The sequence below is a fragment of the Plantactinospora sp. ZYX-F-223 genome (assembly GCF_039649625.1).
Lineage (GTDB): Bacteria > Actinomycetota > Actinomycetes > Mycobacteriales > Micromonosporaceae > Plantactinospora.
Genome location: NZ_JBDJAV010000001.1, coordinates 1 through 57671, shown reverse-complemented (window position 1 = coordinate 57671; position 57671 = coordinate 1). Strand labels below are relative to the sequence as shown.

42 protein-coding genes (1 of these 42 running past the window's edge) are annotated in these 57671 nt (G+C 73.2%); 21 read left to right on the top strand and 21 right to left on the bottom strand.

The genetic code is table 11. The annotated features are described in order from the left end of the window. The 4 genes in view from AAH979_RS00210 to AAH979_RS00195 are tightly spaced (at most 53 nt apart) and all read left to right on the top strand, a layout consistent with a single transcriptional unit that may run on beyond the window. Positions 1-81: the 3' end of a nitrate- and nitrite sensing domain-containing protein gene (locus AAH979_RS00210; RefSeq protein ID WP_346256123.1), read on the top strand. 2658 nt of this gene lie to the left of the window's left edge; only the last 81 of its 2739 coding nucleotides appear in the window; its start codon lies beyond the left edge, outside the window; its stop codon occupies positions 79-81. 53 nt (positions 82-134) lie between these two features. Beyond that, positions 135-554 (top strand): roadblock/LC7 domain-containing protein, encoded by a 420-nt coding sequence (locus AAH979_RS00205; RefSeq protein WP_346256122.1) that lies wholly within the window; start codon positions 135-137, stop codon positions 552-554. Positions 555-563: 9 nt separating this feature from the next. After that, positions 564-950 carry a DUF742 domain-containing protein gene (locus tag AAH979_RS00200; RefSeq protein WP_346256121.1) on the top strand — a complete coding sequence of 129 codons (387 nt, stop codon included), beginning with the start codon at positions 564-566 and terminating at the stop codon, positions 948-950. Positions 951-984: 34 nt separating this feature from the next. Then, positions 985-1551, top strand: a complete 567-nt coding sequence (locus AAH979_RS00195; protein ID WP_346256120.1) for an ATP/GTP-binding protein — start codon at positions 985-987, stop codon at positions 1549-1551. 153 nt (positions 1552-1704) lie between these two features. On the opposite strand, the gene AAH979_RS00190 is transcribed toward AAH979_RS00195, so the two are convergent. Continuing rightward, complete coding sequence (locus tag AAH979_RS00190; RefSeq protein ID WP_346256119.1) at positions 1705-2220, bottom strand: nucleoside-diphosphate kinase; 516 nt, start codon at positions 2218-2220, stop codon at positions 1705-1707. Between the two features lie 119 nt (positions 2221-2339). Beyond that, a complete protein-coding gene (locus tag AAH979_RS00185; RefSeq protein ID WP_346256118.1) occupies positions 2340-3584 on the bottom strand; it encodes a DUF418 domain-containing protein in 1245 nt (414 codons plus the stop codon). A 162-nt stretch (positions 3585-3746) separates the two neighbouring features. On the opposite strand from AAH979_RS00185, the gene AAH979_RS00180 reads away from it, so the two are divergent. The 3 genes from AAH979_RS00180 to AAH979_RS00170 all read left to right on the top strand — a co-directional run bounded on the left by AAH979_RS00180 (position 3747) and on the right by AAH979_RS00170 (position 15274). Then, entirely contained in the window at positions 3747-4412 is a 666-nt protein-coding gene (locus tag AAH979_RS00180) for a TetR/AcrR family transcriptional regulator (protein ID WP_346256117.1), read from the top strand. A 246-nt stretch (positions 4413-4658) separates the two neighbouring features. Beyond that, positions 4659-9800 (top strand): amino acid adenylation domain-containing protein, encoded by a 5142-nt coding sequence (locus AAH979_RS00175; protein ID WP_346256116.1) that lies wholly within the window; start codon positions 4659-4661, stop codon positions 9798-9800. After that, entirely contained in the window at positions 9797-15274 is a 5478-nt protein-coding gene (locus AAH979_RS00170; RefSeq protein ID WP_346256115.1) for an amino acid adenylation domain-containing protein, read from the top strand. Before AAH979_RS00175 ends, AAH979_RS00170 begins: the two co-directional genes overlap by 4 nt. Before the next feature lie 42 nt (positions 15275-15316). Here the strand turns inward: AAH979_RS00170 and AAH979_RS00165 are convergent, their stop codons facing one another. Together AAH979_RS00165 and AAH979_RS00160 are read right to left on the bottom strand one after the other, a co-directional pair. Next, a complete protein-coding gene (locus tag AAH979_RS00165) occupies positions 15317-16189 on the bottom strand; it encodes an LLM class F420-dependent oxidoreductase (protein ID WP_346256114.1) in 873 nt (290 codons plus the stop codon). Between the two features lie 246 nt (positions 16190-16435). Further along, positions 16436-16768: a putative quinol monooxygenase gene (locus tag AAH979_RS00160; RefSeq protein ID WP_346256113.1), complete on the bottom strand. Its 333-nt coding sequence runs from the start codon at positions 16766-16768 to the stop codon at positions 16436-16438. A 204-nt stretch (positions 16769-16972) separates the two neighbouring features. On the opposite strand from AAH979_RS00160, the gene AAH979_RS00155 reads away from it, so the two are divergent. Next, a complete protein-coding gene (locus AAH979_RS00155) occupies positions 16973-18190 on the top strand; it encodes a GAF domain-containing SpoIIE family protein phosphatase (protein WP_346256112.1) in 1218 nt (405 codons plus the stop codon). Positions 18191-18249: 59 nt separating this feature from the next. On the opposite strand, the gene AAH979_RS00150 is transcribed toward AAH979_RS00155, so the two are convergent. Beyond that, positions 18250-19359: an FUSC family protein gene (locus AAH979_RS00150; protein ID WP_346256111.1), complete on the bottom strand. Its 1110-nt coding sequence runs from the start codon at positions 19357-19359 to the stop codon at positions 18250-18252. A gap of 111 nt (positions 19360-19470) precedes the next feature. Here AAH979_RS00150 and AAH979_RS00145 point away from each other — a divergent pair, with 111 nt between their 5' ends. The 5 genes from AAH979_RS00145 (at position 19471) to AAH979_RS00125 (ending at position 25607) form a co-directional block, all read left to right on the top strand. Beyond that, positions 19471-20019, top strand: coding sequence for an NUDIX domain-containing protein (locus AAH979_RS00145; protein WP_346256110.1), 549 nt, complete (start codon positions 19471-19473; stop codon positions 20017-20019). A 176-nt stretch (positions 20020-20195) separates the two neighbouring features. Further along, positions 20196-21611 carry a hypothetical protein gene (locus AAH979_RS00140; RefSeq protein WP_346256109.1) on the top strand — a complete coding sequence of 472 codons (1416 nt, stop codon included), beginning with the start codon at positions 20196-20198 and terminating at the stop codon, positions 21609-21611. Between the two features lie 82 nt (positions 21612-21693). Continuing rightward, the gene (locus AAH979_RS00135; protein WP_346256108.1) at positions 21694-23022 is read left to right on the top strand and encodes an AAA family ATPase; all 1329 of its coding nucleotides are present in this window, start codon (positions 21694-21696) and stop codon (positions 23020-23022) included. Then, positions 23019-24263, top strand: coding sequence for a VWA-like domain-containing protein (locus AAH979_RS00130; RefSeq protein WP_346256107.1), 1245 nt, complete (start codon positions 23019-23021; stop codon positions 24261-24263). The genes AAH979_RS00135 and AAH979_RS00130 overlap by 4 nt, the downstream gene beginning before the upstream one ends. A 99-nt stretch (positions 24264-24362) precedes the next feature. Next, on the top strand, positions 24363-25607 hold the full coding sequence (locus AAH979_RS00125; protein WP_346256106.1) for a BTAD domain-containing putative transcriptional regulator: 1245 nt from the start codon (positions 24363-24365) through the stop codon (positions 25605-25607). Positions 25608-25611: 4 nt separating this feature from the next. Here AAH979_RS00125 and AAH979_RS00120 read toward each other — a convergent pair whose 3' ends face one another. From AAH979_RS00120 to AAH979_RS00080, 9 genes are all read right to left on the bottom strand, one after another. Further along, positions 25612-27540, bottom strand: coding sequence for an ABC transporter ATP-binding protein (locus tag AAH979_RS00120; protein ID WP_346256105.1), 1929 nt, complete (start codon positions 27538-27540; stop codon positions 25612-25614). Continuing rightward, positions 27537-28079: a hypothetical protein gene (locus tag AAH979_RS00115; protein ID WP_346256104.1), complete on the bottom strand. Its 543-nt coding sequence runs from the start codon at positions 28077-28079 to the stop codon at positions 27537-27539. The genes AAH979_RS00120 and AAH979_RS00115 overlap by 4 nt, the downstream gene beginning before the upstream one ends. A 22-nt stretch (positions 28080-28101) precedes the next feature. Continuing rightward, positions 28102-28605: a MauE/DoxX family redox-associated membrane protein gene (locus tag AAH979_RS00110; protein WP_346256103.1), complete on the bottom strand. Its 504-nt coding sequence runs from the start codon at positions 28603-28605 to the stop codon at positions 28102-28104. Positions 28606-28677: 72 nt separating this feature from the next. After that, positions 28678-28878 carry a hypothetical protein gene (locus tag AAH979_RS00105; RefSeq protein WP_346256102.1) on the bottom strand — a complete coding sequence of 67 codons (201 nt, stop codon included), beginning with the start codon at positions 28876-28878 and terminating at the stop codon, positions 28678-28680. A gap of 154 nt (positions 28879-29032) precedes the next feature. After that, positions 29033-29554: a signal peptidase I gene (gene lepB, locus AAH979_RS00100; RefSeq protein WP_346256101.1), complete on the bottom strand. Its 522-nt coding sequence runs from the start codon at positions 29552-29554 to the stop codon at positions 29033-29035. A 29-nt stretch (positions 29555-29583) separates the two neighbouring features. Further along, positions 29584-30567, bottom strand: a complete 984-nt coding sequence (locus tag AAH979_RS00095) for a nitroreductase (protein ID WP_346256100.1) — start codon at positions 30565-30567, stop codon at positions 29584-29586. Continuing rightward, a complete protein-coding gene (locus AAH979_RS00090) occupies positions 30568-31659 on the bottom strand; it encodes a hypothetical protein (protein ID WP_346256099.1) in 1092 nt (363 codons plus the stop codon). It abuts the gene before it with no gap. Continuing rightward, positions 31656-32096, bottom strand: a complete 441-nt coding sequence (locus AAH979_RS00085; RefSeq protein WP_346256098.1) for a DUF4188 domain-containing protein — start codon at positions 32094-32096, stop codon at positions 31656-31658. Before AAH979_RS00085 ends, AAH979_RS00090 begins: the two co-directional genes overlap by 4 nt. A gap of 3 nt (positions 32097-32099) precedes the next feature. Beyond that, positions 32100-33689: a phenylacetate--CoA ligase family protein gene (locus AAH979_RS00080; RefSeq protein WP_346256097.1), complete on the bottom strand. Its 1590-nt coding sequence runs from the start codon at positions 33687-33689 to the stop codon at positions 32100-32102. 129 nt (positions 33690-33818) lie between these two features. Between AAH979_RS00080 and AAH979_RS00075 the strand changes: the two genes are divergently transcribed. The 5 genes from AAH979_RS00075 to AAH979_RS00055 all read left to right on the top strand — a co-directional run bounded on the left by AAH979_RS00075 (position 33819) and on the right by AAH979_RS00055 (position 41404). Continuing rightward, positions 33819-34466, top strand: a complete 648-nt coding sequence (locus AAH979_RS00075) for a metal-dependent phosphohydrolase (RefSeq protein ID WP_346256096.1) — start codon at positions 33819-33821, stop codon at positions 34464-34466. Between the two features lie 134 nt (positions 34467-34600). Continuing rightward, entirely contained in the window at positions 34601-36826 is a 2226-nt protein-coding gene (locus AAH979_RS00070) for an MMPL family transporter (protein ID WP_346256095.1), read from the top strand. A gap of 78 nt (positions 36827-36904) precedes the next feature. After that, positions 36905-38080, top strand: a complete 1176-nt coding sequence (locus tag AAH979_RS00065) for a sensor histidine kinase (protein WP_346256094.1) — start codon at positions 36905-36907, stop codon at positions 38078-38080. Then, the gene (locus tag AAH979_RS00060) at positions 38077-38766 is read left to right on the top strand and encodes a response regulator transcription factor (RefSeq protein WP_346256093.1); all 690 of its coding nucleotides are present in this window, start codon (positions 38077-38079) and stop codon (positions 38764-38766) included. Before AAH979_RS00065 ends, AAH979_RS00060 begins: the two co-directional genes overlap by 4 nt. A 106-nt stretch (positions 38767-38872) precedes the next feature. Then, positions 38873-41404 carry a tetratricopeptide repeat protein gene (locus AAH979_RS00055; RefSeq protein ID WP_346256092.1) on the top strand — a complete coding sequence of 844 codons (2532 nt, stop codon included), beginning with the start codon at positions 38873-38875 and terminating at the stop codon, positions 41402-41404. A 36-nt stretch (positions 41405-41440) separates the two neighbouring features. Here the strand turns inward: AAH979_RS00055 and AAH979_RS00050 are convergent, their stop codons facing one another. The 3 genes from AAH979_RS00050 to katG all read right to left on the bottom strand — a co-directional run bounded on the left by AAH979_RS00050 (position 41441) and on the right by katG (position 45824). Further along, positions 41441-42280, bottom strand: a complete 840-nt coding sequence (locus tag AAH979_RS00050) for a trypsin-like serine protease (RefSeq protein ID WP_346256091.1) — start codon at positions 42278-42280, stop codon at positions 41441-41443. A 165-nt stretch (positions 42281-42445) separates the two neighbouring features. Beyond that, on the bottom strand, positions 42446-43450 hold the full coding sequence (locus tag AAH979_RS00045; protein WP_346256090.1) for a hypothetical protein: 1005 nt from the start codon (positions 43448-43450) through the stop codon (positions 42446-42448). 160 nt (positions 43451-43610) lie between these two features. Continuing rightward, positions 43611-45824 (bottom strand): catalase/peroxidase HPI, encoded by a 2214-nt coding sequence (gene katG / locus AAH979_RS00040; protein ID WP_346256089.1) that lies wholly within the window; start codon positions 45822-45824, stop codon positions 43611-43613. Positions 45825-46771: 947 nt separating this feature from the next. On the opposite strand from katG, the gene AAH979_RS00035 reads away from it, so the two are divergent. Continuing rightward, a complete protein-coding gene (locus AAH979_RS00035; RefSeq protein ID WP_346256088.1) occupies positions 46772-47068 on the top strand; it encodes a hypothetical protein in 297 nt (98 codons plus the stop codon). Positions 47069-47074: 6 nt separating this feature from the next. On the opposite strand, the gene AAH979_RS00030 is transcribed toward AAH979_RS00035, so the two are convergent. The 3 genes from AAH979_RS00030 to AAH979_RS00020 form a co-directional block, all read right to left on the bottom strand. Beyond that, on the bottom strand, positions 47075-47668 hold the full coding sequence (locus AAH979_RS00030) for a hypothetical protein (protein WP_346256087.1): 594 nt from the start codon (positions 47666-47668) through the stop codon (positions 47075-47077). A gap of 267 nt (positions 47669-47935) precedes the next feature. After that, the gene (locus AAH979_RS00025; RefSeq protein ID WP_346256086.1) at positions 47936-48148 is read right to left on the bottom strand and encodes a hypothetical protein; all 213 of its coding nucleotides are present in this window, start codon (positions 48146-48148) and stop codon (positions 47936-47938) included. Continuing rightward, on the bottom strand, positions 48145-50871 hold the full coding sequence (locus AAH979_RS00020) for a type 2 lanthipeptide synthetase LanM family protein (protein ID WP_346256085.1): 2727 nt from the start codon (positions 50869-50871) through the stop codon (positions 48145-48147). Before AAH979_RS00020 ends, AAH979_RS00025 begins: the two co-directional genes overlap by 4 nt. 669 nt (positions 50872-51540) lie before the next feature. Between AAH979_RS00020 and AAH979_RS00015 the strand changes: the two genes are divergently transcribed. Then, positions 51541-52989: an alkaline phosphatase PhoX gene (locus tag AAH979_RS00015; RefSeq protein WP_346256084.1), complete on the top strand. Its 1449-nt coding sequence runs from the start codon at positions 51541-51543 to the stop codon at positions 52987-52989. 204 nt (positions 52990-53193) lie between these two features. Next, the gene (locus AAH979_RS00010) at positions 53194-54069 is read left to right on the top strand and encodes an alpha/beta hydrolase (protein WP_346256083.1); all 876 of its coding nucleotides are present in this window, start codon (positions 53194-53196) and stop codon (positions 54067-54069) included. Between the two features lie 641 nt (positions 54070-54710). Here the strand turns inward: AAH979_RS00010 and AAH979_RS00005 are convergent. After that, complete coding sequence (locus tag AAH979_RS00005; protein WP_346256082.1) at positions 54711-57371, bottom strand: RICIN domain-containing protein; 2661 nt, start codon at positions 57369-57371, stop codon at positions 54711-54713. Between the last annotated feature and the right edge of the window lie 300 nt (positions 57372-57671).

Genomic DNA, 57671 nt, shown 5'->3' with positions numbered 1-57671 from the left:
CAATCGGGCACCCGGCGCGGACGGTCCGACGCCGCGCGCCCGCTGGACGACGGCACCGGATCGGCTCCGCCCGAGGACTGACCGCGCACCGTGTCCGAGATGGCGATATCACCGGTAGAGAGAGGGACGAACCCGTGCAGAAGACAGCGTCGAACCTCGACCTGACCTGGTTGCTCGACGACCTGGTCAGTCGGGTGAAACAGACCCAGCACGCCATCCTGCTCTCCGTCGACGGGCTGCTCATGGCCTCGTCCCGGGAGCTGGACCGGGACGACGCGGAGCACCTGGCCGCGGTGGCCTCCGGCGTGCAGAGCCTGGCCCGGGGTGCCGGCAAGCGGTTCGGCGGCGGGCCCGTGCAGCAGACCATCATCGAGATGCGCTCGGCGTTCCTCTTCGTCACCGCGGCCGGACACGGCGCCTGTCTGGCCGTACTCGCGTCCGAGGACGCGGACGTCGGCCTGATCGCGTACGAGATGGCGATGCTGGTCACCCGGGCCGGCAAGTACCTCGCGTCGAGCAGCCGGGCACCCGACGCGCCGGTCCGACGGCAGTGACTCCCGGCCATGACCGAGTACGAGGAGCCTCCGGAAATCCACTGGGTCGACGAGCACGCCGGCCCGGTGGTCCGGCCCTATGCGGTGACCCGGGGTCGAGCCCGGCCGGTGACCGGTAAGTTCGACCTGATCTCACAGGTGAGCACGGTACGGACGGTCTCCGCCCAGGACATCGGGCTCGGGCCGGAACACCTGGCGATCGTCGCGCTCTGCCGGCGGCGGCTCTCGGTCGCCGAGGTCGCGGCGCACCTGGACCTGCCGCTCGGCACCATCCGGGTGCTGCTCGGTGATCTGCTCGAACGACAGCTCGTCCGGGTGTTCGAGCCACGGCCGGCACCGGTCCTGACCGATGACAGCATCTTTGAACAGGTGATAAATGGGCTACGCGCACTCTGACGGTGCCGACCGGACTCCGACGCCCGGCGAACCGATGCCGACCGCCGTCAAGATCCTGATCGCGGGAGGCTTCGGCGTCGGCAAGACCACCCTGGTCGGCGCCGTCAGCGAGACCCGTCCACTCCGGACGGAGGAACTCCTCACCGAGGAGGGCGTCAGCGTCGACGACCTCTCCGGGGTGGAGGCCAAGACCACCACCACGGTGGCGATGGACTTCGGCCGGATCAGCATCAACGACGACCTGGTGCTCTATCTCTTCGGCACACCCGGGCAGGACCGGTTCTGGTTCGTCTGGGACGAGCTGGCGCTCGGCGCGCTCGGCGCGGTGGTGCTCGCCGACACCCGCCGGCTCGCCGACTGCTTCCCGTCGGTCGACTACTTCGAGAAGCACGGCACGCCGTTCATCGTGGCGGTCAACTGCTTCGAGGGCGCCCGGCAGTACCAGCTCCAGGAGGTGACCCAGGCGCTGAGCCTCGACCCGGGCGTACCGGTCATGCTCTGCGACGCCCGGAGTCGGGAGTCGGGCAAGGAGGTGCTGATCGCCGTGCTCGAACACGCGATGCGCAGCCACCGGGCGATGTCGGCGGCCGCCGCCGGCTGAGCCGCCACCCGGGACGGTTCCCGGGCCCCGTCGTGCACTCGTCCGCCACGGCGCGGACGAGTCGCACCCCCAGCCGTGGCCGGACGTCCCGCCGGCCACCCCCGGGCCCACCCTCCGCCGGGCCGCCCCGGCGGAGGGTGCTGACCGGGCAGGTCAGAAGACGTACCGCTCGGCGAGGCCCGAATAGTCGAACTGCTCGTCGGCGCCGAACCAGAGCTCGGACTCGTACTTCGCCTCGTCGACGCTGCCGGAGGCGTGCACCAGGTTGGCGATGGCCTTGCCGGTCGCCTCGGCGTACGCCTTCGACATGTGCGCGAAGTCGCCCCGGATGGTGCCCGGCGCCGCCTGCCCGGGGAAGGTCGGGCCGATCATGCGGCGGACGTTCGCCACCGCCTCGACGCCCTCCAGCAGCAGCGCCACCACCGGCCCCTGCTGCATGTAGGTGGCGGTGGCGTCGTAGACGCCCTTGCCGAACCGCTCCTCCAGGTCGAAGTAGTGCCGGCGGGTGAAGTCCGCGTCCATCTGCTTCATCTTGATGCCGACGATCTTCAGGCCGGCGTCCTCGAAGCGCTGGACCAGGCGTCCGGTCAGCCCCCGCGCGACCGCGTCGGGCTTGAGCAGGACAAGAGTACGTTCTATGGCCGCCACCGGGGCCCCTTCCTCGATCATCTGGTCGGGCCTCCACGAGCTGGACGCCCGGGAGCCCGACACCTGGCCGTCGGGCGCCCGCTCCAGCGACAGGCCGCTGAGAGCACGATAGTAGTCGGCCCGGTTCACCCGGCTCGGCGCTACCGCCCGGTCGCCGGCCCGGTCGGGCCGGCGGCGGCCAGCGGGGTGTGCCGGTAACTGAGCCGGCGGAGCAGCACCTCGGCCGGGCCGCGCCGCCCCGCCCGGCGCATCAGTTCGGCGAGCAGCACCGTGCCGAGCCAGACGCCGAGGGCCACCGCCGAGGCAGCCGCGTCACCGAGCCGCCCGCCGAGCCCGCCGGTCCAGGGCGAGAAGAGCGCCACGAACGCCACCGACTGGAGCAGGTAGCAGGTGAGCGAGCGCTGCCCGCAGGCGGCGAGCGCGGTGACCACCGGGCCGGGGGTACCGCGCCGGCCCGGTGCGGTGCCGAGCCGGTGCGCGACCAGGCCGGCCAGCGCGGCGTAGCCGAGGCCGGCGCCGATGCCGGTCAGGCTGTGCAGGACGTACGCCGGTACGGCGCTGGCGGCGCTCCAGTCCGTCCAGACCCGCGCGTCGATCAGCGCCAGCGGGGTACCGCCGAGCACTGCGAGGCCGATCCCGCCCAGCGCGACCCGGGCCAGCAGTCGCCGGTGCCGGCCGGGCTCGTCGAGCAGCCGGCGCCGGGCGGCCCAGATGCCGAGCAGCATCGGGGTGACCACGTCCAGCGCCAGCATCGGGGCGAGTACCGCCCAGGTCCCGACCCGGGGGCCGATCGCGGCGAGCGGGGAGTCGTAACCGGTTGGCAGCGGTGTCGAACCGTTCTCGATGATCCCGAACGGCGGCACGACGGAGACCGCGACGAAGACCAGTGTCCAGAGCCCGGCGACCCACAGCAGGGTACGGTCCCGGGCCCGGAGCATGCCGACCAGCACCAGCCCGAGCAGGCCGTAGGTGGCGAGGATGTCGCCGAAGAAGAGCAGCAGCGCGTGTACGAAGCCGAACACGATCAGCCAGCGGCTGCGTCGGCGGAGCAGGCCGCGTACCTCCGGCCAGTCGGCGCCGGACGCGGCGCGCCGGTCGGCCAGCCGGACCATCCCGTAGCCGAAGAGCGCGGCGAACATCGGCAGCGCCCGGCCGTCCACCAGGAGCACCTGGAGCCCGGCGACCACCCGGTCGAGGGTGCCGCCGTCGGTGCGGTAGCCCCGGAACAGGGTCTCGTGGCCGTAGAGGTACATGTGGGCGTGGGCCAGCGCGATGAGCAGCAGCATCGCCCCCCGGGCGAGGTCGGGGGCGAGGGATCGAACGGCCGGCGGCCCGGATGTCCGGGGCGGGGCGACGAGGTCGGTGGGGCCGGAGAGGCTGGACATGGTTCCCCCGTTGGTCCAGGAATGTGGGCAGGGCAGGTCGCGACAGGCCGGGATCGGCCGGCGGACGGCAGAATCGCCGAGTCGACTGCGACGATTAGCTACGGATACGTATCTAACCTACGACAGATAAGATACGCAAGCGTTTCTTAATGGAGAGGCAGCATGCGCGAGAAGGAAGCCGGCCCGGAGCCGGAGCGGCGGACCCGGCGGCGCGGCGACGAACTGGTCCGGGCCATCCACGCCGCGGTGCTCCGCCAGGTGGCCGAGGTCGGCGTCGGCGGGCTCACCATGGAAGGCATCGCCAAGGAGGCCGCCACCGCCAAGACGTCGCTGTACCGGCGCTGGTCCTCTCCGCGCGAACTGCTGCTCGACGCGCTGCACGAGGCGCACCCGCAGGAGGTACCGTCCCCCGGCGCGGACGACCTGCGCGGCGACCTGATCCGCGCGCTGCGCCAACTCGTCGCCTGGATGACCACCCCGGCCGCCACCGCCGTGGTGGCGATCATCATGGAGCGGCACCGCCACCCGGACCTGGTGGCGGCGTTGTACACCCGGGTCTTCGACGCCCGGGGTGGCACCTTCACCAGTACCGTCCTGCGGCACTACGCCACCCGGGGCGAGGTCGATCCCGCGCTGCTCACCCCGGTGGTGATGGACATCGGCGAGGCACTGGTGCTCAAGTACAGCACCGACAACGACCACCTGCCCGGCGACGAGGTGCTCGCCGCCATCGTGGACCAGGCGATCCTGCCCGCCGTCGGCATCAGACCGGCCGGCCCTCGGACCGCGGCCCGGGTCCGCGCGACGGTTGACGGCGGGCCACGGTAGACGCCGAGGCATTGGCGCACCGGGCGGGGCGCCAATGCGACCGATAGCCGAATGAATGGCGATAACCCGTCTCCGGTACGGCGACGCCGCACTTTCCCGGTTTGCTGCCGGTTGCCCAGCGTTGTCGCACGGCCACTCGGCGCTGGTCCAGTTGTGTAAAGATCGGCCGGCGTGGTCACCACCACGGCGAGGCATCCGTCACCGCCACAGACGTGAACCGTTGCTGGCGAACGAAAGGGGACGCCGTTGTCGCTCCAGGCCGAGCAGGCACCCGCCGGACTCATCCACGAGGCGTTCGAAACACAGGTAGGGCGGTCGCCCACGGCGACCGCCCTCGTCGTGAACCGGGATCGGTTCAGTTACACCGATCTCGACATCCGCGCCGAGCGGGTCGCCTCGGCGTTGCGTGCCCGGGGCGTCGGCCGGGGCGATCTGGTCGGCGTCTGCCTGCCCCGGACCGCCTGGCTGGTCCCGGCGCTGCTCGGCGTACTCAAGTCCGGCGCGGCGTACGTGCCGCTCGATCCCGGCTATCCCGCCGACCGGCTCCGGCTGATCACCGAGGACGCCCGGCTGCGCCTGGTGGTCTGCGACGAGTCGAGCACCGCCCTGGCGGCGACGGCCGGCGTCGGCGTACTCGACGTCGCCGAACTGCCCGCCGAGCCGGTCCGGCGCCGGGTCGAGGGCGGACCCGACGATCTGGCGTACGTGCTCTACACCTCCGGCTCCACGGGGCAGCCCAAGGGAGTGCCGCTGGCCCACCGCAACACCATGGCGTTCCTGCGCTGGGCCGCCAGCGCGTACGGCCCGGACGAGCTGCGGGGCAGCCTGGCCGGCGCCTCGGTCTGCTTCGACTTCTCGGTGCTGGAGATCTTCGCGCCGCTGGTCACCGGCGGCACGGTCATCCTGGCCGAGACCGTTTTCGCACTGCCCGACCTGCCGGCCCGGGACGAGGTGACGATGCTCTGCGGGCCGCCGTCCGCACTCTCCGTCCTGCTCGGCCGCGCGCTGCCGGCCGGGGTCCGGACCGTCACCTTCGGCGGCGAGGTGCTGACCTCGGCGCTCTGCGCCCGGGCGTACGCCAACCCGGGGCTGCGCCGGGTGGTCAACATCTACGGGCCGACCGAGACCACCACCGCGGTACTCGCCGACGAGGTACCGCCGGGCGGCGAACCCTGCCTGGGCCGGCCGATCGCCGGGGCGGTGCTGTCGATCCGGGACGACGACGGCCGCCCGGTCGCCGACGGCGAGTCCGGGGAGCTGTGGATCGCCGGCCCGGGGGTCGGCACCGGCTACCTCCACCGGCCCGAGCTGACCGCCCAACGCTACGTCGAGCGGGACGGCCGGCGGCACTACCGCACCGGCGACCTGATCCGGCACCACGACGACCGGTACGCGTTCGTCGGCCGGCGGGACGACCAGGTGAAGGTACGCGGGTTCAGGGTCGAGCCGGGCGAGGTGCAGGCGGCGCTGGCCGGCCACCCCGACGTACGCTCCGCCGTGGTGCTGGCCCCGGTCGACCCGTACGGGACCCGCCGGCTGGTGGGCTACGTCGAGCCGTCCGCGCCGGTGACCGAGCCGGAACTGACCGGGTACCTGCGCGAGCGGCTCCCCGGTTTCATGGTCCCGTCCCGGATCGCGGTGCTGGACCGGCTGCCGCTCGGGCCGACCGGCAAGGTGGACCGGGCCGCCCTGCCCGAGGTCGAGTTCGCCCGCGCCGACGACGAGGCGTACGTCGCGCCGCAGGGCGACACCGAGGCCGGGCTGGCCCGGCTGGTGGCCGGGGTGCTGGGGGTGTCCCGGGTCGGCCGGCACGACCGCTTCACCGAGCTGGGCGGGCACTCGCTGGCCGCCGCCCGGCTGCTGGCCCGGGTCGCCGACGAGCACGGGGTCGCGGTGCCGCTCGGCCGGTTCCTCGGCGCGCCGACCGTGGCCGAACTGGCCCGGGAACTGGCTCCGGACCGGGCCCGGCCGGTGCCGGTCCGGGAGCACCGCGACCGGCATCCGCTCACCGACATGCAGCGGGTCTTCTGGATGCTGCGCCAGGTGACCGGCACGCCGTGGGCCTCCACCGTGGGACTCCGGTTGGCGGTCACCGGGCTGGTCGATGTGGAGCAGCTTCGGGCCGCGCTGGCCGCCCTGGTGGTCCGGCACGAGTCGCTGCGCACCCGGATCCTCGACGGCGACGACGGCCCGTACGCCGTGGTGTCGCCGCCCGTCCCGGTGCCGGTGACCGAACTGACGGACCGGGACGGCGCCACCGGCCGAGCCGGCACGGCGGACGACCCGTCCACCGGCAACGGGCCCACCGGTTCGGCGGCGCCGGGGCGCCGAGGCGACCCACGCCCGGACGACGAGCGGCGCCGGCTGGCCGCCGGCTTCGCGGCCCAGCCGTTCGAGCTGGCCGGCGACGTGCCGATGATCCGGGTCGGCGTGCTCTGGACCGGGCCGGACCGGGCCGAACTCGCGATCGCGGTCGACCACACCGGGTTCGACGGCGTGTCGATCGGTGTGCTGATGCGGGACCTGGCGGTCGCCCTGGCGGCGGTCCGGGCCGGCACCGATCCCGTTGCCGCACTCCCGCCGCTGCCGGTGCAGGTCTCCGACGTGGCGGTCGCGGACGAACGGGCCCGATCGGGCGCCGGACCGGCCGTCGAGAGGTTCTGGGAATCCACACTCGACGGTGTCGTTCCGCCGTACGACCTGCCGGGTAAGCCACGGCGGGGACCGAGCCGGCACGCCGGGCGCCGGGTGGTCCGGCCGATCGACTCCGGGCTGCGGGCCGGGATCGCGGCGCTGGGCGAGCGGGACGGGTTGACCCCGTACGCGATGTGGGCCGCCGCCCTGGTCGTGCTCCTGGACGGGCTCACCGGGCGGCCGGACACCCTGCTCGGCGTCGCCGCCGCCAACCGCGACCGGCCCGGGCTGGACCGGCTGATCGGCGCGCTGATGGATGTGCTCCCGGTCCGGGTCGACTGCGCCGACGACCCCTCCTTCGCCGGCCTGGCCGCCCGGGTGGCGGCGAACACCGCGCAGGTACTGGCGCACCGGGACGTGGCCGTCGGCGACCTGCCCCGGCTCACCGGCGTGGTACGCCCGCTCGGTGCCGGACTCACCCCGGTGGTGCTCTCGGTGCAGCCGGAGGACCTGCCGATGGAGGTGACCGAGGACGGCGGCACGGTACGCCTGCTCGGCGAGCTGGACACCGCCGCCGCGCAGAACGAGCTGACCGTCTACGTCAACGCCGGCGCGGACGGCCCCGAACTGCACGTCGAGTACGACACCGACCGGTTCGAGGCCGCCGACGGGGAACGGATGGCGGACCGGCTGCTCCGGCTGCTCGGCGCGGCGATCGCCGAGCCGGACCGGCCGGTCTCGACACTGCCGCTGCTCGACGACGCGGAACGGAGCTGGCTGCTGCGGGTCGGCGACGGTGGCCCGGTGCCGGCCCAGACCCCGCCGACCGTACTGCCGGCGATCTTCGCGCGGGCGGCCGCCACCCCGGAGGCGGTCGCGGTGGTCGGCCCGGCGGGCACCCTCGACTACGCCGGCCTCGCCGCGCACGCCGAGCGGGTCGCCGCGCACCTGGTCGCGCTCGGTGCCGGGCCGGACGCGCCGGTCGGGGTCTGCCTGCCCCGGGACCACCTGCTGCCGGCGACGCTGCTCGGCGTACTCCGGGCCGGCAGCGCGTACCTGCCGCTGGAGCCGGACCAGCCGGTCGACCGGCTCCGGCACCAGGCGACCGAGGGCGGGGTACGACTCGTCCTGGTCACCCCGGCCACCACCGCCGCGGTCGCCGGGCTGCCCGGAGTCCGGCCGGTCGACGTGACCGCCGTACCGGCCGCCGCCGGGGTCCCGCTGCCGCCGATGCCGACCGCCGACTCGCTGGCGTACGTGCTCTACACCTCCGGCTCCACCGGGCGGCCGAAGGGCGTGGAGGTCACCCACGGCAACCTGGCCGGCTATCTGGCGGCGATGGGCGACGATCCCGGGTACGGCCCGGCCGACGTCTTCCTGGCCGTCGCCCCGCTCTCCTTCGACCTCTCCTGTTTCGAGCTGTGGCTGGCCCTGATGGTCGGGGCCCGGACCGTCGTGGTCGGCCGGGACACCGCCGTCGACGGTCCGGCCCTGGCCGCCCGGGTCGAGGCGACCGGGGTGACGGCGATGCTGGTCACCCCGTCGACGTTGCGGCTGATGCTGGCGGCGGGCTGGCGCGGCGGCCCGGAGGTCCGGGTGATCAGCGGTGGGGAGCCGCTGGACGCGGGCCTCGCCGACGAGCTGACCAAGGTGGTCGGCCAGCTCTTCGACGGGTACGGGCCGACCGAGGCGACCGTCCTGGTGACCTGCCATCCGATCCCGCCCGGGATCGCCGGGCCGGTGCCGATCGGCGGGCCGATCCGGGGCGCCCGGCTCTACGTGCTCGACCGGGCGGGCCGGCTCGCCCCGCCCGGCGTGGTGGGGGAACTGTGGATCGGCGGCGCCGGGGTGGCCCGGGGCTACCGCAACCGGCCGGACCTGAGCGCGGCGGCCTTCGACACCGACCCGTACGCACCGGGCGGCCGCCGGTACCGCACCGGTGACCTGGCCCGATGGCGGCCGGACGGCGTACTCGACTACCTCGGCCGGCGGGACACCCAGGTCAAGCTGCGCGGTTACCGGATCGAGCTGGAGGAGATCGAGACCGTGCTCCGGAGCCACCCGGCGGTGGCCGACGCGGCGGTGACGATCGTCGAGCCGGGCGGGCCGGACGCCTACCTCGCGGCCTACCTGGTCGGCGACCCGGGCCTCGATCCGGAGTCGGTGGCCGGGCACGCCCGGAGCCGGCTGCCCGGCTACATGGTCCCGCCGCGCTGGACGGTACTGGACCGGTTGCCGCTGACCACGGCCGGCAAGGTGGACCGGGCCGCCCTGCCGGCCCCGGCCGGACCGACCGCACCGCCGGCACCCCCGCGCACCGAGATGGAGAAGTTCGTCGCCGAACTCTGGGCGGTCGTGCTGGACCGCCCGGAGGTCGGTCGGGACGACGACTTCTTCGCCGTCGGCGGGCACTCGCTCGCGGCCACCCGGCTCACCGGCCGGCTCCGGGAGCAGCTCGGCTGCGACATCGCGGTACCGCTGCTGTTCCAGCATCCCCGGCTGGCCGACTACGCCGCCCGGGTCGAGGAGCTGGTCCTCGCCGACCTGGCCGCCCTCGACGACCAGGCCGACCTCGACCCGTCGGAGCCGGTGGAGCCGGCGCGTCCGGTGGAGCCGGCGCATCCCGTGGAGCCGGCGCATCCCGTGGAGCTGGCCGGAGGTGCCGGGGCGGCGCCGCCGTCCCGGGCCGTGCCGGCACCCGCGACGCCGTCGCCGAACGGGGCCGGCCCGGTGGCCGAGGGGTGGCGGCGGTGACCGGGGTGGAGGCCCGGCCGGCCGCCGGCAACGCCGAGGAGCTGCGGAACCGGCTGGCACAGCGGCTCGCCCGGGCCCGCCAGGCCGGGACCGCGCCCGCTATCCCGCGCCGGCCGGACCCGGACGCGCCGGTGCCGCTTTCCGGCAGCCAGACCGGGATGTGGTTCGCCGCCCAGTACGAGCCGGAGAGCGCCGCCTACAACGTCCCGACCGGGTTGCGGCTGCGCGGCCCGCTCGACCCGGAGGCGCTGCGCGGGGCGGTCGTCGACCTGGTCGGCCGGCACGCGGTGCTGCGCAGCGTCGTCGAGTCCTCCGACGGTGTGCCGGTCTGCGTACCGCGGCCGGTGGGCGAACTCCGGGTCGAGGTGGTGGACCTGTCCACGCAGGAGTGCCCGGAGGAGGTCGTCCGGGACCGGTTGGCCCGATCCGCCGCCGAGCCGTTCGCGCTGGACCGGGATCTGCCGACCCGTGCCGTGCTCTACCGGCTCGCCGACGACGACCACCTGCTCGCGCTCACCTTCCACCACATCGCGGTCGACGCCTGGTCGCTGCGCCTGATCGTCACCGACCTGGCCGCCTGCTACGCCGTACGGACCGGTGCCGCTCCGGCCGTGCCACCGGCACCGTTGCAGTACGCCGACGTGGTCGCCTGGGAACGACGGCGCGCCGACCCGGCCCGGTCCGCCGCCACCCTGGACTGGTGGCGGGAGCGGCTCGCCGGGCTGCCGGCCGTACTCCCGCTGCCGGCCGACCGGCACCGTCCGGCGGTGGCCGAGTCGGCCGGCGACCGGGTACCGGTCGAGCTGCCCGCCGAGTTCGCCGACCGGGTACGCCGGGCCGCGGCCGAGACCGGCAGTACCCCGTTCATGGTGCTGCTCGCCGCCTGGCAGGCGCTGCTGGCCCGGCTCGCCGGCACCGACGACCTCGCGGTCGGCATGATCTCCGCCGGTCGGCGGCACCCGGAGACCGAGCCGGTGGTGGGGTGCTTCGTGCGTACGGTGCCGGTCCGGGCGGAGCTGTCCGGCGAGCCGACCGGACGGGAGCTGCTGGCCCGGACCCGTACGGCGGTGCTGGACGCCATCGAGCACGCCGACGTGTCGCTGGAGGAGCTGCTGACCGAGGTCCGTCCGGAACGGGTGGCCGGCGCCCATCCGCTGTTCCAGACCCTGGTGAACGTCTACGACGACCCGCTCGGCGCGGTCCGGCTGCCCGGCCTGCGCACCGAGGCGGTGGAGCTGGACACGCCGACGGCAAAGCTCGACCTGAGCCTCAACGTCGTCGACCCGGGGCCGGGGCGCCCGCTGCCCGGCTGGCTCGGCTACCGCAGTGCGCTCTTCGACCGGAGTACGGTGCAGGCCCTGGTCGGCTGGTTCACCACGCTGCTCGGCGGGCTGGTCGCCGACCTCGACCGGCCGGTACCGGCACTTCCGCTGGCACCGGTGCCGGGACCGCTGCTCACCGGGCCCGCGCCGACCTGGACCGACGACGCGACCACCCTCACCGCGCTGGTCGAGCGGCGGATCGCGGAGCGCCCGGCGGCACCCGCCGTGGTGGGGCCGGACGGCGTGCTGAGCTACGCCGAGCTGGACCGCCGGGCGGAGCTGCTGGCCCGCCGGCTCCGGGCCGCCGGGGTGGGCGCGGACGAGCCGGTGGCGGTCTGGGTCGAGCGGAGTACCGATCTGGTGGTCGGGCTGCTCGGCGCGCTGCGGGCCGGCGCGGCGTACCTCCCGCTGGATCCCGGCTATCCGGCGGCCCGGGTGCGGACCATGCTGGCCGCCGTGCGCGGGCGGGTCGTGGTCACCCAGCCCGAGCTGGCGGCCAGGCTCGTCGACGATTCCGGCAGCGCCGCCGGGGCCGGGCTGCTGCCGGTGGTACTCGTCGACGGCGCCGTCGCCGATCCCGACCCCGCGCCGGATCCGGCCACGCCCCCCGGCCCGGCCCTGACGGCGGAGCCGGCCGGACCGGTGGACGGGACGGCGGGCGCGACGGACGAGGCGGACCGGCTCGCCTACGTCATCTTCACCTCGGGCTCCACCGGCACCCCGAAGGGCGTCGCGGTGCCGCACCGGTCGATCGTGCACTACCTGCGGGCGGTACTCGACCGGCTCGGCCCGGCGGCGAGCGGCGGGGCGTCCTTCGCGCTCGTCTCCACCGCCGCCGCGGATCTCGGGCTGACCTGCCTGCTCGGCGCGCTGGTCACCGGCGGCACGCTGCACCTGGTGGACCGGGAGACCTCGCTGGATCCGGCCGCGCTCGCCGGCTACCTCGGCCGGCACCGGGTGGATGTGCTCAAGCTGGTACCCAGTCAGCTCCGCCTGCTGGACGCGCACGGTGACCTGGCCGGGGTGCTGCCCGGCCGGCTGCTGGTGCTGGCCGGCGAGGCGTGCCCGTGGGAGCTGGTGGCGCGGGTCCGGGCGGCCCGGCCGGACCTCGCGGTGCAGAGCCACTACGGTCCGACCGAGACCACCGTCGCCGTGCTCGCCTGCGACCCCGACGAGGTGCCGGAGTCCCGGCGGGACGGCAACCTGCCGCTCGGCCGGCCGCTGGCCGGCGCCCGGCTGTACGTGGTGGACCGGGCCGGACGCCCGCTGCCGGCCGGGGTACCCGGCGAACTGGTCGTCGGCGGCCCCGGGGTGGCCCGGGGCTACCTGCACCGTCCGGAGGCGACCGCGGCGTCGTTCGTCCCCGACCCGGTGCACGGCCGCGAACGCTGTTACCGGACCGGCGACCGGGTGCGGGTCCGCCATGACGGCACGGTGGACTTCCTGGGCCGGGTCGACGACCAGGTGAAGATCCGGGGTTACCGGGTGGAGCCCGGCGAGGTGGCCGCCGCCTGCCGGGCCGTGCCCGGGGTCGCCGACGCGTACGTGCTGCCGGTCGGCGAGGAGCCGCGGCGGCAGCTCGCGGCCTGGCTGGTCCGGCACCCGGACGCGGAACTCGACGTCGCGGCGGTCCGTACCGCGCTGCACGGGCAGCTTCCCGACCACCTGATCCCGACCGCGTACGTGGTGCTCGACGCGCTGCCGCTGAACCCGAACGGCAAGGTGGACCGGGCCGCACTGCCGGCCCCGGTCGCGGCCGGGCACACCCCGTTGACCGGCGACACCCAGCACCGGATCGCCGCCGTCTGGACCGCGCTGCTCGGTGCCGAGCGGGTCGGTGCCGACGACGACTTCTTCGCCCTCGGCGGCGACTCGTTCACGGCGGTCCGGGCCGCCCGGGCGATCGACCCCCGGCTGCGGGTGATCGACCTGTTCACCCACCGGACGGTCGCGCTGCTCGGGACGTACCTGGACGGGCTGGACGGCGGCGCCGAGGCGGGACTGCTGCACCGGCTCGCCGGGCCGCCGCCGGGCACTGCGACAACGCTGACCGCGGTCTGCGTCCCGTACGGCGGCGGCTCGGCGGCCGCGTTGCAGCCCTTCGCCGAGGCGCTCGCCGCCGCCCACCCCGGCACCCAGGTGTACGCGGTCGAGCTGCCCGGCCACGACCCGGCCCGCCCGGACGAGCCGCTGCTCCCGCTCCCCGACCTGGTACGCCGGTGCGCCGCCGAACTCGACGCGGTCCCCGGCCCGCTGCTGGTCTACGGCCACTGTGTCGGCACCGCCGCCGCACTGGCGCTCGCCGAGCGGCTGGAACGGGACGGCCGGGAGGTGGTCGGGCTGGTGCTCGGGGCGAGCTTCCCGATGGCCCGGCTGCCCGGCCGGCTGTCCCGGTGGATCGGCCGGCTCTTCCCGACCGACCGGTGGCTCTCCGACCGGGCGTACCGGAACTTCCTCACCGTGATGGGCGGGCTGGAGGACGTCGCGGACACCCCGGAGGCGGCCGCCGACACCGCCACCATGCTGCGGGCGCTGCGGCACGACGCCCGGGACGCCGAGGCGTGGTTCAGTGATCGGCTCGGCGAGCCGGACGCACCCCGGCTGCGCGCCCCGGTCCTCGCCGTGGTCGGCGAACGGGACCGCAGCACCGAGCTGTACGCCGAGCGGTACCGCGAGTGGGGTGCCTTCGCCGAGCGCGTCGAGCTGGCCACCATCCCCCGGGCCGGGCACTACTTCCTGAAGCACCAGGCGACCGGGCTGGGCGAGCTGGTCGCCGCGCGGCTGCGCGCCTGGAGCGCAGGCAGGTTGCCGGCGGCCGGCGGGACGGAGTTGCTGGCCCGGGCGGAGACCCGGCGCAACCTGCGGGCGTTCGGACTGCTCGCTGGCGGGCAGTTCGTCTCGATGGTGGGCAGCCAGCTCAGCGCGTTCGCGCTGGGGGTCTGGGTCTACCAGCAGACCGGCCGGCTGCTCGACTTCGCGATGATCACCATGCTGGCGCTGGTCCCGGCGGTCTTCGCCGCGCCGATCGGCGGCGCGGTCACCGACCGCTTCGACCGGCGGCGGGTGATGCTCGGCGCCGACCTGGCCGGTGCCGTCGCGATGGGCGCGCTGGCGCTGCAACTCTGGCTCGGCGAGCTGCGGATCTGGCAGGTGATGCTGGCGGTCACGGTCGGCTCGCTCGCCACGGCGGTGCAGCGGCCGGCGTACCTGGCCGCGACCGCGCAACTGGTGCCGAAGCCGTACCTGCCACAGGCGAACGCGCTGGCCAACCTCGGCACCGGGGTCGGCACGCTGCTCGGCCCGCTCGCCGGTGGCGTGCTGATCACCGCGCTCGGCCTGCCCGGTGTGGTCGCGCTGGACGTGGCCTGCTTCCTGGTCGCGGTCGGCACGCTGCTGGTGGTCCGCTTCCCGGACCGGCTGTTCCGGCGCCGGGAGGAGACCTTCGGCCGGGCGCTCGCCGGAGGCTGGCGGTTCATCGCCCGGCGCCGCCCGATGATCGTCATGATCGTCTTCTACGTGCCGGTGAACTACCTGCTGGCGGTGGCGATGGTCCTGGTCACCCCGCTGGTGCTCGACTTCGGCTCACCGGCCACCCTGGGCCTGGTCACCGGGATCGGCGGGCTCGGGGCGGCGGTGGGCGCACTGGCCATGGTGGTCTGGGGCGGTACCCGGCGGCTGGCGGTCGGCATGGTCGGCTTCACCATCCCGGTCGGCCTCGGCACGGTGCTGATGGGCGTACGCCCCGAGCCGGCGCTGGTCGCGGCCGGGCTGTTCCTCTACTGGGCGTCGCTGTCGATCCTGAACGCGCACTGGATCTCGATCATCCAGGTGAAGGTGGTGCAGGACCTCCAGGGGCGGGTGCTGGCGGTCAACCAGATGTTGGCCGCGGCGATGATGCCGCTGGGCTTCGTCACCGCGCCGGCGATCGCGGAACGGGTCGTCGACCCGCTGGTGCCGGGCGGCGCCGGCCCGGCCATCGCGGTACTGCTGGTCTGCACCGGCGCGCTGCTGATGCTCTGGAGCGCGGCGGGGCTGGCGTACCGGCCGCTGCGGCGGCTGGAGGACGACCTGCCGGACGGGGTCGCCGGAGCGGAGATCGACGACGACCTCGACGCGCTGCAACGGGAGTTCGACGCCCGCCCGGCGCGCTGACCCCCGCTGGCCCGCCGGGTCGACCGGTTGGGTCGGCGGGGTTCAGAACTGGCGTACCACCGGGATGACGTCGGCGCCGATCCGTTCCAGTAGGTCCAGCCGGGGCAGTTGCGGCACGGCGCCGATCGCCACGTCGAAGCCGAGGTCGTGCAGCCGGCGCAGCTCGTCGAGGAGCTGGCCGGTCTTCTCGCCGTTCTCCCCGATGTCCATGAACTGGTAGACGGTCTTGGTGATCTCGGCGTAGTCGCGGCCCTCCCGCTCGCAGTGCTCGCGCAGGACGGCCAGTTTGCGCTCCAGTTCCGGGGTGTTGAACAGGTTGCACGCCTGGGCGTACTTGGCGACCAGCCGCAGGGTCTTCTTCTCGCCACCACCGCCGATCATGATCGGCGGATGGGGACGGCTCAGCGGCTGCGGGGAGTTCAGCAGCCGCTCGGCCCGGATGTGCCGGCCAGGGAACGGCCCGTCGTCGTCGGACCACATCTGGAGCAGGTACCGCAGGGTCTCCTCAAGCAGCTCGAAGCGCTCGGCGACCGGCGGGAACGGGAAGCCGAGCCCTCGGGACTCCTCGGAGTTCCAGCCGGCGCCGATGCCGAGCATGGCCCGCCCGCCGGAGAGGACGTCCAGGGTCGTCACGATCTTGGCGAGCAGCCCCGGCGGCCGGTGGTGCACCCCGGTGATCAGGGTGAGCAGGGTGGCCCGCTCGGTGTGCCCGGCGAGGAAGCCCAGCGTGGTGTACGCCTCCAGCATCTCCGCCTCGGGCGGGCCGACGGTCTGGATCTGGAAGAAGTGGTCCATCATGGCGAGATAGTCGAACCCGACCCGGTCGGCCGTACGGGCCACGGCGGCCAGGTCGGCGCCGAGCCCCGCCGGCCCGTTCGGCCAGGTCAGGTTGGGAATCTGTAGGCCAAGCCGCATGACGTCCGCTCGTCTCCTCTCAACATGCCGCGACGGACATATCCCCCGCAACCCTAACCGCCCGCCAGCCGGGTCGGTTCGGTTCACCGACCAGCCGCGCCGAGAAGTCACGATGGCCGGGGACCGGTTACTACGGCTACCGCCGGGACCTGGTCGAGGAGGAGAGCGGGCCGCGCGGCTGACCGCCGCGCCGGTCGGCCCGGGCCGGGGCGGCGCCGGTCGCACCGTCCCGGCCGGGTCGGAGGTTCAGCTCCGCTCGGGTACGGTCATCTCGCCGAGGATCGACCAGCCGTCCTGCGGGATCGTGGTGTTGACGATCTTCGGCGTCTCGGCGAGGTGCGGCGGCAGGGTTGCCTGCGCCTGCCGGAAGTGCTCCGACTGCACGTGCGCGGCACCCGCGTCACCGTTCCGGAACGCCTCGACCAGGACGTACACGGTCGGGTCGTCGATGCTGCGCGACCACTCGAACCACAGGCAACCGGGTTCGGCACGGGTCGCCCGGGTGAACTCGCCGGCGATCTCGGGCCACCTGTCGGCGTACTCCGGCAGCACTCGGAACTTCGCGGTGATAAAGATCATCTGGATCTCCTCGTACGGCTGGTCGGGCACCCGCGACCGGGGTCGCGCCCGCAGATCCTAGTGCCCCGGTATCCGTACGCCCACTTGCCGCCGATCGCGGCTTTTCTCCGGTATAGCCGGCGTCTGCCTGTCCCGCGACAGACCCGCGCCGAACCGCCCGTCGACCAGGGTCCCGCCGGACACGGCAGGGGCTAGGCTTTCCCGGTGATCGAGGCGGACGACTCCGGAGCGGACGAACGGCTGCGCCGGATCGAGGCGGTGACCGACTCCGCGCTGTCCCGGCTCGACGTGGAGGACCTGCTCGACGAACTGCTCGCCCGGGTCTGTGCACTGCTCGGGGTCGACACGGCCTCGATCCTGCTGCTCGACCAGCACGCCCAGCAGCTCGTGGCCACCGCCGCGAAGGGACTGGAGGAAGAGGTCCCGCAGGGTTTCCGGATCGCCCTCGGCCGGGGGCTCGCCGGCCGGGTCGCCCAGGAGAAACGTCCGGTGGTGCTCGACCGGGTCACCCCGGCCGAGGTGGTCAACCCGATCCTGCACGACAAGGGCATCCGGTCGATGCTCGGCGTACCCATGCTCGCCGGCTCCGAACTGGTCGGCGTGCTGCACGTCGGGACCCTCGCCCGGCGTCGGTTCGGCGCCGACGACATCCAGCTGCTGCAACTCGTCGCCGACCGCGCGAGCCTGGCCAGCCAGGCCCGGCTGGGCACCATCGACCGGACCGCCGCGCTCGCCCTGCAACGCAGCCTGCTGCCCACCCGGCTACCGGAGGCGCCCGGCGTCGACATGGCCGCCCGGTATGTGCCCGGCCACCACACCGGGGTCGGCGGCGACTGGTACGACGTCTTCACCCTCCCCTCCGGCTGGCTCGGCATCGTGGTCGGCGACGTATCCGGGCACGGCCTTCCCGCAGCGGTGGTGATGGGACGGCTACGCAGCGCGCTGCGCGCCTACGCCCTGGAGTGCGACGATCCCGCCGACGCGCTGACCCGACTCGACCGCAAGATCCAGCACTTCGAGGCGGGCAAGCTGGCCACGGTGCTCTACGCGCTGGTCAGCCCGGATCGGACTCGCCTGCGCGTCTCGCTCGCCGGACACCTGCCGCCGATGCTGGCCCGGACCGGCCAGCCGACGGACACCATGTCGCTCCCCGTCGACCTGCCGCTCGGCACCGGGCGTCCGAGGCCCCGCCGCAGCATCGCCGTCGACTTCCCGCCGGGCGCCCTGCTGGTCTGCTACACGGACGGGCTCGTCGAACGTCGGGGCGAACTCATCGACATCGGGTTGGAGCGGCTGCGGGCGGCGGTCCGGCCCGGACCGGCCGAGGCGGCCTGCGCGACCGTCATGGCCGCGCTCGGCGTCGAACAGCCCGTCGACGACGTGGCACTGCTGGCGCTGCGCCGCCACCCACCCGCCGGATAGCCGCTCCGCGCACAGCGGCGGCACCCCGTTCCGTTCACAACGGCGGCAAGCCGTCCTGTTCACAACGGCGGCAAGCCGAGGGCCTCGTCGACCCGGCCCAGCACCGCGACGTCGTCCGCGCCCACACCGCGGAGCAGATCGATCGCGGTCGCCCGGATCTGACCCACGATCATGATGATCGGCAGCGCCGGGTTCCGGGTGAGCAGCCGCCCCGCGGTGCGTACCGCGTCCAGGGCGGCGGCGTCGGTCTGCTCGGCGTACCGGTCGGCCGCCTCGTCCTGCCCGCTCAGGTCGGCGGCGAGCGCCTCGCCGGCACAGCGCATCGCCTCGGCGAGCGACCGCAGCGCCTCGCCCAGCTCCGCCGGGCTGGCCACCGGCAGCCGGGTCAGCGCCACCCCCGCCCGGGCCAGCACCCGCAGGTTGCGTACGGCGTAGTCGACCTGCCGGCTCGACGCGTTGAGCGCGTGTACCCGCCCGATGTGCCGGCGCCGCCGTACGTGCAGCCGCAGCGCCTCCCCGGCGGCCAGTACCGCCGTCTGGAGCCGGTCCACCGCGGCGTCCAGCCCGCGGGCCCGGTCGAGCGCGGCCAGCGCCGCCGGCTCGTCGCGGCGGTCGAGCGCCTCGCTGATCTCGGTGAGCAGCTCCGCCAGCGCGGCGAAGGTCTGGCGCGACTCGGCCAGCAGCGGGGCGAGCGGCTGCCGGGCGCTGGCCAGCTGGCTCGCGGCCAGTGCCACCACCCCGCCGATCAGCGCATCGACGAACCGGAACGGCACCAGCGCGTCGGTCGACGGCGGCACCGTCACCAGATAGAGGGCGGAGACCGTGGCCTGCACCACGGTGACGTTGCTGGCACCGATCGCCGTGGCGAGCCCGACGGTCAGCAGCACGACGGTGAGTACCGTCCAGGTGGTCCGGCCGAGCGCCTGCACCACGAGGTCGGCGACGAGTACCCCGGCGGCGACCCCGAGCACCACCTCCACGGCCCGGCGCATCCGCTGACCCCGGGCCTGGCCCAGCACGATCAGCGCCGCCGCCGGGGCGAAGAACGGCTGCGGGTGGCCGAGCACCGCCGCCGCGATCGCCCAGGAGGCGGTCGCGGCCAGCGTCGCCTCGACCACCGGCAGCCAGCCCTGGCGCAGCCGGTCGGCGACGGGCCGGAGCCAACCCACCGGAGAAACACCTCGTCCCTTGCGATCGTTGCCCGCACGATATCCGCTGCCCGGCCCCTCCGCCGCTGGCGCCCGTCGTCGCCGACCGCCTCGGCCGGTAGCCTGCTCGCCGTGACCGGTGTCCTGCACTCGCACTGCTCGTACTGTGGCACCGCCTATTCGGCGCCTGCCTGGCCCCGGGTCTGCGCCCACTGCGGCCAGACCACCTGGCGCAACCCGTCCCCGGTGGCACTGGCGATCCTGCCGGTGCTGACCGCCGACGGCATCGGCGTGGTGGTGCAGCGCCGCGACATCGAGCCGGGCCGGGGGCTGCTGGCGCTGCCCGGCGGCTTCATCGACTACGGCGAGGACTGGCGCGACGCGCTGGTGCGGGAACTCCGCGAGGAGACCGGCCTGGTCGCCGACGCCGAGACCGCGAGACTGTACGCGGTGCACAGCGTGCCGGCGGGTGGCACGATCCTGATCTTCGGCGTACTGCCGGCGCGGCCGGCCGAGTCGCTGCCCGCCTCCGCCCCGACCGAGGAGTCCACCGAGTGGCTGGTGCTCACCGAGCCGGCGGAGCTGGCCTTCGCTACCCACACCCAGGTAGTGGCCGAGTTCCTGGCCGCCAACCGGCCACCCGGATCGGCCGGGCCGGATCCGACACCGGCTGGCGACTGATCTGAGCCGTCCACCGGCGGATTCGAGGCCGGTCAGGTCGCGCCTGGCCGGGCCCCGCCCGGCCGAGCACCGACCGGCCGCCTGTCTGGCCCGCCGCTGCCGGAGGCGGTATTCTGCTCGGCGATGAACACCTCTCTCCGCAGATTGGGGGTCCAGTCCACGCAAGGTGAGTGCTGATGCACCCATCGACTGTGGACAGGGACTCCCGGCTCTCCTTCTGGCAGCGCGTACGCGAGTTCGCCGTGCCGCCCTCCATGATCGAGTTGGCTACCGCCCGCCGTGCTCTCGGCGACTGGGCCGGAGCCTGCGCCGCCGCACGCGTCGACGTGGACCTGCGACTGCGTTCGGTGGCACGCAGCTACGGCCGCGAACTGGCGGCCCAGCTCCGGGCCGACCTCTGCCATCTCGCCCCTGACCTGCTGCGCTGGCACCTGCCCCGGGTGGCTCCGGACGGGTTGCTGCGACCGGGCCTGACCATTGCGCTGGCCCGGTACCCCGGGACCGACGCCGGCAGCCCGCACCTGGTGGCCCGGACCGCGCCGGCCTGGGCGGACGCCGGGCAGCGGATCAGCCTCGCGCTGTGGGACCCGGCACGGCCGGCCGAACGGGACGGGCCACATCCGCATCCCCGCCCGGACCGGCGGTTCCGGCTCGACCTGCACCGCCACCTCTGGGACGTACGCCGGGCCGGAGAGCTGCGGGCCCGGTCCGGTGCAGAGTGGCAACCCGGCACCGGCCGGCTCGACGCGGAACGGGACCTGCCGGACGGCTTCGACTGCGCGGTGCCGTGCTGGGCCGCCGAGGCGGAGCTGCTGCTCCGCGCGGAGGGCAGCAGCGGCGGCACCGTCACCGTCCGGCTCGGCTCCCGGCACCGGCTGCTGCTGGACCTGCTGCCGGATCCGGGCGGCGGACCCACCGGATTACGGATCCGGACGGTGCCGGCCCGGAGTCACCCCGCCGGGCTGCCGGTGCTGCCGGACGCCGCGACCTGGGTACTGCCCGACCTGGCGCTGCTCCGGGCCGGGCTGATCCGGCCCGACCAACTACACCCGCTGGTCGCCTCGGCGCTCAGCCCGGACCGCCCGGTCGCCGAGACCCCGGCGGCCCTGCTCGGCGACTCCGCCCCCCGGTACGTCGAGTGCCGCGGCGCCCGGCACCGCATCGGCCTGGTCGGCGGCACACTCGTCGCGCTGGACCACGATCCCGCCGAGATCCGCCGCGAGGAGTTGCTGGCCGCGCTGACCGGCACGCCGCTGCCCTGTCTGCAGGCCATCGACGGGGCACACCGCCAGCCGGAGAACCTCGGCGACATCCGGGCCCGGCTGGACCACGGTGACACCGACGGAGCCGTGGCCGCCGTCGAGCGGCTGCTCGGACCGGACGCGCTGCTCCGCGCCGGCGCGCTGCGGGACGAGCTGGAGGCGGCGGCGCTCCGCCGGGTCTCGCACGGGCTGTACCGGGCCGGGCTGGGCGGATCCGCCCCGCACCCGGCCAGCGGGCTCGGCGGGCGCCCCCGTGACCTGTCCCGGCGGGCCGCCCGACTTCCGCGTACCTCCTCCCGGGCACATCCGCGGCACGCGACCGCCCGCTGACCCGCGCGCCCCGTCCCCTCCCTTCCCGGCCCAGGTGCCGACCGGCCCCTGCCGGCCCGACTCGACCTCAAGGTGATCTCACATGCGTATCTCCGTGCCGTCCGCCCCCTCCTCCGTCGTCGCGCCCGCCTCCCCCGCCCGCTCCGCGTCCCCACCCCCCGCTCCGGCTGCCGCTCCCGGTGTCCCGGCCGAATCGTCCCGGGTGGGCCAGCTCGACGTCGCCGCCGAACTGCTCGCCCTGCTGGGCGACACCGCGACCGAGCCGCGGCCCGACCCGCAACTGGAGGCGCTGACCCTGGCCGTGGCCGCCGACCTGCCGGTGCTGCTCTGGGGAGAGCCGGGAATCGGCAAGACGGCCGTACTGAACCAGCTCGCCTCCGCTCTCGACCTGCCACTGACCACGGTGATCGCCAGCGTGCACGAGCCGTCGGACTTCGCCGGGCTGCCGGTGATCGGTGACGATCCGGCGGTACAGGGTGTGCCGATGGCCCCGCCGGACTGGGCCGTCCGCCTGGTACGGGCCGGCCGGGGTCTGCTCTTCCTGGACGAGCTCTCCACCGCACCGCCGGCCGTGCAGGCCGCGCTGCTCCGGGTGGTGCTGGAACGGCGGGTCGGGGCGCTGCGGCTGCCGCCCGGAGTGCGGATCGTGGCCGCCGCCAACCCACGCTCCTCGGCGGCCGACGGCTGGGAGCTGAGCCCGCCGCTGGCCAACCGCTTCGTACATCTCCAGTGGACGTACGACCACCAGGTCGTGGTCCGGGGGCTGGGCGGGACCTGGTCCACGGCCGTGCTGCCCCGACTCGCCCCGGAGCGGCTGCCCGAGGCGGTGGCGTTCGCCCGGCGCGCGGTGTGCGGGTTCCTGACCGCCCGCCCCGGGCTCGTGCACCGGCTGCCGGACAACGAGGCCCGCCGGGGTGGCCCCTGGCCGTCACCGCGCAGTTGGGACATGACGCTGCGGCTGGTCGCCTTCGCCACCGCGGCCGACACCTCCCGGGAGGTGCTCTCCATGCTGGTCCGGGGCACCGTCGGCGACGGCCCGGGGCTGGAGTTGCTGGCCAGCCTGGACCGGCTGGACCTGCCGGACCCCGAGTCGCTGCTGGCCGACCCGGCCCGGGCGGACCTGCCGGAGCGGGGCGACCTGCGGCAGGCCGTACTCGACGGGGTGGTCGAGGCGGTCCGGAAGCTCCCCGACCGGTCCCGCTGGGACGCGGCCTGGAAACTGCTGGTCCGGGCGCTGGAGACCGGCGCCCCGGACCTGGTGGTGGTACCCGCGACCACGCTCGCCGCGCTCCGCCAGCCCGACTGGGACCTGCCGGAGTCGATCGACCGGCTCGCCGGGGTGGTCTCGTTGACCCGGCGGGCGGACCAGGTGGCGACCCGGGTCGCCGCCACCGCCGGGGCCGGCCGATGACCCGCCCGACCGGTGCCCTCGACACCGAGAAGCTCTTCACCGCCCGGCTGCACGCGGCCCGGGTCCGGCCCTACCTGGCGACGGCGCTCTTCGCGCTGCACGCCGTGGAGTCGCGGCGGGTGCCGACGATGGCCGTGGACCGGCACTGGCGGTGTTACGTCTCGCCCGCGTTCGTGGACCGGACCCCGGTGGCGGAACTGGCCGGGGTGTGGGTGCACGAGGTCTCCCACCTGCTGCGCGACCATCACGGCCGCGGCGACCGGGTCGCCGTGCGGCGCGGGCTGGTCGGGCCGGGAGAACGGCTGCGGATGAACATCGCGGCGGACTGCGAGATCAACGACGACGTGTACGGGGACGGGCTGGCCCGACCCGACGGCGCCGTCGATCCGGGGCTGCTCGGCCTTTCCCCGGGCGAGTTGATGGAGGACTACCTGCGGCAGTTCCGGCTCGGCCCGCACACCCAGGACTTCGTCTGGCTGGACTGCGGCAGTGGTGCCGACGGGCTGGACCGGGAGTGGGACCTGGGACCCGACGGCGCGCACGGGCTCACCGCCGAGGAGCGGGACGCGGTCCGGTTCCGGGTCGCGCAGGGCATCGCCGCCCGGCCGGGTACGGCACCGAAGGGCTGGCGGCGGTGGGCGGAGGAGGCGTTCCATCCGCCGCAGCCGTGGCGGGACCTGCTCGGCGCCGCCATCCGCTCGGCGGCCAACGGCCCCGGCGCGGGCGACGACTACACGTACGGCAGGCCGGCGCGGCGCTCCGCCAGCCTGCCCGGGGTGATCCTGCCGAGCCTGCGCCGCAGACCGCCCCGGGTCTCCGTGGTGATCGACACCTCCGGCTCGGTCAGCGACGCCGAACTGGGCAGTGCGCTCCTGGAGGTCGCCGCGATCGGTCGCGCCGTGGGCGGCCGGCGTGACCTGGTCAGCGTGCTGCCGTGTGACGCGGCGGCCGGGACCGTGCACCGGCTGTGCCGGGCCGAGGGGATTCCGCTGCTCGGCGGCGGCGGGACGGACCTGCGGACCGGATTCACGGCGGCGCTGCGGACCCGGCCCGCTCCGGACGTCGTGGTGGTACTCACCGACGGCCAGACCCCGTGGCCGGCCACCCGGCCGGCGTGCCGGACGGTGGTGGGGCTGTTTCCCCGGCCGAGCGCGGCCCGGTCCTGGCGGGAGAACGATCCCGACTACGTACCGGACGCGCCGCCGGGCTGGGCCCGGGTGGTGGAGATCGGCCCCGGATAGATCGGCTGCCCTTGATATTTCCGGAAGTTTTTCGGTAACTTGACCGCAACAGCATCGACGCTGTCCGGCAAGGGAGTGCAGATCGTCACGGGGGCGAGCATGGCATTCGAGTTCCGGCTTCTGGGTTCGTTCGAGCTTCTCGACGGTCTGCGTCCGGTCCCGCTCACGGCCCACAAACCCCGGGCGCTGCTGGCCATGCTGGTGCTGCACGCCGGGCAGCTCGTGCCGTGGCACCGGATGCTCGACGAGTTGTGGGACGGCAGGCCGCCCCGCTCGGCCATCCCCAACCTGCGCACCTACGCGACCGAACTGCGCCGGTCGGTGTTCCGGAACGGACAGCAGCTCGCGACCGAGCCGGGTGGCTACCGGCTGCACCTCGGGTGCGAGGTGGTCGACCTCGTGGAGTTCGACCAGCTCTGCGCGCAGGCGCGCCGCCGGCACGCGGAGGGTGAGCTCCTGCTGGCCGAGTCCGCGTACGCGGAGGCGCTGCGGCTGTGGCGGGGCCCGCCGCTGGCCGGTCTGCGTACCGGCCCGGTGCTGGCGGCTGCGGCCACGGTGCTGGAGGAACGCCGCACCGGGGTCGCGGAGGACTACTTCGAGGTACGGCTGGACCTGCTCCGGGCCGGACACGGTGGCGGGCCGGGGCTCGTCGCCGACCTGCGCCAGCACATCGCGGCCTTTCCGCTGCGGGAGCACCCGCGCCGGCAGCTCATGCTCGCGCTCTACCGGCTCGGCGACGTCGCCGGAGCCCTCGCCTCGTACTCCGGCGCCTGCGCGGAGTTGCGGGAGTCGCTCGGCCTCGACCCGGACCGCGAACTCGCCCGGTTGCACGCGGCGATCCTGCGCCGGGATCCCGGCCTGCTCCGGACCGGCCTACCCCGTCCCCAGGCCCCGCCGGCCCGTCGACCCGGCCGGGGTGACGGCGACGGCACCGGTCGACCGGTGCAGGTGGCGGTCTGCGGCCCCGGCCCGCGCACCGACGCCGAACTCGCCCAGGCCGGACAGTTGGGGCGGCTGTTGGCCCGGCGCGGTGCGGCGGTGCTCTGCGGCGGGGAGGACGGGCTGGTGGAGGCGGTTGCCGCCGGTGCCCGGGCCGAGCACGGCGTGGTGGTCCCGATGGAGTTCGGGCAGTCCCGCACCGGGTTGCTGGGCTGGTCGGCCGACGCGGTGATCGTGGTCGGCGGCTCCTGGGGCACCCTGTGCGAGGCCGCGGCGGCGGTACGCGGCGGCGTTCCGGTCGTCGCGCTCGGCGGCTGGACGGTGGTGGACTCGGCCGGTCGACCCGTACCCGGCATCCAGGGCGCCGACACCCCGGCCGCGGCCGTCGACCTCGCCGTCGGTTGACCGCTCAGCCGGCTCCGCCACCCCGCACCCCGGGCACCGGCTCGTCCACGGTCGACACCGGTACCTGGTAGCCGCTGGCCTGGAGCCGGAAGAGCCGGGCGTACCGGCCGTCGCGGGAGATCAGTGACTCGTGCGAGCCCTGTTCGACGATCCGACCGTCCTCCAGCACCACGATGAGGTCCGCGTCCCGGACGGCGGAGAGCCGGTGCGAGATCAGCAGGCTGGTACGCCCCCGCCGGAGCGTGCGCAGCCGCCGGTGCACCTCGTGCTCGGCCTCGGCGTCCAGCCCGGCCGTCGGCTCGTCCAGGATCAGCAGGTCCCGCTGGTCCCGCAGCAGGGAACGGGCGACCGCCACCCGCTGCCACTGCCCGCCGGAGAGCGCGACACCGGCCCGTGGGTCCGCCGAGTCCGCCTCGTCGAGGAAGATCCGGGACAGCAGCGTGTCGTATCCGGCAGGCAGCGCGGCGAGGGTCTCGTGGCAGCCGGCGAGCCGGGCCGCGCCCATCACCGCCGCCCGGTCGTCGAGCCGGCCCAGGTCGCCGACGCCGATGTTCTCCGCCGCCGAGAGGTCGTACCCCATGAAGTCCTGGAACACCACGCCGAGCCGTTCGCGCAGCCCACGCACGTCGTACTCGCGCAGGTCGGTGCCGTCCCAGCGGACGCTGCCCCGGACCGGGTCGTAGAACCGGCACAGCAGCTTGACCAGTGTGCTCTTGCCGGCCCCGTTGAGCCCGACCAGTCCCACCGCGCAGCCGGCCGGGATGACCAGGTCCACCCCGCGCAGCACCCACGGTTGGCCGTCGGCGTACCGGAACCAGACGTCGCGCAGCTCGACGTCGCGTTCCAGCGGCCCCGGACCCACTCCCGGCCGGGCCGGCTCCGGCAGGTCGGGCGGCGCGGCCACCACCGCCCGGTAGTGGTCGAAGAGCAGCAGCGCATGGTGCGTCGCCGCGCCCTGCGCCACCATGCCGCCGAGCGCCGCCTGCACCCCGGCCACCGCGGCCACGAAGAGGGTGACGTCGCCGACGCCGAGCCGGCCGCCGGCCGCGAGCGCGACCGCCCAGGCCAGCCCCCCGGCCGCCACCGCCGCCGCCAGCAGCGCCAGCCCCGCCTGGCCGAGCATCTCGCGGCGGTCCATCGTGTCCTGTTCGCGGTTGACGTGCCGCAGTTCCCGCAGCAAGCGGGTGTTGAAGAAGTCGCCGAGTCCGAAGAGCCGGATCTCCTTGGCCGCTTCGAGGCTGGTCAGCAGCCGGGCGTAGAACAGCTCGCGCCGCTGCGCGTGCCCGAGCCGCCAGGCGAGCGCGGCGCGCTGCCGGCTGAGCCGGATCTCCACCCAGGTGGTCGGCGCGGCCGCCACCACGACCACCAGCACCATCGCCGGGGCGACGGCCAGCAGGGAGCCGACGAAGCCGAGCAGGGTCAGGACGCCCTGCGCGACGCCGAGCCCGCCGCTGACGCACTGGGCCGGCCCGAGCCGCCCGGCGCCCTCGGCCAGTTGCAGCCGGTCCCGGAAGCGGGGATTCTCCAACCGGGCCAGCCCGGCGAACCCGTTCACCGCCGTGTAGAGGCGACCGGTCACCAGCAGCCGGAGCGCCCGCCCACTGACGCCGTCGACGTACCCGGCCAGGTGTGGCTGGGCCGCCACGGCCGCGCCGACCACCCCCAGCGCGGCGGCCAGCGCCAGCACGTCGCCGAGCTGCCGGCCGGGCTGGCCGGCCGCCAGCCGGTCCACCACCAGCTTGGTGAGCCAGGCCAGCGCCACCGGCCCGCCGCCGGCCAGGAGCACGAGCAGCAGTTTGGCCACGGTCGCGGCCGGCGCCGCCCGCCAGGCCAGCCCGAGGGCGTCGACCAGATACCGCCCGGCGGTACCCGCGCCGAGGCGCGTCGCCGTGGGTGCCGCCTGCCACGCCTCCGGGTCGGCGGTCCGGGTCATACCGCCGGCAGTTCGGGCAGCCGGTCGACCGCGGAGCCAGCGGCCTTGACCCGGCCGTCGCCGTCCAGCACGCACATCGCCGGATAGCCCTGGACCGCGAACGCCCGGTGCAGCGGACCCTCCTCGACCTCGACCACCACCCGGGCGACCGGTTCGAGCAGGGCCACCAGTTCCCCGGTGGCCTCGGGTGTGCCGACGGCGACGGCGAGGACCCGCTCCCGGCCGCCGGCCGCCGCGCGCTCGGCGAACCGGGGCGCCTGCTCCCGGCAGGGGGCACAGTCCGGCGAGAAGAACCCGACCAGGGTGCCGCCGGCCAGGTCGTCCGGGCCGAGCGCCTCACCCGTGGTGGTCCGCACCGGCGCGAACGGCCCCGGTTCGGCACCCGCCGCCAGGATGAGGTCGTAATCGGGGCGCCCGGCGCCCATCGCGTCCAGCCGGGCGGTGTGCTCGCGCAGCCGCCGGATGACGCCGTAGGTGAAAATCAGGTTCGCTCCAGCGACGAGTCCGATCAGGACGATCGCCACGACGAGGTAGGGCACGACGGGTCTCCCCCTGTGTCGGTCACGCCCACAGCTCGACGAGGTCGTCGAGGTGGACGACGAAGGTCGCCACGATGGCGGCGGCGCCCACCGAGAGCAGCACGCCGGGTCCGCCGACGGGCGGGGCCGCACCGGCCGACAGCGCCGCTAACAGGCCCGTCCCGGCGACCAGGAACAGCAACAGATTGCGTACGACGTGCCGCACGCCGAGCCGCGCCGTGCCGTTGCCGAAGCAGCGGCAGCGTACGTCCAGCCGGCGCCGGACGGCCAGCAGCACCCCTGCGGCCAGTACGGCGAGCAGCCCGGCGGCCAGCCCGAAGCCCCAGGCCGGTGCCACCAGCAGCAACGGCGGCACCAGTGCCTCGACGACGGTGAGCAGCACCGCCACCGCCCCGGTACGGCGTACCAGCGGGGCGAGGGAGCCTGCGAACTCGCGGAACGCGTGCCGGGAACGCAGCCTGCTCGCCGCCGACCAGCCGAAGACCACGGCCAGCAGCACCCCGCAGCCGATTCCCAGGTACGCCACCGCCTGCCACCTCCCTCGGTCCGGTACCGGCTCGGCGGTGCCGGTACGGGGCCGGCACCGCCGAGGTGTGGGCTACGGACAGCCGGTGGGTCCGGTACGCGCCTGGCAGCTACAGGTGTAGCCGGTGCCCTGTGCGCAGCACCGCTCGTAGTAGAGATAGCTGGAGCGGCAGTAGCAGTAGCTGCTCCACCAGCAGGGTTGGGCCTGTGCCTCGACCTTCGGCACGGCCATCGTCACCATCCTGTCGGCGACCCGGCGGACGAACCTCTTCATCCTGCACTCCCTTCCGGAACGGTCGGGCCCCACGCTAGGCACCGGCGCTACACCGGCCATACAGCTTCCGCATAGTGCGGCTGGGGCTGGCGGCGACTCGGATCCGGCCAGGCTGGCGGCGGCGACTCGGATCCGGCCAGGCGGGGAGGCCGGCTCAGATCCGGCGGAGCACGACGCCGAGCAGCCGGTCGGCGGTGACGTAGCCGTAGTGCCGGGAGTCGTAGCTCGACGCCGCGTTGTCGCCGATCGCGACCAGCCGGTCCGGGGGAACGACCTCGTCGTCCAGGGTGGCCAGCGCCGGCCCGGCACCGTGCGGCACGGGGTCGCCCGCGACCGCGACGGCCCGCTTGATCAGCCATCCGTCGGACGGGCGCACCTGGCCGGGTGGCCGGCTCGGGACCGACGCCCGCCTCGGGTCCGGGGTCGGAGTCGACCCGGGGGTTCCCGCCCGCCGGACCAGCGGCTCCGGCGCCTCGGCGAAGACGACCAGGTCGCCGGTGCGGAGCTGCGCGGCACGGCGGCGGCGGACCAGGACCCGGTCACCCTCCCGCAGCGCCGGCTCCATGCTGGGGCCGCGCACGGTCACCACCACGAACCGCCTACGGAGCAGCGCGATGCCGAGCACCGCCACGACTGCCAGCACGACGGCCAGCCCGGCAGGCCACGCTCCGTCCATGGCTCACCACTGTATCGACAGCCGGGCGGTCAGTCGCCGGCGTGCTCGGCACCGCCGGTCCGGCGGGCCGAGCGCGGCGCCGTACCGGCCGGTCGGCCGACCCGGGCGACGTGCAGCAGCCGATCCGGCGGCGCGTCCAGCACCGAACCCAGCGCGTCGCGGGTCGCGGGCGCGTCGATGAGCTGGCTCAACGGATGCGCCGCCAGGCCGGCGGCGTGCAGGGTCAGCCAGACCCGCATCAGCACCCGCCCGAACCCGACCAGGCCCGCGTCGTCCGCTCCGGACGGTCCGACGAGGACCAGCACCGCGCCGCCGAGCGCGAGCGGGTTGCCGGCGGCCGCGGCAAGCAGCCGGGGCAACCCGAGCCGGCGCAGCACCGGGTACGCCGCCAGGGCCGCCCGCAGTCCGGTCGCCTCGCCCCGGGACAGCCCCAGGCAGCGGTCGGAAAGCCCGTCGGCGCGGTAGCCCGGGTGTCCCGGGGTGAGCCGCAGCCAGGACCGCAGCTCGGCGACGACCGCCGGATCCGCGTACAGGTGCCGGTCGGCGACCCGGAGCAGTCGGGCCAGCAGGTCGGCGTCCGGCACCATCCGGACCGCTCCGCCGGCCGCCCGCGCCACCGCGTCGGCGGCCGCGACCGCCTCGGCCGGCGGACCCGCCGAGAAGCGCCCCCGATGGGTACGCCGCCCGCGCACCTCCGCCGCCCCGAACGGGGTGTCGTAACGGCTCCCGGACGCCCGCAGCCAGCCCACCCGACGCTCCCCGGCGCAGTGGTCCGGCACGAACCCGACCCGCAGCCCGGCGTCGGCCGCCACGACCAGGCAGGTCTCGACGAACGCGCCGAGCGACAGCCACAGGTCCCGGCCGGACGGATCGGCCGCCGGCAGCGCGTCCGCCGGATCCCAGCCCACCCGGATCTCCGCGGCCCGGTAGTCGAGCCGCCACGGCTGGGTGTTGTGCGCACTCGGCGCCCGCCAGCAGAGCGGCTCCAGCGCCCGGAACGCCGCGACGTCCACCTACAACGCCTTCTCGTAGAAGGTGTACCCGTGCAGTGGCCGGCCGCCCATCCCCCGGAACTGCGCGGCCGAGGCCGGGTTGTCCCGCCCGACGTACGTGCTGCGCAGCGTGGTGTAGCCCCCGGCGTGCAGGTTCCGGTGCAGTTGCGCGGAGAGCATCCGCTGGTAGCCGCGCCCCTGGTATTCCGGCAGCACGCCCTTGACGATCAGTACCGCCTCCCGCCGGTACCGCCGCCGGGTCGCCAGCAGCCGGAGCTGGTTGACCAGGTTGAGGTTGCCCCGGACCCGGATCACGAACTCGCTGATGTCCGGGATGCAGAGCACGAAGGCCACCGGCCGGTCGGCCCGGGTCAGATAGAGCAGCAACGACTCGTCCAGCAGGTACGCCAGCCCGTCGGTCTGCCGGCGCAACTGCTCGGCCGAGATCTCGGTGTAGTAGCCGAGCTGGGCGAAGGAGGCGTTCAGCAGCTCGCGCAGCAGATCGAGCTGCTCGTCCAGCCGCCGCAGGTCGCCCCGGTGCACCCGCAGTTCCGGATCGTCGACGACCGGATCGGAGCCGGCCGGGGTCGGGGGCACCGGGCAGATCCAGGTGTCCGACTCGAACCGCCGGGCGAAGCCGTACGACTCGTAGGCGGTCACGTACCTCGGCGGGTTGTAGGCGCTGTCGACGAAGCCGCGGTCGGCGTACCCGGAGGTGATGACTCCGCCGGCCTCGTTGGGCAGCAACGCCACCGGCCCGAACAGCACCTCCCGGTCGCCGGTGGCCCGGCCGGCCGCGGTGATCGCCGCGAAGAGCGGCTCCGCCGCCGACTCGGTGAACTCGGTCAGCCCGAAGAGCTGGCACCGCCGGCCGAGCTTGGCGTCGAGGCCGGCGTCGGTGTGCAACGTGGTCCGGCCCAGCGCCGCACCGGTGTCGGCGTCCCGGAGCAGGTACATCGGCACGCCCTCGCGCCACCAGCGCCGGACCTGGGCACGGATCGGGGGTACGAAGCGCGGCTCGTCCGCGTACACCCGGTCGGAGACCGCGAGGAAGTCCCGCAGCCCGCGCCGGTCGACGACGCGTTCCAACGTGGTCGTCGCGGCGCTGGTCACCGCCGCACCGCCGGTCCGGTCGTCTCGGTGCCGAGCGGGGTGAAGGTCGGGATGTGCGCCATCTCGGTGGACTCGGCCCGCCACGCGCCGTTGGAGTAGCCGTCCGGCTCGGCGGTGTAGAGCCGGATGTAGCCGGCGGTCGCGTTCCGGGTGCCGTCGGTGACCCACATCATCAGCCTCCGGTGGTGCCGGGACCGCGCGAACCGCAGCATCGCGTCCCGGTCGGCGAAGAACGCGATGGTGCCGAGGGTGAACGGAAACTCCCAGTAGACGGTGTGCCAGCGGTATCCGGACATCCGCCGGAGGTCGCGGACCATCCGGAGCCAGACCGGCCAGAGCCGCAGGATCGCCAGCGGGCTCCGGTAGCGGGTCGCGCCGATGAACATCGCGCCGGCCCGAGCCTGCGCCGGGGCCTGGGAGAAATCCCGGGTACGCATGCCTCAACCTCCCAGCAGGTAGACGTTCTTGATCTTCTGCTCTCCGGCGAACGGGCCGGTACCCGGCTCGTGCAGTTCCACCCGCAGCTCACCGGCGGTCGGGTCCTCGGTCAACGACTGGGCGAAGTCCCGGGAGACGGCGGCGAGGTGCCGGCGCACCCCGTCCCGGCACGCCCCGGCGAGGGCGTCGCGGACCGGTCCGGCCAGCGGGCGGCGCAACTCCAGGTGCACCACCGGCCGGGTCTCCAGCCCCGCGTCCTCGGCCAGCGCCAGCCGGAACCGGCTGATCTCGGCCGCGTACGGGTTGCCCGCGTAGAGGCCGTACTCGACATCCTGCGGATAGAGGTTGGCGCCGAGGTAGGAGACCGTCGAGTCGCGCCGGCCGAAGAGCAGCAGCACCGGCAGGGTCATCCGCTCGCCGGCCACCGCCGCCCGGCACTCGGCCCGGCACTGCGGATCGTCCCGGACCAGGTCGAGGATCCTCCGGTACGGCAGCAGCACCGCCTCGTCGCCGACGTTGTAGCGCAGCCGTGGCTGGAGCACGTCCAGGCTGGTCACCGTGCAGAGCAGTTCGCGCCGCTCGTTGGTCTCCAGATAGGTGGCCAGCGGGTTGTACTGGAACACCATCGGCAGCCGCTGCTCCCGCGCGCCGAGCACCGCCGCCCGGAACCCGGAGTCGGTCCACATCCGGCGCCGCAGCCAGACCGTGAACGCGGTCTCCGCGCCGATCCCGATGGTCAGGTCCGAGGCGCCGTACGCGGACCGCACCCGGGCGAACCGCTCCTCCAGATAGCTCCGCAACGCCTCGGTCATCCCCTCGCCGCCGCAACTGGCGGAAATGCGGTAGCTCGACCAGGGGAAGCCGTCGGCGTCGAGCCGGTCCCGCAGGTGCTTCAGGAACGGCGGGTACGCGGTCACCAGGTAGTCGAAGTCCGGCCCGAACTCGTGGAGCGTATCGATGATCTTGCCGAGGTCGGGGCCGGTGTTCTTCACCACCGCGATCCGGGACATCGCGGCGCCGGTGGTGGTCCCGGTCGCCCAGGCGCCCATCGAGTAGGCGTTGATGACGAACGGCCGGCGCATCGGAAAGACCAGGCTGGTGTAGCCGGCGATGTCGTGGTGCACCGCGCGCAGTTCCCGCTCGCCGCGCGGCCAGTTGAACGGCCGGCCCGACGAGCCGGCCGACTCGTCCACCACCACGCCCCGGGCCGGCAGCCGGCCACCCCAGCAGCGCCGGGCGGCGTCGTGCGGCACGACGTAGTTCTCCTTGTCGGTCTCCGGAAACTCGTCGAGCCGGCGGCGGACCCGTGCCCCGTCCGGCCGGGCCCGCAGGAAGGCCCGGTACGCCGGGACGTCCAGCGCGGCGAGCGCGCAGACCGCCCGCGCGTTCGCCGCCGCGATCCGGTCGAAGACCGGGTGGTGCCGGCCGGCCAGCCACCGCCAGCCGACCGGGTGCCGGAGGGCGAGCCGGAACACGGCTGTCCGGAGCCGCCCGGCGAGCGACAGGCGTGCCCGGCGCCAGCGTTCGCGGAGGGTCAGACCTGGTGACGTGAGTGTGGACGGAGCGGGGTACCGACGCAACGTCTCGGTCATCACAGCAGTGTCGGCCGGCCCGGCCGCGCGTACCTGAGCATCCGTACCCAGTCCTGGCTGCCCGGTAGCGGTGGCGCCGTGGGCAGCGGGTGCTTGCCGTCGCCGGGTACAGCTTGCCAGACTCGGCGGGTGACCGGACTGCTGACCCGGTGGCGTACGGCGGCCGTGGCGGCCGGAGCGACCCGGGACGAGGCGACCACCACCGCCGCCGGTGCCGAATTGCTCCAGCGCTGGCGCGAGCCGCACCGGCGCTACCACGACGTGCGGCACCTGGCGGCCGTCCTCGCGGTGGTGGACGAGGCGGCCGGCCAGGCCGCCCGGCCCGACCTGGTCCGGCTGGCGGCCTGGTGCCACGACGCGGTCTACGACCCCCGGGCGGGCGGCGACGCCAACGAGCGGGCGAGCGCGGAACTCGCCGCCGGCCTGCTGACCGGGCTCGGCATACCGGCGGAGGCGGTGGCCGAGGTGGTCCGGCTGGTGCTGCTCACCGCCGGGCACCGGGCCGCGCCGGAGGACCGGGACGGCGCCCTGCTCTGCGACGCCGACCTGGCGATCCTGGCCTCCCCCGCCGCCGAGTACGACCGCTACGCCGCCGCGATCCGGGCCGAGTACGCGCACGTCCCCGACCCGTCGTTCCGGGCCGGCCGCGCGGCGGTGCTGCGAAACCTGCTCGCCCTTCCGGCGCTCTATCACACGCCGGAGCTGGCCCGCCGGGGTGAACGGCCGGCCCGGGACAACCTGCGCCGCGAGTTGGCCGGGCTCGGCGTCCCCGCCTGACCACCGTCCCCGGCACCCCGGCGCGGCGTACTGCCATTTCAGTAGCCGAGGTGTCAGCAGCCGCACGACGACGGGACGGTTCCCGGGGCCGACTCTGAGGGGCAACCGATCCCGATCCCGGAGGCCCCTGTCCCGTGGCTACCTTTCTCTACCGACTCGGCCGGCTGGCCTTCCGCCGTCGCTGGTACGTCCTGCTGGTCTGGATGGCGGTACTGGGCGGCGTCGGGCTCGCGTCCAGCACGGCGGCGGAACTGCCGGAGGACTCCGGGACGATGCCGGGGATCGAGGCGAGCGACGCGTTCGAGCTGATGCGGCAGCGCTTCCCCGGCAACGCCGAGCAGGCGAGCGCCCGGGTCGTCTTGGTCGCCCCGGTCGGGGAGCGGCTGGCCGACGCGGGCAACCGGGCGATCGTCGACCGGCTCGTCGCCGAGGCGTCCCGGGGCAGCCAGGTCGTCGCCGCCATCGACCCGTTCCGGGCCCGCGCGGTGAGCGCGGACGGATCCACCGGGTACGCGACCGTCACGTACTCGGTGCCGGCCGACGGCCTGACCGACGCCAGCCGGCAGCAGTTGCGGGAGGCGGTGGACCGGGCACGGGCGGCCGGGTTGACGGTGGAGGTCGGCGGGCCGGTGCTGGCCAGCGAGCCCGAGGTCGGCGGGGTGAGCGAGGTGGTGGGGATCGGGCTCGCCGCGCTGGTCCTGCTGGTCACGTTCGGCTCGCTGATGGCGGCGGGGCTGCCGCTGCTCACCGCCGTGCTCGGGGTGGGCGTCAGCCTGCTGGCGATCTTCGCCGTCGGCGCGTCCTTCGGGCTCTCCACCGCCAGCACCACCCTGGCCGCCATGCTCGGGCTCGCGGTCGGGATCGACTACGCCCTCTTCGTGGTCTCCCGCTATCGGGAGGAGCGCGCCGAGGGGCACCCGCCACCGGAGGCCGCCGGGCTGGCCGTCGGCACCGCCGGCTCGGCGGTGGTGGTCGCCGGGCTGACCGTGGTCATCGCGCTGGCCGGGCTCGCGGCGGTCGGCATTCCGACGGCGGCCAGGATGGGCCTGAGCGCCGCCGGAGCGGTGATCGTCGCGGTGCTGATCGCGGTGACCCTGGTCCCCGCGCTGCTGGCTTTCTGCCCGGACGCCGTACTCGCCCGGCGGGTCCGCCGGGGTCGGGCCACCGGTTCGGCGGGTCCGGCCGACAATCTCGGCACCCGGTGGGCGCGGTTCGTGCTGCGCCGGCCCGTGGCCGTACTGCTCGGCTCGGTCGCCGGCCTCGTACTGCTCGCCGTTCCGGCGCTGGACCTGCGGCTGGGCATGCCCGGCGACGAGAGCCGGTCGACCGCGACCACCGAACGCCGGGCGTACGACGCGCTGGCGGCCGGCTTCGGGCCGGGCGTCAACGGCCCGCTGGTCATCGTGGTGGACGCCCGGAACGCGGCCGATCCGCAGGCGGCGGCGCGGACCATCGGGGCGACGATCGCCGCGACCCCCGGCGTGGTGTCGGTCTCCCCGGCACAGTTCAACCCGGCCGGCGACACCGCGCTGTTCACCGCCGTTCCGTCCAGCTCACCGACCAGCGAGCAGACCGCGGACCTGCTCGGACGCATCCGCGCCGCGCGGCCGGGCACCGTGGCCGGCACCGGCGCGACGTTCCTGGTCACCGGCAGCACGGCGGTGGAGATCGACGTCGCGCGGAAGGTGCCGGGGGCGCTCGCCCCGTACCTGGCGATCGTGCTCGGCCTGGCCTTCCTGCTGCTGGTGGTGATCTTCCGCTCGCTGCTGGTACCGCTGAAGGCCGTCTGCGGGTTCCTGCTCTCGCTCCTCGCCGCGATCGGCGCGGTCGTCGCGGTCTTCCAGTGGGGCTGGGGTGCCGACCTGATCGGCCTCGAACAGACCGGGCCGATCATCAGCCTGATGCCGATCACGCTGGTGGGGATCGTCTTCGGCCTGGCCATGGACTACGAGGTGTTCCTGGTCTCGCGGATGCGGGAGGCGCACAGCCATGGGGAACCCGCCCGCCAGGCGGTGGTCACCGGCTTCCGGCACAGCGCCCGGGTGGTGGTGGCCGCCGCGCTGATCATGATCGCCGTCTTCGCCGGGTTCGTCGGCGCCGACCTGGCCATGATCAAGATGATCGGGTTCAGCCTGGCCGCCGCCGTACTCTTCGACGCCTTCGTCGTCCGGATGGCCCTGGTGCCCGCGCTGCTCGCGCTGCTCGGCGAGCGGGCCTGGGCGCTGCCGCGCTGGCTGGACCGGCTGCTGCCGCGCCTCGACCTGGAAGGCGGGGCCCTGCGCCGCCACCGGCACACCACCGACAGCACCCCGACCGTCGACCCGGTACCGGTGGCCGGCCGGCAGTCATCGCCGGGCTGAGCTGCGGCAACCCGGGTCGGCTCGCGGTGCGGGCATCATCGACCATGGAACTCCAGACCACGCCGGCCGGAGCCTGTCATGACGATCAGCCAGTACGCCAGGGAGCACCCCCGGCTCGTCGACGCCGCCCTGGTCGCCCTGATGGTCTGCGCGGCCGCCGGTCCCACCTCGCTGAACAGCGACCTCTCCGGCACCGACAACCTGAGCTGGCGCTCCGCCGTCCCGCTGGTCCTGGCCGGCGCGCTGGCGCTGCTCTGGCGGCGCAGCCACCCGCGTGCCGTGGTGCTGGTCACGGCGGTCTGTGCCAGCGCCGCCGGCGGGTTCGGCTATCTGGTCACGCCGTTGCTGCTCGCCCCGCTGATGGTCGCGCTGCACGAGCTGGCCGTGCGGGTCCCCGGCCGGACCCCCCGGCGCTACTACCTCGCGGCCACCGCCTCGGTGGTGGTGTCGGCACTCCTCGGCGACGACTACGGCTACTCCTGGCTGCTGACCGTCCTCAACCCGCTGCTCTTCCTGCTGCTGCCGGTCGCGCTGGCCGAGGCCACCCGGCTCCGGCACGCCTACCTGGCCGCCGTCACCGCCCGCGCGGAGTACGCCGAGCGGAGCCGCGAGGAGGAGGCCCGGCACCGGGTCGCCGAGGAGCGGGTACGCATCGCCCGCGAGCTGCACGACGTCGTCGCCCACCACCTGACCCTGGCCAACGCCCAGGCCGGCACGGCCGCCTACCTGGCGCGCGACCGGTCCGAGCAGGTACCCCGGATCCTCACCGAGCTGACCGGCACCACCTCCGCCGCGCTGCGCGAACTGAAGGCCACGGTCGGCCTGCTGCGGCAGCCCGACGACCCGAACTCCCCGCTGGATCCCGCTCCCGGGCTCGGGCGGCTCCCGGAACTCACCGCCGCGTTCGCCTCCGCCGGGCTCGACGTCGAGGTGACCGTCGAGGGCGAAGCGCGGCAACTCTCCCCGGGCGTCGACCTGACCGCGTACCGGATCGTGCAGGAGGCCCTCACCAACGTGACCAGACACGCCGCCACCAGCACCGCCTCGGTACGGCTGGCCTACGGCTCGGACCGGCTGACCATCACCGTCGACAACGACTCCGCACCCACCGGGTCCGCCGCCGGGCCGCCGGGCGAGGGCTTCGGCATCGTCGGCATGCGCGAGCGCGCCCACTCGGCGGGCGGCCGGTTCCGGGCCGGACCGCGCTCCGCCGGCGGGTTCACCGTCACCGCCGAACTGCCGATCCGGTCGTGACCGCCGTCGAGGACCGACCCGGGACCATCCGGGTCCTGCTCGCCGACGACCAGGCGCTGCTCCGGGCGACCTTCCGGTTGCTGATCGAGGCCAACCCCGACATGGCGGTGGTGGGCGAGGCCGCCGACGGCGCGGAGGCGGTGGCGCTGACCCGGGCCCATCACCCCACCCTCGTCCTGATGGACATCCGGATGCCCCGGGTCAACGGCCTCGACGCCACCGCCGCCATCTGCGCCGACCCGACCCTCACCGCCACCCGGGTGCTCGTGCTCACCACCTTCGAGACCGAGGAGTACGTCGCCCGGGCCCTGCGCGCGGGCGCCAGCGGCTTCCTCGGCAAGGACGTCTCCGCCGACGGGCTGCTCGACGGGATCCGCACGGTCGCGGCCGGCGAGGCGCTGCTGTCGGCCGCGGCGACCCGGGCCCTGATCAGCCGCTTCCTCAGCACCGCCGAGCCGGACCCGCCCGCCGGATCCGTCGCGCGGCTGGCGACGCTCACGCCCCGGGAGCGCGAGGTGCTGGTGCTGGCCGCCGAGGGCAGGTCGAACGCCGAGATCGCCGAGCGGCTCGTGGTCAGCCCGCTGACCGTGCGTACCCACATCCAGCGCGCCATGACCAAGCTGCACGCCCGGGACCGTACCCAACTCGTCGTCATCGCCTACCGGACCGGCCTGGTACGACGATGATCGATGCGATTGGCGGCCCGGACTATCCTGGGTGCACCTTCCGCGACGCCCGGTCGGGGTGCCGGTACGCCGAGCGAAGGTGCCGTACGCCGGGAGAAGGTGCGGGATGCGGGAGACCGGTCGGGGGGCGCTGCTCCGGTTCGTCGCCGAACTCAAACGGCTCCGGCAACTCGCCGGTGCGCCGTCGTTGAACAACCTGGTCGCGGTCGCCGCCCGGTTGGAAAAGCCGCTCGCCCGGACCACACTCAGCGACAAGCTGAACGCCAAGTCGCTGCCGGACTGGGAGTTCGTCCTCGCGTACGTGCACGCCTGTCTGGGCTACGCCGAGCAGGTCGGTGCCCGGGTCCCAGCGGAGCTGGCCGATCTGAGCCGGTGGGATGCCGCGCACTGGCGGCTGCTGCGAGCCGTGGACACCGCCCGGGTGGCCGACCGGCTCAGCGCCGCGGCGTACACCGAGATCGGCCGCCACGCCGCCCGCGTCGACCAGTCGGCGCGACCGGCTCCGCCCGGACCGGCGGCGCCCGGCCGGCCGGCGGGGCCGGTCGGGACGGAGCCTCCGACCACCGACCTGCCGGTGGTGCCCCGGCAGTTGCCGGCCGCGCTGCGGCACTTCGCGGGGCGGGCGGCGGAGGTCGCCGCTCTGACCGAGCTGCTCGCCGAGTCGGCCGGCCCGGCGGGTGCGGTGCTGATCTCGGCCATCGGCGGGACGGCCGGGATCGGCAAGACCGCCCTCGCGGTGTGCTGGGCGCACCAGGTGGCCGACCGGTTTCCCGACGGGCAGCTCTACGTCGATCTGCGCGGCTTCGACCCCACCGGGCCGGCGACCGGCCCGGAACAGGCGTTGCGCGACTTCCTGGAAGCCCTTGCCGTGCCGGCGGAGCGGATCCCGGTGGGGCTGGCCGCCCGGGCCGGGCTCTACCGCAGCCTGCTCGCCGGCAAGCGGGTGCTGGTGCTGCTGGACAACGCCCACGACGCCGACCAGGTACGCCCGCTGCTGCCCGGGTCGCCGGGCTGCCTGGTGGTGGTGACCAGTCGCAACCAGATGCCGGCACTCGTGGCCGAGATGGGCGCGTACCCGCTGGTCCTGGACCCGTTGCCCGGGCCGGAGGCGCGCGAGTTGCTCGGCCGGCGGCTCGGTCCGGATCGGGTCGCCCGGGAGCCGGAGGCGACCGATCGGATCGTCGCCGCCTCGGCCGGGCTGCCGCTGGCGCTGGCCATCGTCGCCGCCCGCGCGGCCACCCACCCGGACTTCCGGCTGGCCCGGCTCGCCGACGAACTGGGCGACACCCGGGCCAGCCTGGACGGGTTCGCCGGGGCCGAGACCGGCACCGACATCCGGACGGTCTTCTCCTGGTCCCTGCGGAACCTGGATCCGGCCAGCGCGCGCCTGTTCCGGCTGCTCGGCCTGCACCCCGGACCGGACCTGTCGGTGGTGGCGGCGGCGAGCCTCGCCGGCCTGGCCGTGCCGGAGGTCCGGCGGTCGCTGGCGACGCTGGCCCGGGCGAACCTGGTCACCGAGCACACCCCCGGCCGGTACGCCCTGCACGACCTGCTCCGGGCCTACGCCGCCGAGCAGGCCGGCACGGACGACTCCACCCCGGGTCGGCGCGCCGCGCTGGGCCGGCTCTTCGACCACTACCTGCACACCGCACACGCCGCGGACCTGCTGGTGCACCGCCATCGGGACGACATCAGCCTGCCACCGGCACAGCCCGGTGCGGTGCTGCCGGACCTGGCCGACGGCACCGAGGCGTGGACCTGGCTCACCGTCGAGCACCGGGTGCTGCTCGCCGCGGTCGCCCAGGCCGTCGCCACCGGCTTCGACGTGCACGCGTGGCAGCTCGCCTGGACCATGAACACCTACCTGGACCGGCTGGGAGCCTGGCAGGACCAGTCCGCCGCACAGCACCTGGCGCTGCTCGCCGCCACCCGGGTGGGCGACCGGAACGGCCAGGCCCGCGCCCACCGCAACCGGGCGATAGCGTGCCTGCGGCTGGGCGAGTTCGACGAGGCCCAGCACCACCTGAGGCAGTCCCTCGACCTCTACGGTGCGCTCGGCGACCGGGTCGGCAGCGCCCGTACCCAGCTCAATCTCGGCATCCTGGCCGAACGCCAGGGGTGTTACGCGCAGGCCCTGCACCACGCGCGGCGGGCCTTCGACCTGTTCGACGCCGTCGACCATGCGGCCGGCCGGGCCAACGCGCTCAACAACATCGGCTGGTACCACATCCAGCTCGGCGACCACCGGCGGGCGCTCGGCTACTGCCAGCAGGCCCTCGTCGAACAGCAGCGGGTCGGCAACCGGTACTGGCAGGCGCACACCTGGGACAGCCTCGGCACCGCGCACCACCACCTCGGGGACCACCGGCAGGCCGTCGACTGCTACGAGCACGCGCTCGCGCTCTGGCGGGAGGCCGGCGAGCGCTACCACGAGGCCACCACCCTGACCCACCTCGGCGACACCCAGCACGCCACCGGCGCCGCCGAACCGGCCCGGACAGCCTGGCGGCAAGCCCTCGACATCCTCGACCGGCTCGGCCACCCGGACGCCGAACAGCTCCGCCGCAGGCTGCGTACCGAGGTCGAAGCCCAGATCCGGGCGGACGCCGGGTGCGCTCCGGACGGGCCACCGCCCTGAGCACACCCGGTGCCGCCCACCAGCGCGAGGTCAGGGTCACCGCCAGGACATCAGGTCCCGGTACGCGGCCTGGGTGATCCGGATGGCGAGGTTGTTGACCGCGCCGGGCCCACCACCGTACGGGCCGGAGGTGTGGATCCCGAACACCGTCCACGGATCCGGGTCCGGGTCCGGCAGCGGAATCGGCTTCGGCCGGGTCGGGCACCATTCGTCCGGGTCGACGGTGTAGAGCGGGCTGCCGTCCTGCCCGGAGCTGGTGTCGTGCTGGTGGTACAGGATGCTGGCCGTCTCCGCGCGGATATGGTCCTGGCTGCGCCACTGGGTCGACCGCCGGTCGGCCGGATATCCCTGGCTGCGTGTGCAGGCACCGGTCACGGACTCGTTCGTCCAGCCGAGCGGGTACCAGCCGGTGGCGTTCCCGATCGCGCAGTCGAGCTGTACGGCACCGTAGTCCTGACCCGGATCGGAACTCCTGGTCCAGCCGCTGGCGGCGAAGGCGGCGCGCGCCCGGCACGACCCGTACGGCGCCCGGTCACCGTCGTAGCCCGGATAGGCCATCAGGTTGCTGCGCCACTGGCCGCCGGCGCCGGTGTGCACGCAATGTCCGGCGGTCGCCACCGTACGCTCACTGATCATGAAACCGGTGCACTGCCCACCGGTGAAGGTGAGCAGCACGGTCGCGCTGCCCGGGAAACTGGTGGTGTCGGTGACCGGGGTGCGCTCGTCGGGCTGGAAGACCCCGTTGACGTTGGCGCCGGCGGCCGTGGCACCGGTGTCCGCGGGCGACGCGGGCGTGGCCGCAGCCGGGTTGCTCCCGGCGACCACCGAGCCGGCAACGGCGACGGCGACGGCGACGGCCGTCCATCTTCTTCTCACCATGACTTCCCTTCGACCGGCGGGAGATCCCGCGCAGCGGATGTCGATGGGCGTCATCGTCGACCGGGCGGCCGCTGTCCGGCGGATTTCCGGACAGCGGCCAGGGTGAGGGAGGCGCGCGGGGCTCGGGTCGAGATCCTCGGGTCTCAGCGTGTTCCTCGGGTCTCAGCGTGGCCGGGCGAGCACGGGTCCGGAGGGCCGCCTGGCGCGTCGGGTGACGGCGCCCGCGACGATCAGTAGCCCGGGAACGGCGCCGAGGAACCAGATCGCGACCACCGGCCAATGGATCAGCGCAGCCACCGCCCCGCGGATCTGCGGGACGTACCCGACCGTGTATGACGCCTGCTCGTCCGAGCTGCGGCAGGTCAGCGAGTAGGTAGCGGGTCCGGGAACGTCGAAGACGGCGACCCAGGTGTAGGAGGCAGCGTCGCCGCCGTAGTCACCGGGCGGGATCGTGAGCAACTCCGCCGATCGAGCAGGCAGGCCGGCGCCGGCGACCCGGCAGGCCGGATCCCGCGGTGCGAAGCCCACCGCATAGATCCCGTACCGGCCTGCCGCCGGCAACGTCAGTTCTCCTGGCTCACCGGCTGATGCCGAGTACGGCCCCACTCCCCCGTAGCCGTTGACGTCGTACCGCACGGTGCTGCCCTCGGCACCCAGCCGTACGGTCATCGGCGCGAGCAGGATGCCCAGCACGGCGACGATCCCGCCGACGAGGTAGCCGTGCGGATCCGACAGCCGACGGCGCACGAGCTTGGGCCCGACCAGGTGGCCGACCGCCGCACCGCAGGTCGCCAACCCGGCGCCACTGACCAGCACACTCGACCATCCGGCCGTACCATTCAGCGGGATGACCCACCGGTAGACCGCGATGGACGCGCCCAGAAACACCGCAGCGACCAGCATGGCCACCGCCACGGCCGTGACAAGGGCGGCGGCGCTGCCACGCTGGCGGGCGTAGCGGGCCCACTTCGCCGCCGCCACGGCGCTGAGCACCGGTAATGCTCCCACGGTCCACCACAGCGCCGTCGAGACCGCCTGGTCCTCCTCCCACCGGTGGCTCCACTCGTGGAACACCAACGGGGCCGGCACGGTCACCATGATCCACACTGCCCACCCGACCGGGCCGGGAAAGGCCCGCCCTACCACCCGCCAGGTCGCCGTCTCCATGCATCGATCATCGAGCGCCGAACCTCGGTTCTCCAAGCCCGCGCCGTGCGGTCCCTGCACACCGTTGACGGCACCTGGCGGCGATGCGATGCCGTCGTGGCCTGGGACGCGTTGAAGGCGTCCGGGCCGACCAGTGGACGGCCGGCCCGGACGTCGGGAATCAGGCGAGGTCGAACCGGTCGAGGTTCATGACCTTGTCCCACGCGGCCACGAAGTCACGCACGAACTTCTCGCTCGCGTCGAAGGTCGCGTAGACCTCCGCGTTGGCGCGGAGCTGGGAGTGCGAACCGAAAACGAGGTCGACGGCGGTGGCGCTCCACTTGACCTCACCGGTGGCGCGGTCCCGGCCCTCGTACACGTTCTCCGCCGACTGGGCCGCCTTCCATTCCGTACGCACGTCGAGCAGATTCACGAAGAAGTCGTTCGTCAACGTGCCGGGCCGGTCGGTGAAGACCCCGTGCCGGGACTGCCCGGTGTTGGCGTTCAGCGCCCGCATCCCGCCGACCAGCACCGTCATCTCGGGGGCGCTCAGGTTCAACATGAACGCCCGATCCAGTAGCAGGGTCTCCGGCGACAGTTTCTCCCCGGCGCGCAGGTAGTTGCGGAACCCGTCGGCCCTCGGTTCGAGGACGGCGAAGGTCTCCACGTCGGTCTGCTCCTGCGACGCGTCGGTACGCCCCGGCGCGAACGGCACCGTGATGTCGTGCCCGGCGTTCCTGGCCGCCTGCTCGACGGCCGCGCACCCGGCCAGCACGATCAGGTCGGCGAGCGAGACCTTCCTGCCGCCGGACTGCGCGGCGTTGAAGTCCTGCTGGATCCGCTCCAGCGTCCCCAGCACGGTGGCCAACTCGGCCGGGTTGTTGACCTCCCAGTCCTTCTGCGGTGCGAGGCGGATCCGCGCCCCGTTGGCGCCGCCGCGCTTGTCGGTGGCGCGGAAGCTGGCCGCCGAGGCCCAGGCCGTGGCGACCAACTGGGCGACGGACAGACCGGAGTCGAGGATCCTGCCCTTGAGCGCGGCGATGTCCTGGTCCGTGACCAGCTCGTGGTCCACCTCGGGAACCGGGTCCTGCCACAGCTGCGGCTCCGGAACCCACGGGCCGAGGTAGCGCGAAACCGGCCCCATGTCGCGGTGCAGCAGCTTGAACCACGCCTTGGCGAACGCCTCTTCGAGCTGGTCCGGGTTCTGCCAGAAGCGCCGGGCGATCGGCTCGTAGATCGGGTCGATCTTCAGCGCCAGGTCCGACGTCAGCATCATCGGGGCGTGCCGCTTCGACGGGTCATGGGCGTCCGGCACGGTGCCGTCGGCCGAGGCGTCCTTCGGCTTCCACTGCTTCGCGCCGGCCGGGCTGGTCGTCAGCTCCCAGTCGTACCTGAACAGGTTGTCCAGGAAGCCGTTGTCCCACCTGATCGGGTTGTTGGTCCACGCGCCCTCCAACCCGCTGGTGAGCGTGTCGCCGCCCTTGCCGCTGCCGTAGGAGTTCTGCCAGCCGAGACCCTGCTGCTCGACCGGGGCGCCCTCCGGCTCCGGGCCGAGGTACTGCGGGTCGACCGCACCGTGCGCCTTGCCGACCGTGTGGCCGCCGACGATCAGCGCCACCGTCTCCTCGTCGTTCATCGCCATCCGGCCGAAGGTCTCCCGGATGTCCCGGGCCGACGCCAGCGCATCCGGGTGGCCAGCAGGTCCCTCCGGATTCACGTAGATCAGCCCCATCTGCACGGCGCCGAGCGGCTCCGCGAGTTCCCGGTCGCCGCTGTAGCGCTCGTCACCGAGCCAGGTGTCCTCCGGCCCCCAGAAGATCTCCTCGGGCTCCCAGATGTCCTCGCGCCCGAACCCGAACCCGAAGGTCTTGAACCCCATCGACTCGTACGCGCAGTTGCCGGCGAAGACCAACAGGTCCGCCCACGAGATCCGCCGGCCGTACTTCTGCTTGATCGGCCAGAGCAGCCGGCGCGCCTTGTCCAGGCTCGCGTTGTCCGGCCAGCTGTTGAGCGGCGCGAACCGCTGGGAACCGCTGCCGCCACCACCCCGGCCGTCGGCGATCCGGTACGTGCCCGCGGCGTGCCAGCTCATCCGGATGAAGAGCGGTCCGTAGTGGCCGTAGTCGGCCGGCCACCAGTCCTGCGACGTCGTCATCAGCTCGAAGATGTCCCGCTTGAGCGCGTCGACGTCGAGCTTCTTGAACTCTTCCGCATAGTTGAAGTCCTCGCCCATCGGGTTGGACCGGGGCGAGTGCTGATGCAGAACCGAGAGGTCCAGCTGATTCGGCCACCAGTCCCGGTTCGTCCTGGGCCGGGTCGCCTTGACAGCAGGTGCGGGAATTGCGGGATTTTCGCTTTCACTGATGCTCTCGGTCGCGGCCTTCTTGTCAGACACGTCTGTCCTTCCTGTCTCGCTCTGGTGACTGGTTGCTCTTGCCGTCGGTTGCTTCGGTCCACGGTCGTGCGGGCCCGTGGTGTCGAGCCCCGCGTCTCCGGCGACCAGCCGTCGGGCTCGGCGGAGATCGCCGCGACACCCGGGGCGCCTGCCCCGGTGGGTGGCCTCGACGTCGGCGCTCCGGTAACCCGGACGTCTCAGCGGACCAGCGGGTGTCAGGCAGGCGGTGGGGCCGACCACGCCATCGACGTCGGCTTTGGCCCCCGGGATGGACCGACGAGATGGTGGTGGTAGTGGTTCTTCCCGGTTCGCGCCACCGGGCCGATCGACCCGAAACGCCGCGCCAGACCCGTCCCCGCACAGCGTGCTGTCGAAGTCCGGCGTCGTTGGCACCCCGTGAAGTCTCGTCCTTTTATTGGAACCAATCAAGTATCGGGCGTGCGTCCTCGACCTCGTGTTCGCGAACCGTAGGGCCACGTAGTGCGTCTGACGCCTGCTTCGGAGTACCCGAGCGGGTAGCCGCCCCGACCCGTGCCGGCGTCCTCGGTGGCCGCCCGACGTCGGCCGACGCCAGACCCGGATACTATCGCCCGAAAGCACCCCCAGTGTCCCCATAGCCCGGTTCAACCGTCTACGGCGAGCCGGCGGTCAGTGGCGCGAGCGGGAACCCCACCGCCGTCGCCCGCCACCCCCGCGCCGACTCCAGCGCGGTCATCTCGGGCGAGCCCGCCCTGCGGCCGGCGTCGACGGGTGAGCCGGGCGCGGACCGCGATGAGGTCGCGGCGCGGGCGTTGAGCGCCGCCCGGGAGGCATTCGCGCTGCTCACCGGCGGCCTGGCCCACTACACCGCACGGCCCGGCGACGAGCCGGCGGCCCGACCACCGGCGATGAATACGCCCTGAAACAGCCCTCTGTAACACTCCCAGCGTCTGTCCATTGGATGGTGCTTGAAGGACAGCTACGTCACCTCGGACACCGCCGCCCCGATCGCTTCGACGGAGACGGTCGGCAACCTGGCCGAGCGGGGTGCTGCCCTCGACGGCCCGCCCGCTCATAGCCCGCCCGGACCCGTGGCACCAGCGTTCGGGCTGCTCGGTCCCTATAAAGCGCTCGGCGACGCCGAAGCGGCCCGGCGCGCGTGGCGGGACGCGCTCGACGTGCTGGAGCAGCTCCGCGAGCCCGACGCCGAGCGGGTACACGCCAAGCTCGGCCACCTCGACACCGGGCTCAGCCGGCGCGACTGAGCACGATCATCCGGCGTTGTCGCCGCGGCTCGTGGCGCGGCGCCGGTCCCAGGTGTGGTTGACGTGCCGGACGACAGCGAGGGCCAGCGCCGCCAGGGCGGCGACGGTGGCAACGACGCCGACGACGACGGCCGCTTCGATCCCGACACCGAACGAATCGCCGATCAGGCCGGCCAGCGCCCCGATCAGGACGGCGACGATGACGCTGACCAGCAGCGGAATGCTCGACAGGTACTGGGTGGCCGGGATCCGGGTGCGGCTGGCACCGTACGTCCGCATGATCCCGGCGACGTCCTCGCCGTGGCCGGTGACGAAATAGCGCTCCAGCTCGGGCGCCAGATCGAGGTAGCCCCGGCGCAGCCGGTTCATCCCGATGACCAGCTCCACGTCCTCGCTGTTGAGCTGCACCAGGCGGACGACGGTGGCCACGCCGATGACGACCAGCAACGGGACGAGCAGTAACGCGAAGAAGCGGAAGCCGACGCCGAAGTCGGTGCTGTCCGCCACCAGGGCGAGCGCCACCACCGTCGCCGACACCACCGTCACGAACCAGCTCGCCCGACTGAAGCTCTCACTCCACGCCAGGTTTCGGGTGGCCAACAGGCTCCAGTGCTCGGTGGAGAGGATCTGCGCTCGTACGGCGACAGGGGCGACTGGGTGAGCCGGGAGGCGGCCTGGCTCGACCGACCCGATGGGCGGCTCGACTGCGGGGGGATCGGCCATCTCGCCCTCCTGTTCTGCCGCCTCGACCCGACGGCATCGCCTGATCACACCAGTGAACCCTCTTCGATCTGTTCAGCACAGAGCCTTCGCTGCTGGTGTCCGCCTCGGCGGGCGGACACCAGCAGCGCGGGTACCGTCAGGCCGTCAGCCGCAGCACGTGGTGTGGGCGACGGTGTACGTGGCGAGGTCGAGGCTGAGGGCGTATGCGCCCGCGCCGACGGCCAGTCCCGCCAGGACCGCCCGGCGCAGGCCGACCGCCCGGGCCGGCGTGAGCTCGACGTCGCCGGCCGGGTGCCCGGCGTCGACGCCGGCCGCCTCGGTCAGGTCGGACGGAGCGTGGTGATCCTGTTCCTTCATCGTTCCTCCAGGGTGGTGTGTGGTGCCGGACTGGCAATCGCGAGCCGCACGTTCTGTGCGGCGGTGGGGCCGGGTTCCAGGTGGAGCACTGACGGCACGCGTTCCGGCGCGGCGATCCGCAGGAGCCGGTAACCCGTGCCGGCGAGTCCGTTGACGAGGCCGGGTGTCTCGACGCCGGGGTCGGCTCCCCACGGTTCCCGGAGCGGGGAGTCGTCCCATGCCCGGATGATGTCCGCAGCCCGGCGACAGCGTGGTGCGGGCACCGCGGCGGCGTACCGGTGCAACGCCCACGCGATGCCGGCCGGACCGCGCGCGAAACCGGTGGTGGTGATCGCGGCGCGGCGCGGCTCGTGCGGTTCGTCGGCCAGGCCGGCGAGCAGTCGTGCACAGTCGGCCGCGAGCGCGGCGGCGGGCGCGTGGTCCAGCTCGGCGTGTACGGCCATCATCGCGGCCAGGCATCCCGCGTGGCCGTCGGCGACGCCCGGTGGTCCGTCCGCGGCGGCCGCGGTGCCGGCGAGCTGGACCGACTCGTACGCCCACTCACGGACCTCGCTGTCGCCGGTCAGGTTGGCGATCCGGGCGAGCGCGTATCCGATGCCACCGAACCCGTCGTACCCGCCGCAGCCGACCGAGCCGATCAGGTCCGCCCGGCCGGATACCGCCGAGAGCAGTTGGGGAATGCCGCGTACGGCGAGCTGCGCGATCTCGGCGTACCGGGCGTCGCCGCCGAGACTGGCCAACTGGGTCAGGAAGAGGGCGACCCCGGTGTAACCGTATGACAGGGCGGCGCCCATCGGCATCAGTGCCACGTTGTCGCCGGCGGGTTCGAGACCGAGCCAGTTCGCCCGGGTGCCGTCGGTCGCCGCCCGGTCGCAGAGGTCGTCGGCGATCGCCCGCGCAGCGGCCAGCGGATCGCCGGGTCGGGCCGCTACCCGACCTTCCACGTCTTCGGAACTCCCCGGCGCCGCGCGGTGCCGGCGATCGCCCGGCCTGCGCCGGGTGGCCAGCGCCGCCCGGACGATCCATTCCTGGGTACGCCGGTCAGCCGCATCCATCGCGCGCACCTTGCCGGCGGCGCACCGCCGGCCACCGGCGTCGAGGACCCCGTCGATCCGCGTCCCGGTGGAGGCGGTCAAGCCGGTCGAGTCCGGGTGGCCGAGGAAGATCGGCACGTCGCCGTGCCACAGGTCGGCGATCTCGTGCGGCACGGAGCGGGCCTGCGGCAACGCGTCGCCAGCGGCGGTCGACAGCAGGTCGAACAGCCCGTCCCGGGCGGTCGAATCGCGCAGCAGGTCCGGGTGCGTCGACTCGTCCAACAGCCGCCGGTACACGTGTGTGGGACGCAGCACCACCCTGGTCGCCGGGGTGGCGAGGTGCGCGACCGCAGTGAGGAACGACCTCCGGTACCGGGCGATCGCGTCGTAGCCGGTCCGGAAGCCCTCGACCAGATCGTCCTCGTGGTCGGCGGGTTCCAGCTCGCGGTCGTCCACGATCGGCCGGTTGGAGCCGCCGTCGAAGAGCCGGGGTCGCCGCACCAGCCGCATCTGGTCGGTCGCCGGTGCCAGCCAGTCGATCCCGTCGGTTGGATGGCGATGTCCACGGTCGCCGCCGAGGGCCGAGACGTCCAGTGCCCCGTGGTCACCGAGCAGGAAGCTGGGAAGGACGCCGGTACGGTGCACCGACGAGTCGAGCAGCCGCGCCGCCGGGTCGCGCGCCACGTCGACGCGCAGCACGTCGGGGTGGAAGATGGTCTCCAGATCGATGACCACGGGTTGGTCGCCGCAGGCGATGAGGTTTCCGTAGTGCACGTCGGATGCGTGTACCGCGTACAGCAGCGCCAGCAGCGCGCCCTGCCGCCGATAGAACCGCCGGGCTCCGCCGACATCCGCGCACGGCGCCCGGTGGACGTGTTCCTGCCAGCCGTAGTCCCCCCGTTCCAGCGACCGTACGGCCCGTAGCTCCAGCGTCGGCACCCGCTCGTTCAGCCACCGCAGCAGCGCCGCGAAACCGTCGCAGGCCGCCAGCGAGCGCGGCTTGTACACCACCCGCTGGCCACCGGCGAACTCGAGTACCGACACCGACCGGCCACGTCGGTGCCGGTCACCGAGCTGGCTGTGCACCGCGACCGGATCACCCGGGTCGGCACCGCCGAGGAACTGGTCGGCGATCGCGTGCCGGTCCGCCGCGAACCGCGCCAGAGTTTCCGCGTACGCCTCGGCGGCGAACCGGGACGCCTGTAGGAGCAGCCGCGCGAGCACCGGATACCGTTCGAGAAGGGCGGTGACCTCGCCCCGCCGGGAGACCGACCGGATGAAATCCGCGAACCGCTGCTGGCCGTCGGCACCGATGAGCGTGCCCGCTACCCGCCGCTGATGCAGTTCCAGGGTGAGCGTCCGCGCGGCCAGGTCCACCAGGTCCGCCTGCAACCGTGCGGCGAACGACCGGGTGGACGGGTGGGCGGGCACCTGGCCGGTCGCCCACTCCACCAACGGTCGCACCACCTCGGCGTAGCCCTCCCGCCAACAGGAGAACCGCGGCGGCACCGGCCGACCGGGGACGGCTCCGGCGAGCGCCTGTTCGGCGTCGACCGCCCAGCGGGGTGGCGGAGCGGTGCCTGGCGGCGTGCTGCCGGGCGCCGTGGCGCCTGGCGGCATGGTACGGCGTTCGCGGATGGTCAGCCCGCGTCGCCACCACCCCGCCGAGAATCCGGAAGCAGCCAGCATGGCCGCAGCCTAGAAACTCGCGGCTTCTCTTCAGCTTCACCAGCCTGCGGCCCCAGTTGGTAGCCAGCCGGCGTTTGAGGCCTGCTGATCGGGTGAGGTGGACGCGAGACGGTTCAGCCGCTCCCGTCGGTGTCATCGGCGGTCCTGCCGCGCGGGTTGCCCGGCGTCGTCCGCCGAGATGATCGGGATGACATCGTGCCGTCTGGCGTCTCGGGCGTGCGGTGGTGCTCGCCCCCGGGCGATCGATCTACCATGTATGGCCGGCAGCCGTGCCATTCGCTGACCTCGCGGTGCTGCTACCGCAGCTGGCCGGGTGTCGTCATCGAACGGATCAAGCCTGGCGTTGATGGCCCGCGCGCACGCTCGTCGAGCAGATTCCCGGGCCAGCGGCGGCCCGTGGGGTTAGCTCCGACCAGATGCACCCGCAATGAACGTCGGCAGCGGTTTGCCTCGACGGCGCCCGGTTCGTCGATGGCTTTCAATCCTCGGTGATGTCGGCTCTGCGGTCCGCCGCGTTTCGGGTGTTACGCCGTCGCCCGGACGATGCCTGAGCAGCCCTGATTCTTTACTCGGATGTCGCCGATCCATCGTTTGAATGACGCGTCGGTGTCGGCCGGCAGGAGTTGGTTGGCAAGTCGTCGCAATCGTTTTGAACAGGAGCTATTCTTCGTGCCTCCCTCTCGTCGTACCTTCCTCGCTGGCGGCGTCGGCGTGGGCCTTGCCGTCGCCGGTGGCTTGCCGTCCCTGGCCCAGGCCCACCCGAGCCGGCCCCGCCCGCCAGTCGGGGCCGGCCACGTACCCTTCCCGCCCCTCGTCGACGACCCCGACGGCATCCTGGCCCTGCCCGAGGGCTTCAGCTACGCCGTGGTTACCCGGACCGGTGTCACCCGACTCAACGGCGGCCAAGGACTGACCCCGGCCGACCACGACGGCATGGCCGTCTACGACGCCGGCCGCGGCCGGTACACCTTGATCCAGAACCACGAGATCGACCCGGGCGCCGAGTTCGGGGTACCACACGTCGCGGGCACCGTCTACGATCCCGGTGCCGTCGACGCCGGCGGCTGCACCGTGATCAGGACTGACCGCTCGGGCCGCAACCTCGGCGAGTTCGTCGCCCTCTCCGGCACCGTCGCCAACTGTGCGGGCGGACCTACCCCATGGGGGACGTGGCTGACCTGCGAGGAGACTGAGGACCGCGCCGGGGACGACTGGGCGGAGGACGGCCGATCCGGCGTCTTCCAGAAGGATCACGGCTACGTCTTCGAGGTCTGGGCCGACGGCCACGCAGACCCGACGCCGATCAAGTGCCTGGGCCGCTACGCCCACGAGGCCCTGGCAATCGACAAGGACCGCACCAAAATCTACCTCTCCGAGGACGCCGACGAACCCAACGGCCTCTTCTACCGCTGGACCGCGCCCCGCGGCATCAAGCTGGGTCCTGGCGTGCTCACTCGCCTCGCTCCGGACGCCGGCGTCCTCGCCGCGATGCAGATCATCATGGACGACGGCTCAGTGTTGCCGGACGTCGCCTACCTGACCTCCGCCCAGCTCGGCCGCCCTTTCCCCGTGCGGTGGATCGAGGTGCCTGAGCGCGACGCGCAGACCACGCCCGTACGCGAGCAGTTCGCCGACGGCCAGGTCACCCGCGGACGCAAGTTCGAGGGCGTGTGGGGCACCGACGAGGGTGTCTACGTGGTCAACTCCTACGCGTGGGACGACGGCGACCTCCCGGCGGACGCCGCTCCGCACGACGGCATGGTCTGGTTCTACGACTACCGGGCCCAGACCATCCAGTTGGTGACGTACTTCCCGCACCAGACCGCGTCGGAGGAGGGCACGCCGGTCAAGTACAACGACCTCACCTTCGATGGCCCGGACAATGTGACCGTCACCCCGTGGGGAAGCCTCGTGCTCGCCGAGGACGGCTCGGGCGCCTCCCACGTGCTCAGCGCGATCCCGGGCGGCCCGACCTACGCCATCGCCCGCAACCAACTCAACGACTCCGAGTTCTGCGGGCCGACCTTCACCGCCGACGGCAAGGTGCTCTTCGTCAACATGCAGGACCCCGGCCTCACCCTCGCCATCACCGGCCCGTGGGATAAGTACCTGGGCTAACGGGGCCAGACCGACCGGTGGGGTCAGGCGATCCGCCTGGCCCCACCGCATCTGCCACATGGGTCCAAAGCTAGTCAAGTGGAATCCAGGCGTGCCGCACCGGCCAGGGCACGGAGCCTGACGCCTCCGGCTGGGCGGCGCAGGGCCGGCGCGGTCCGGGCAGGCACATCCTGATCCGTCCCCGGCGGCCGTAGTCTCACCGGTATGCATGTGAAGCACACGCACACCCTCGCCGTACCCGGTGCCGACCTGGTCTACGACGTCCGCGGCCCGCTACCACCGTCCGGCGGGCGCCCCGCGCTGCTCATGATTGGTCAGCCGATGACGGCGGACGGCTTCGACGCGCTCGCCGCGCGCTTCACGGATCGCACCGTCGTCACCTACGACCCGCGTGGCCTGGGCCGCAGCATCCGTCGGGACGGCCGGTCCGATCACACCCCGCAGCAGCAGGCGGCCGACCTGCACCTGCTGATCGAGGCGCTCGGCGCCGGCCCGGTCGACGTGTTCGCCAGCAGCGGCGGCGCGGTGACCGCGCTCGAACTCGTGGCGACCTACCCCGGCGACGTCGTCACGCTGGTCGCGCACGAGCCGCCGATCAACGCCGTACTCCCCGACGCCGTGGCGGCCGAGCGCGCCCGTGCCGGCTTCCACGAGGCGTACCAGGCGAGGGGTACCGGCGCGGGCATGGCCGCGTTCATCGCGATGACGTCCTGGCAGGGCGAGTTCACCGACGACTACTTTGCCCGGCCCGCACCCGAGCCGGCCATGTTCGGCCTGTCGACCGACGACGATGGCAGCCGCGACGACCCGCTGCTGTCGAAGAGTTCGTGGGCGATCACCGATTACCGCCCCGACGCGGGCGTGCTCACCTCGACACCGACCCGGATCGTGATCGCGGTCGGCGAGGAGTCGGCGGGCACCTACACCGCGCGCACGGCCGTGGGCACCGCGGCATTGCTCGGTCAAGAGGCCGTGGTGTTCCCGAGTCACCACGGCGGCTTCCTCGGTGACCAGTTCGGCTACGCGGGCAAGCCCGAGGAGTTCGCGGCGCGGCTACGCGAGGTGCTGGACGCCGGCTGACCGGCGTGCCATCTGGACGGCAGTGCTTGCCCGCGGTGGCCGGTGTCGCTGACTCCCGGGTACCGTCGTAGCCGACCGCCAAGCCTGCCAGGTGTGGGGTCGAGATCGAGGCCGAGTCGAGGTCGAGTCCCGGCGAACATGCACCGATCCCGGACCGACCGGGCATCGACGCAGACGCCCTCGACGCCAGCGTGCTCCGGCTCGGGGCTGCTCTACCAACCGCCCCGATCACGCACAACGATGCGATCACCGCTTCGCTGGCCGAGTACCGCCAGGCCGAACCGGTCACCAACGCGAGCTGGTCACGATCAACGAACAGCTCGCTGAGGAGGCCATCGTCGACCGGCGCCGCACCGACTACGAGGACAACAGGATCGGGTCGCCAGCAATGCCGCCGCGCTCTCCGGGATGAACCATGCCGGCCTGTGCCCAACGGGGAGTCCCAGCGGGGCAGGTTTCTCCGCCGTGTTGTCACGCCGTCCCGGAACCGCCGAGCACTCGTCGAGCGCCTATCCGTCCACCATGGACGGAATCATCAAGGCGCCCGAGCACCCATGGCGCACCCACGGGCAGGGGGCGTGCGCCGCAGCGGGTACGGCCCCGGGGCCAGGCAGGGTCGGCCCGGCCCCGGGTGTGGCTGGTCAGTTGCGTAAGCTCCATTGCTGGTTCGCGCCGCCATTGCACGACCAAAGGATGATCTTTGTCCCGTTGCCGGAGGCGGCACCATTGGCATCGACACACAGTCCGGATTGGACGTTCGTGATGGTGCCATCAGCGTTGACGTTCCATTGTTGGTTGAGTCCGCCATGGCAGTCCCAAATGACGACCGTGGTGCCGTTGGTCGTGCCCGCACCGTACGCGTCCAAGCACTTGTTGCCGTACACGGTCAGCTGCTTGCTTGCGGTGTGGGTCCACCGCTGATTCGTACTGCCGGAGCAGTCCCACAGTTGCACCTGAGCGCCGTTGGCGGTCGTGGCGCCAGGCACCTCGATACAGCGGCCTGACTGGCCGCCCACGATCTGTGCGTTCTGCTGACCGCCGCCGCTTTGTTGTCTGACGATTGATTTGGACTCAGCCGATCGATTACCTTGAGCATCAAGGACGTAGAGCCGGTAATCACCCGGCGACGTCGGAACCGCTATGGATGTGGCGGTGCCGCCCGCGCTGGTCATCGTCGGGCCGACGGCAAAGGCGGTCGTACCGGCGGGAGCCAACCAGATCGTCCTGGTCGCGTCGCCAGCACTTCGGATCGGAACCGACGACGTCCCGCTGGTGACGTACGTGCTGGCCGGCAGGACGTAGTCCGGCACGGAGAGATTGCTTGGCGGGATGATGTCCCGGAATGAATTTTCGAGTCCGGAGTTCACGGCGATGCCATAGGCCGGTGCCGGCCAGACATAGTCGGAGGCGACGATGATGTCATGGATCGTACTGTTGGGCAGGTTCTTCTCGGAGACCTTGTTGATCGGGCCGTATATTTGCGTGATGCTGAGATCGTGTTTACGACCGAAGTCGTCGGAGTTGATGAGCCAGGTGACATTCTTGTCAACACTCAGAACGTTGTCACGGAAGGTGATGTACGCCGATCCCTCGTCCGGGTGGAGTCCATACTTGTGGCCGGCCGGAACGCCTTGAAGGTAGTTGTTGTTGATAGTGGTTCCCGGCTGGCTGCCGAGCGTATAGATGGGAGCCGTATCACTGAGGCGCTGCACCGTGTCGATGATGTGGTTGTAGCTGACGTTATTGTTTCTTGCCGTCGTGGTCGGTCGGTTGGGTACGATCGAGCCCGCTGATCCGTCGAAGTTCCACCACCCCCAACCGAGCGTCACGCCCGACCACGGAGTTTTCTCGATCTGGTTGTGCTGCACGATGAGGGTGTCGACGAAGTACGCCGAGATGGGGCTGTGCCCGTTGAACAAGACCGCGCTGTCGTAGAGGTAGTTGTTCTTGATCTCGATGTTCTTGGGCAGTCCCTCGACCTGGGGGGAATACTTCTCGCGATTGGTCGACGTGTGGTCTCCGATGTAGACGTGCTGGGGATGACCCACGGTGATAGCGGAGCCAGCGATGTCATTGGTGTAGTTCCCGATCAACTGGGTGCTCTGCACGTCGTTGACCATGTTGATCCCGTCGGCGCCAGCGTGCTGGACCCGGTTGCGCTGCAGGACGATGCCGTCGGCATTCTGAATGTGGATGCTGCCGGGGGTAACGTCAACGTTGCGATAGTAGTAGACGTGGAAGTTTCCCCTCGCGTACGCCTGCGCACCCAGATTGCCCTGTTGCGCTTGCTTGAACGCAGAGCCAGCGACGTTGAACAGGTTCCAGTCGGAGTGCTCCACGGAGAGACCGGAGAACGTGATGTTACGGGCGTGGCTGCTCGTCGAGGTGCCGGCGATCCGCAGCACGGTAGACACGTTGTTCGGTGCGAATACCGTCGCGGTCGACATGTTCTCGGTGCTGGACTTGTAGTAGTACAACGTCCGGCTGGTCTTGTCGAAGTAGAACTCGCCCGGCGCGTCCAGGAACTCGTAGGCGTTCATGACCTTGTGGGTGCCGCCGACTTGGGCGTTGCCGTTGTACGCACCCTGGGCGATGGCCGCACCTGGTTGCTGAAACAGCGCGACACGGTTCGCACCATCACTACTTGTGGTGACCTGGCGGACTCCTACGATCGCCGTGGTCCAGGTCGTCCCCGTTTCGATCTCGATATCTTCCTGATTGCGGGCAACGGCGGGAAAATCGGCCATGTTGTATTTGGCACCCTCGCACTGCGACCCTGATTCCCAGGCCCACGCGGCTTGCCCGGCCGTAATGGTGTAGGTTCCGTAGCATCCCGCCGAGTTAACCGTCTTCGAGGCCATATAGGCACGCTTGTCGTTGACGTAGAGCGCACGCAGCTTGTTGGCACGGTCGAGCGGCGCCTTCCAGATGTTACCGCTGTGCTGAGTCCACCCGGTCACGCGAACTCCGCCATCGAGGACCGGCGTTTCGCTGGGATAGGCAGCATATATCACCCGGTAGCCGTTGGTACCGGAGTCGCCCGGCCCGAACTCGATTGTGCTGCTTACCGGATAATTTCCGCCACGAAGGTACACATGGATGTCGCCCGTCATATTCGCATTTACCGTGCGAACGACGTCCCGTGCGCGTTGCAGGGTTCTAAATGGTGATGTGATCGTTCCCGGATTGGTGTCGTTGCCGTCCGGGGCGACATAGTAGGTTTCCTGGACCGCGGCCGAAGCCGCCTTTTGATTCATGACTACAGCCGGCAACGCGGCGGAGACGAGCACCGCGACTGCCAACAACGATGCTCTAGCAGTAGAACGGGCTGAATTCACTTACTTTCCTTTCACTTGCCGCTGACAAGATGTGTTCGCCGGGCAGATCATCCCCACCACTCGACAGCCGAACCACGGTTCGGATGGAGGCGGGCTCGGCCTGCGCCGAGCCCGCCGTTCCAGATCCACCCCATCCTGATCGCGAACCGTGCGAACGCTCACGAGATCCGGCGTACCGCGAAGGACAGGAACACCCCGAACTGGACCTGCGTCACGCGCCGCTAGCGCTGTAGTGTCAGCAGGCCAGGCCGGTAGGGCAGCAGG

Bases quoted from the DNA above. Each gene is read 5' to 3' on its own strand.
- AAH979_RS00200 (WP_346256121.1), top strand. From the start codon at position 564: ATGACCGAGTACGAGGAGCCTCCGGAAATCCACTGGGTCGACGAGCAC.
- AAH979_RS00195 (WP_346256120.1), top strand. From the start codon at position 985: ATGCCGACCGCCGTCAAGATCCTGATCGCGGGAGGCTTCGGCGTCGGC.
- AAH979_RS00190 (WP_346256119.1), bottom strand. From the start codon at position 2,220: ATGATCGAGGAAGGGGCCCCGGTGGCGGCCATAGAACGTACTCTTGTC.
- AAH979_RS00185 (WP_346256118.1), bottom strand. From the start codon at position 3,584: ATGTCCAGCCTCTCCGGCCCCACCGACCTCGTCGCCCCGCCCCGGACA.
- AAH979_RS00180 (WP_346256117.1), top strand. From the start codon at position 3,747: ATGCGCGAGAAGGAAGCCGGCCCGGAGCCGGAGCGGCGGACCCGGCGG.
- AAH979_RS00165 (WP_346256114.1), bottom strand. From the start codon at position 16,189: ATGCGGCTTGGCCTACAGATTCCCAACCTGACCTGGCCGAACGGGCCG.
- AAH979_RS00160 (WP_346256113.1), bottom strand. From the start codon at position 16,768: ATGATCTTTATCACCGCGAAGTTCCGAGTGCTGCCGGAGTACGCCGAC.
- AAH979_RS00140 (WP_346256109.1), top strand. From the start codon at position 20,196: ATGCACCCATCGACTGTGGACAGGGACTCCCGGCTCTCCTTCTGGCAG.
- AAH979_RS00135 (WP_346256108.1), top strand. From the start codon at position 21,694: ATGCGTATCTCCGTGCCGTCCGCCCCCTCCTCCGTCGTCGCGCCCGCC.
- AAH979_RS00130 (WP_346256107.1), top strand. From the start codon at position 23,019: ATGACCCGCCCGACCGGTGCCCTCGACACCGAGAAGCTCTTCACCGCC.
- AAH979_RS00125 (WP_346256106.1), top strand. From the start codon at position 24,363: ATGGCATTCGAGTTCCGGCTTCTGGGTTCGTTCGAGCTTCTCGACGGT.
- AAH979_RS00120 (WP_346256105.1), bottom strand. From the start codon at position 27,540: ATGACCCGGACCGCCGACCCGGAGGCGTGGCAGGCGGCACCCACGGCG.
- AAH979_RS00105 (WP_346256102.1), bottom strand. From the start codon at position 28,878: ATGAAGAGGTTCGTCCGCCGGGTCGCCGACAGGATGGTGACGATGGCC.
- lepB (WP_346256101.1), bottom strand. From the start codon at position 29,554: ATGGACGGAGCGTGGCCTGCCGGGCTGGCCGTCGTGCTGGCAGTCGTG.
- AAH979_RS00085 (WP_346256098.1), bottom strand. From the start codon at position 32,096: ATGCGTACCCGGGATTTCTCCCAGGCCCCGGCGCAGGCTCGGGCCGGC.
- AAH979_RS00080 (WP_346256097.1), bottom strand. From the start codon at position 33,689: ATGACCGAGACGTTGCGTCGGTACCCCGCTCCGTCCACACTCACGTCA.
- AAH979_RS00065 (WP_346256094.1), top strand. From the start codon at position 36,905: ATGACGATCAGCCAGTACGCCAGGGAGCACCCCCGGCTCGTCGACGCC.
- AAH979_RS00055 (WP_346256092.1), top strand. From the start codon at position 38,873: ATGCGGGAGACCGGTCGGGGGGCGCTGCTCCGGTTCGTCGCCGAACTC.
- AAH979_RS00045 (WP_346256090.1), bottom strand. From the start codon at position 43,450: ATGGAGACGGCGACCTGGCGGGTGGTAGGGCGGGCCTTTCCCGGCCCG.
- AAH979_RS00025 (WP_346256086.1), bottom strand. From the start codon at position 48,148: ATGAAGGAACAGGATCACCACGCTCCGTCCGACCTGACCGAGGCGGCC.
- AAH979_RS00020 (WP_346256085.1), bottom strand. From the start codon at position 50,871: ATGCTGGCTGCTTCCGGATTCTCGGCGGGGTGGTGGCGACGCGGGCTG.
- AAH979_RS00010 (WP_346256083.1), top strand. From the start codon at position 53,194: ATGCATGTGAAGCACACGCACACCCTCGCCGTACCCGGTGCCGACCTG.